This window comes from Pseudaeromonas sp. HNCC25DJ180 (assembly GCF_055413345.1).
The window spans coordinates 1-57671 of the sequence record NZ_JBVAYF010000013.1; the positions used below are offsets into that span (position 1 = coordinate 1).

At 57.8% G+C, this 57671-nt stretch carries 49 protein-coding genes and 5 tRNA genes (1 of these 54 running past the window's edge); 26 read left to right on the forward strand and 28 right to left on the reverse strand.

Annotated elements, in window-relative coordinates; translation table 11 throughout:
• Window positions 1-348: 348 nt before the first annotated feature.
• The 4 genes from rapA to ACZYTD_RS12725 all read left to right on the forward strand — a co-directional run bounded on the left by rapA (window position 349) and on the right by ACZYTD_RS12725 (window position 5781).
• Window positions 349-3225 (forward strand): RNA polymerase-associated protein RapA, encoded by a 2877-nt coding sequence (rapA, locus tag ACZYTD_RS12710; protein WP_463892529.1) that lies wholly within the window; start codon window positions 349-351, stop codon window positions 3223-3225.
• A gap of 52 nt (window positions 3226-3277) precedes the next feature.
• The gene (locus ACZYTD_RS12715; RefSeq protein WP_463892531.1) at window positions 3278-3940 is read left to right on the forward strand and encodes an RluA family pseudouridine synthase; all 663 of its coding nucleotides are present in this window, start codon (window positions 3278-3280) and stop codon (window positions 3938-3940) included.
• Between the two features lie 75 nt (window positions 3941-4015).
• Window positions 4016-4768: a DUF3530 family protein gene (locus ACZYTD_RS12720; protein ID WP_463892532.1), complete on the forward strand. Its 753-nt coding sequence runs from the start codon at window positions 4016-4018 to the stop codon at window positions 4766-4768.
• Between the two features lie 35 nt (window positions 4769-4803).
• Window positions 4804-5781: a D-2-hydroxyacid dehydrogenase gene (locus tag ACZYTD_RS12725; RefSeq protein WP_463892533.1), complete on the forward strand. Its 978-nt coding sequence runs from the start codon at window positions 4804-4806 to the stop codon at window positions 5779-5781.
• 78 nt (window positions 5782-5859) lie between these two features.
• Here the strand turns inward: ACZYTD_RS12725 and djlA are convergent, their stop codons facing one another.
• The 3 genes from djlA to ACZYTD_RS12740 are packed head-to-tail and all read right to left on the reverse strand — an operon-like array spanning window position 5860 to window position 8356.
• Window positions 5860-6687 carry a co-chaperone DjlA gene (gene djlA, locus ACZYTD_RS12730; RefSeq protein WP_463892535.1) on the reverse strand — a complete coding sequence of 276 codons (828 nt, stop codon included), beginning with the start codon at window positions 6685-6687 and terminating at the stop codon, window positions 5860-5862.
• Window positions 6684-7370, reverse strand: a complete 687-nt coding sequence (gene murU / locus ACZYTD_RS12735) for an N-acetylmuramate alpha-1-phosphate uridylyltransferase MurU (protein WP_463892537.1) — start codon at window positions 7368-7370, stop codon at window positions 6684-6686. The genes djlA and murU overlap by 4 nt, the downstream gene beginning before the upstream one ends.
• On the reverse strand, window positions 7358-8356 hold the full coding sequence (locus tag ACZYTD_RS12740) for an aminoglycoside phosphotransferase family protein (protein WP_463892538.1): 999 nt from the start codon (window positions 8354-8356) through the stop codon (window positions 7358-7360). Before ACZYTD_RS12740 ends, murU begins: the two co-directional genes overlap by 13 nt.
• Window positions 8357-8507: 151 nt before the next feature.
• On the opposite strand from ACZYTD_RS12740, the gene lptD reads away from it, so the two are divergent.
• Genes lptD through ACZYTD_RS12770 form a run of 6 tightly spaced genes read left to right on the forward strand, consistent with a single transcriptional unit; the run spans window position 8508 to window position 15179 of the window.
• Window positions 8508-10847, forward strand: coding sequence for an LPS assembly protein LptD (gene lptD / locus ACZYTD_RS12745; RefSeq protein ID WP_463892539.1), 2340 nt, complete (start codon window positions 8508-8510; stop codon window positions 10845-10847).
• A 29-nt stretch (window positions 10848-10876) separates the two neighbouring features.
• Complete coding sequence (gene surA, locus ACZYTD_RS12750) at window positions 10877-12178, forward strand: peptidylprolyl isomerase SurA (protein ID WP_463892541.1); 1302 nt, start codon at window positions 10877-10879, stop codon at window positions 12176-12178.
• Complete coding sequence (gene pdxA, locus ACZYTD_RS12755; protein WP_463892543.1) at window positions 12175-13161, forward strand: 4-hydroxythreonine-4-phosphate dehydrogenase PdxA; 987 nt, start codon at window positions 12175-12177, stop codon at window positions 13159-13161. The genes surA and pdxA overlap by 4 nt, the downstream gene beginning before the upstream one ends.
• Window positions 13161-13973 (forward strand): 16S rRNA (adenine(1518)-N(6)/adenine(1519)-N(6))-dimethyltransferase RsmA, encoded by an 813-nt coding sequence (rsmA, locus tag ACZYTD_RS12760; RefSeq protein ID WP_463892545.1) that lies wholly within the window; start codon window positions 13161-13163, stop codon window positions 13971-13973. The genes pdxA and rsmA overlap by 1 nt, the downstream gene beginning before the upstream one ends.
• A 2-nt stretch (window positions 13974-13975) precedes the next feature.
• The gene (apaG, locus tag ACZYTD_RS12765; protein WP_463892549.1) at window positions 13976-14347 is read left to right on the forward strand and encodes a Co2+/Mg2+ efflux protein ApaG; all 372 of its coding nucleotides are present in this window, start codon (window positions 13976-13978) and stop codon (window positions 14345-14347) included.
• Between the two features lie 4 nt (window positions 14348-14351).
• The gene (locus ACZYTD_RS12770; protein ID WP_463892550.1) at window positions 14352-15179 is read left to right on the forward strand and encodes a symmetrical bis(5'-nucleosyl)-tetraphosphatase; all 828 of its coding nucleotides are present in this window, start codon (window positions 14352-14354) and stop codon (window positions 15177-15179) included.
• Between the two features lie 73 nt (window positions 15180-15252).
• Here ACZYTD_RS12770 and folA read toward each other — a convergent pair whose 3' ends face one another.
• From folA to rplU, 7 genes are all read right to left on the reverse strand, one after another.
• The gene (gene folA / locus ACZYTD_RS12775; RefSeq protein ID WP_463892551.1) at window positions 15253-15738 is read right to left on the reverse strand and encodes a type 3 dihydrofolate reductase; all 486 of its coding nucleotides are present in this window, start codon (window positions 15736-15738) and stop codon (window positions 15253-15255) included.
• Between the two features lie 19 nt (window positions 15739-15757).
• Window positions 15758-16213 (reverse strand): threonine/serine exporter family protein, encoded by a 456-nt coding sequence (locus ACZYTD_RS12780; protein WP_463892552.1) that lies wholly within the window; start codon window positions 16211-16213, stop codon window positions 15758-15760.
• An 8-nt stretch (window positions 16214-16221) separates the two neighbouring features.
• Entirely contained in the window at window positions 16222-17013 is a 792-nt protein-coding gene (locus tag ACZYTD_RS12785; RefSeq protein WP_463892554.1) for a threonine/serine exporter family protein, read from the reverse strand.
• Between the two features lie 87 nt (window positions 17014-17100).
• Complete coding sequence (locus ACZYTD_RS12790; RefSeq protein ID WP_463892555.1) at window positions 17101-18180, reverse strand: FUSC family protein; 1080 nt, start codon at window positions 18178-18180, stop codon at window positions 17101-17103.
• A gap of 55 nt (window positions 18181-18235) precedes the next feature.
• Window positions 18236-19411 (reverse strand): Obg family GTPase CgtA, encoded by a 1176-nt coding sequence (cgtA, locus tag ACZYTD_RS12795; RefSeq protein ID WP_463892556.1) that lies wholly within the window; start codon window positions 19409-19411, stop codon window positions 18236-18238.
• A 183-nt stretch (window positions 19412-19594) separates the two neighbouring features.
• On the reverse strand, window positions 19595-19852 hold the full coding sequence (gene rpmA / locus ACZYTD_RS12800) for a 50S ribosomal protein L27 (RefSeq protein ID WP_463892559.1): 258 nt from the start codon (window positions 19850-19852) through the stop codon (window positions 19595-19597).
• Window positions 19853-19870: 18 nt separating this feature from the next.
• Complete coding sequence (gene rplU, locus ACZYTD_RS12805; RefSeq protein WP_463892561.1) at window positions 19871-20182, reverse strand: 50S ribosomal protein L21; 312 nt, start codon at window positions 20180-20182, stop codon at window positions 19871-19873.
• A gap of 242 nt (window positions 20183-20424) precedes the next feature.
• Here rplU and ispB point away from each other — a divergent pair, with 242 nt between their 5' ends.
• Window positions 20425-21396 carry an octaprenyl diphosphate synthase gene (gene ispB / locus ACZYTD_RS12810; protein WP_463892563.1) on the forward strand — a complete coding sequence of 324 codons (972 nt, stop codon included), beginning with the start codon at window positions 20425-20427 and terminating at the stop codon, window positions 21394-21396.
• 98 nt (window positions 21397-21494) lie between these two features.
• Here ispB and ACZYTD_RS12815 read toward each other — a convergent pair whose 3' ends face one another.
• From ACZYTD_RS12815 to ACZYTD_RS12860, 10 genes are all read right to left on the reverse strand, one after another.
• Window positions 21495-22793, reverse strand: coding sequence for an adenylosuccinate synthase (locus ACZYTD_RS12815; RefSeq protein ID WP_463892565.1), 1299 nt, complete (start codon window positions 22791-22793; stop codon window positions 21495-21497).
• Between the two features lie 369 nt (window positions 22794-23162).
• A complete protein-coding gene (gene hflC, locus ACZYTD_RS12820) occupies window positions 23163-24053 on the reverse strand; it encodes a protease modulator HflC (protein ID WP_463892566.1) in 891 nt (296 codons plus the stop codon).
• Window positions 24054-24056: 3 nt separating this feature from the next.
• The gene (hflK, locus tag ACZYTD_RS12825; RefSeq protein WP_463892568.1) at window positions 24057-25220 is read right to left on the reverse strand and encodes an FtsH protease activity modulator HflK; all 1164 of its coding nucleotides are present in this window, start codon (window positions 25218-25220) and stop codon (window positions 24057-24059) included.
• Between the two features lie 44 nt (window positions 25221-25264).
• Window positions 25265-26551, reverse strand: coding sequence for a ribosome rescue GTPase HflX (hflX, locus tag ACZYTD_RS12830; protein ID WP_463892570.1), 1287 nt, complete (start codon window positions 26549-26551; stop codon window positions 25265-25267).
• Between the two features lie 85 nt (window positions 26552-26636).
• Window positions 26637-26897: an RNA chaperone Hfq gene (gene hfq, locus ACZYTD_RS12835; protein ID WP_463892571.1), complete on the reverse strand. Its 261-nt coding sequence runs from the start codon at window positions 26895-26897 to the stop codon at window positions 26637-26639.
• A gap of 42 nt (window positions 26898-26939) precedes the next feature.
• On the reverse strand, window positions 26940-27872 hold the full coding sequence (gene miaA / locus ACZYTD_RS12840) for a tRNA (adenosine(37)-N6)-dimethylallyltransferase MiaA (protein WP_463892662.1): 933 nt from the start codon (window positions 27870-27872) through the stop codon (window positions 26940-26942).
• 19 nt (window positions 27873-27891) lie between these two features.
• Window positions 27892-29751 (reverse strand): DNA mismatch repair endonuclease MutL, encoded by a 1860-nt coding sequence (mutL, locus tag ACZYTD_RS12845; RefSeq protein ID WP_463892573.1) that lies wholly within the window; start codon window positions 29749-29751, stop codon window positions 27892-27894.
• Between the two features lie 2 nt (window positions 29752-29753).
• A complete protein-coding gene (locus tag ACZYTD_RS12850; RefSeq protein WP_463892575.1) occupies window positions 29754-31397 on the reverse strand; it encodes an N-acetylmuramoyl-L-alanine amidase in 1644 nt (547 codons plus the stop codon).
• A 74-nt stretch (window positions 31398-31471) separates the two neighbouring features.
• Complete coding sequence (tsaE, locus tag ACZYTD_RS12855) at window positions 31472-31939, reverse strand: tRNA (adenosine(37)-N6)-threonylcarbamoyltransferase complex ATPase subunit type 1 TsaE (protein WP_463892576.1); 468 nt, start codon at window positions 31937-31939, stop codon at window positions 31472-31474.
• Window positions 31940-31943: 4 nt separating this feature from the next.
• Window positions 31944-33470 carry an NAD(P)H-hydrate dehydratase gene (locus ACZYTD_RS12860; RefSeq protein ID WP_463892577.1) on the reverse strand — a complete coding sequence of 509 codons (1527 nt, stop codon included), beginning with the start codon at window positions 33468-33470 and terminating at the stop codon, window positions 31944-31946.
• Between ACZYTD_RS12860 and queG the strand changes: the two genes are divergently transcribed.
• Window positions 33469-34599 (forward strand): tRNA epoxyqueuosine(34) reductase QueG, encoded by a 1131-nt coding sequence (queG, locus tag ACZYTD_RS12865; protein ID WP_463892579.1) that lies wholly within the window; start codon window positions 33469-33471, stop codon window positions 34597-34599. The genes ACZYTD_RS12860 and queG overlap by 2 nt on opposite strands.
• A 16-nt stretch (window positions 34600-34615) precedes the next feature.
• Complete coding sequence (gene ppgK, locus ACZYTD_RS12870) at window positions 34616-35374, forward strand: polyphosphate--glucose phosphotransferase (RefSeq protein ID WP_463892581.1); 759 nt, start codon at window positions 34616-34618, stop codon at window positions 35372-35374.
• A gap of 148 nt (window positions 35375-35522) precedes the next feature.
• Here the strand turns inward: ppgK and ACZYTD_RS12875 are convergent.
• From ACZYTD_RS12875 to orn, 6 genes are all read right to left on the reverse strand, one after another.
• A tRNA-Gly gene (locus ACZYTD_RS12875) sits at window positions 35523-35598 on the reverse strand.
• Between the two features lie 40 nt (window positions 35599-35638).
• Window positions 35639-35714, reverse strand: a tRNA-Gly gene (locus ACZYTD_RS12880).
• 36 nt (window positions 35715-35750) lie between these two features.
• Window positions 35751-35826 (reverse strand) — tRNA-Gly (locus tag ACZYTD_RS12885).
• Between the two features lie 17 nt (window positions 35827-35843).
• A tRNA-Gly gene (locus ACZYTD_RS12890) sits at window positions 35844-35919 on the reverse strand.
• 27 nt (window positions 35920-35946) lie between these two features.
• Window positions 35947-36022: transfer RNA gene (locus ACZYTD_RS12895), tRNA-Gly, on the reverse strand.
• Window positions 36023-36143: 121 nt separating this feature from the next.
• Complete coding sequence (orn, locus tag ACZYTD_RS12900) at window positions 36144-36689, reverse strand: oligoribonuclease (RefSeq protein ID WP_463892582.1); 546 nt, start codon at window positions 36687-36689, stop codon at window positions 36144-36146.
• Window positions 36690-36770: 81 nt separating this feature from the next.
• Between orn and rsgA the strand changes: the two genes are divergently transcribed.
• The 13 genes from rsgA (at window position 36771) to ACZYTD_RS12965 (ending at window position 56050) form a co-directional block, all read left to right on the forward strand.
• Entirely contained in the window at window positions 36771-37805 is a 1035-nt protein-coding gene (gene rsgA, locus ACZYTD_RS12905) for a small ribosomal subunit biogenesis GTPase RsgA (RefSeq protein ID WP_463892583.1), read from the forward strand.
• A gap of 34 nt (window positions 37806-37839) precedes the next feature.
• Complete coding sequence (gene asd / locus ACZYTD_RS12910; RefSeq protein WP_463892584.1) at window positions 37840-38700, forward strand: archaetidylserine decarboxylase; 861 nt, start codon at window positions 37840-37842, stop codon at window positions 38698-38700.
• 334 nt (window positions 38701-39034) lie between these two features.
• Window positions 39035-40936, forward strand: a complete 1902-nt coding sequence (locus ACZYTD_RS12915; protein ID WP_463892585.1) for a methyl-accepting chemotaxis protein — start codon at window positions 39035-39037, stop codon at window positions 40934-40936.
• A 465-nt stretch (window positions 40937-41401) separates the two neighbouring features.
• Window positions 41402-43177, forward strand: a complete 1776-nt coding sequence (gene frdA, locus ACZYTD_RS12920) for a fumarate reductase (quinol) flavoprotein subunit (protein ID WP_463892586.1) — start codon at window positions 41402-41404, stop codon at window positions 43175-43177.
• A complete protein-coding gene (locus ACZYTD_RS12925) occupies window positions 43170-43904 on the forward strand; it encodes a succinate dehydrogenase/fumarate reductase iron-sulfur subunit (RefSeq protein ID WP_463892587.1) in 735 nt (244 codons plus the stop codon). Before frdA ends, ACZYTD_RS12925 begins: the two co-directional genes overlap by 8 nt.
• A gap of 4 nt (window positions 43905-43908) precedes the next feature.
• Window positions 43909-44310, forward strand: coding sequence for a fumarate reductase subunit C (locus ACZYTD_RS12930; protein WP_463892588.1), 402 nt, complete (start codon window positions 43909-43911; stop codon window positions 44308-44310).
• 10 nt (window positions 44311-44320) lie between these two features.
• Window positions 44321-44674, forward strand: coding sequence for a fumarate reductase subunit FrdD (gene frdD / locus ACZYTD_RS12935; RefSeq protein WP_463892589.1), 354 nt, complete (start codon window positions 44321-44323; stop codon window positions 44672-44674).
• A 384-nt stretch (window positions 44675-45058) separates the two neighbouring features.
• A complete protein-coding gene (locus ACZYTD_RS12940) occupies window positions 45059-46870 on the forward strand; it encodes a DUF2138 family protein (RefSeq protein ID WP_463892590.1) in 1812 nt (603 codons plus the stop codon).
• The gene (locus ACZYTD_RS12945) at window positions 46867-47535 is read left to right on the forward strand and encodes a DUF1175 domain-containing protein (RefSeq protein ID WP_463892592.1); all 669 of its coding nucleotides are present in this window, start codon (window positions 46867-46869) and stop codon (window positions 47533-47535) included. Before ACZYTD_RS12940 ends, ACZYTD_RS12945 begins: the two co-directional genes overlap by 4 nt.
• Complete coding sequence (locus ACZYTD_RS12950; RefSeq protein WP_463892594.1) at window positions 47469-52247, forward strand: alpha-2-macroglobulin family protein; 4779 nt, start codon at window positions 47469-47471, stop codon at window positions 52245-52247. Before ACZYTD_RS12945 ends, ACZYTD_RS12950 begins: the two co-directional genes overlap by 67 nt.
• Before the next feature lies 1 nt (window position 52248).
• Entirely contained in the window at window positions 52249-53985 is a 1737-nt protein-coding gene (locus ACZYTD_RS12955) for a DUF2300 domain-containing protein (protein ID WP_463892595.1), read from the forward strand.
• Window positions 53986-53998: 13 nt separating this feature from the next.
• Window positions 53999-54844: a YfaP family protein gene (locus ACZYTD_RS12960; protein WP_463892596.1), complete on the forward strand. Its 846-nt coding sequence runs from the start codon at window positions 53999-54001 to the stop codon at window positions 54842-54844.
• Window positions 54845-55006: 162 nt separating this feature from the next.
• Complete coding sequence (locus ACZYTD_RS12965) at window positions 55007-56050, forward strand: GMP reductase (RefSeq protein WP_463892597.1); 1044 nt, start codon at window positions 55007-55009, stop codon at window positions 56048-56050.
• A 96-nt stretch (window positions 56051-56146) separates the two neighbouring features.
• Here the strand turns inward: ACZYTD_RS12965 and ACZYTD_RS12970 are convergent, their stop codons facing one another.
• A complete protein-coding gene (locus ACZYTD_RS12970; protein ID WP_463892598.1) occupies window positions 56147-56338 on the reverse strand; it encodes a hypothetical protein in 192 nt (63 codons plus the stop codon).
• Between the two features lie 100 nt (window positions 56339-56438).
• A protein-coding gene (gene yjeH / locus ACZYTD_RS12975) for an L-methionine/branched-chain amino acid transporter (RefSeq protein WP_463892599.1) crosses the window boundary here: on the reverse strand, window positions 56439-57671 show its 3' portion. Its footprint extends 39 nt past the window's final position; only the last 1233 of its 1272 coding nucleotides appear in the window; its start codon lies beyond the right edge, outside the window — the gene reads right to left on this strand; the stop codon is at window positions 56439-56441.

The window sequence follows — 57671 nt, forward strand, 5'->3', positions numbered from 1 at the left end:
AAAAATAGCTAAAAAACTGAAACTCACTACCGTTCGCTCAAATAGCCACCAAATCCATGACTAGGAGCCGAAAAAATCGGCACTACCGGTCCATCAAGCGTTTGTGCTGTGTTCCTCACGCAATGAAATAGGCCCTCTGTGATGGTTTTAGGCTCGCATCGGCGGTTCCATAATGCGACTTACTCTATCCTTAATAAGACGCTCACATGCTCTCGTCGGCTAAGCCCGAGGAATCACCATATTCCTAACCGGGCGAAAAGCAGCAAGCGCCAGATGATCGCACCAGACACTTCGGGTAACATGGCGCGCCTTTTTTCTCTTAGTAATTTTGTGGTTTTGGAGTTGTTGATGCCTTTTGCACTTGGCCAGCGTTGGATTAGTGATACCGAGACAGATCTGGGTCTTGGTACTGTGGTTGCTATCGAGGGACGCATGGTCACCCTGCTGTTTCCCGCCAGCGGCGAGAATCGAATTTATGCCAAGGATGATGCCCCTGTAACCCGTGTGCAATATCACCCGGGAGATCTCATTACCAGCCACGAAGAGTGGCAACTGACTGTCTCCGCAGTGGATGAAGTCGGAGGCCTGCTTATATATAGTGGCATACGGCAGGATACCCAGGAGGCAACCAGCCTCAAGGAGGTGTTCTTAAGTAACTTCCTTAAATTCAATAAACCGCAAGATCGGCTCTTTGCTGGTCAGATCGACCGCCTCTCTCGCTTCTCTTTGCGCTATCAGGCTCTCAATCATCAGCATGCACGCCGCCGCAGCGAGACCCGCGGCCTGGCCGGAGGGCGAGTCAGCCTCATCCCCCATCAACTGCACATAGCCCGCGAAGTCGGTCATCGTCATGCCCCTCGGGTGCTGCTGGCCGATGAGGTCGGGCTCGGCAAGACCATAGAAGCAGGCATGATCATCTATCAGCAGCTGTTATCTGGTCGCGCCCAGCGGGTGCTGATCCTGGTGCCAGAGTCACTGCAGCATCAGTGGTTGGTGGAGATGTTGCGGCGCTTTAATCTGGCTTTTTCCCTGTTTGATGAAGAGCGCTGTGTGGAATCAGCACACGATGCGGAAAATCCCTTCGAAACCGAACAACTGGTGATCTGCAGCCTGGAGTGGTTGCGCAAGAAGCGTGCTCGCTTTGATGAATTGCATGCCGCCGAATGGGATCTGCTGGTAGTAGATGAAGCCCATCATCTGGAGTGGAATGATGAGACTCCCAGCCGAGCCTACCAGATCGTTGAAGCCCTGGCTGAAGATACCCCAGGGGTGCTGCTGCTGACCGCGACACCGGATCAACTGGGCCATCAGAGTCATTTCGCGCGTCTACGCCTCCTGGATCCTGAGCGTTTCTATGACTACGCCAGCTTCCAGGCGGAAGAGCAAGCCTACGGCCAAATCGCCGAAGTCGCACAAAAGCTGTTAGATGGCACACAGCTTCAGGCGGAAGATCAGCTGTTGTTGAGTGATTGTTTGGGTGACACCCAGTTGAGTGAACTAGCAGAGCCTAGTCAGCGTGAACGCGTTTTGCACCAACTATTGGACCGCCACGGCACGGGACGCATACTGTTTCGCAACACCCGCGCCGCCATTCAAGGCTTTCCCGAACGCCATCTCAACCTCTATGCCATGCCCCTGCCTGAGCAGTACAAGACGGCCATCAAGGTGATGGGCATGATGGGTGGCAATACCGGCGATGCCGATACCCGGGCTCGCCGCTATCTCTATCCGGAAAAGATCTATCAGCAATTTGAGGGGGAAGCTGCCACCTGGACCCAGTTTGATCCTCGTGTCGATTGGCTGCTCTCCCTGCTCAAAAGCGCCCGCAATGACAAGGTGCTGGTGATCTGCTCCGAAGCCAACACGGCTCTGACTCTGGAAAATGCCCTCCGCACCCGCGAGGGGATCCGCGGCTCAGTCTTCCACGAAGAGATGTCCCTGCTGGATCGTGACAAGGCCGCCGCCTACTTTGCTCAGGAAGAGGCTGGCGCCCAGGTCATGCTCTGCTCCGAGATCGGCTCGGAAGGGCGTAACTTCCAATTTGCCCGCCATCTGGTGCTCTTTGATCTTCCCCTCAACCCCGATCTGCTGGAGCAGCGGATTGGACGGCTGGATCGCATCGGCCAGCGCAACGTGGTGGAGATCCATGTTCCTTATCTGCAAGGCACGGCTCAAGAGACACTGCAGAACTGGTATCACCTGGGGCTCAACGCCTTCGAAGAGACCTGTCCCACCGGTCGCGTGGTCTTTGAAGCAGTGCGGGAGGATCTCTTCACGCTGTTGGCCGACAACGTCACCGATGAAGCCCTGCTCGAGCCGCTATTTAGCCAAACCCGCTCCCAGCATGAAGCCCTCAAGGCCAAACTGGAGCAGGGGCGCGATCGTCTGCTAGAGATCCACTCCGGCGGAGGGCAAGCCGCCCAGGAACTGGTACTGCAATTGGCCGAAGAGGACGACGACACCAGCCTCATCAGCTTTGCCCTGCAACTATTTGATGACATAGGCATCCAGCAGGATGACAGAGGGGAAGATGCCATAGTGCTGACGCCGGGCGATCATATGCTAGTGCCCAGTTTTCCGGGCTTGCCGGACGATGGCATGACCATCACCTTCGAGCGGGAAACCGCGCTCAGCCGGGACGATCTCACCTTCGTGACCTGGGATCACCCGCTGATCCGGGGTGGCATAGATCTGATCCTGGGTTCCGAGATCGGCTCCAGCTCGGTAGCGCTGTTGAAAAACAAGACGCTGCCCGCTGGCGCCATACTGCTTGAGCTGATCTTCGTGGCCGAATCGGCCAGTCACTCACAGCTCTATCGCTTCCTGCCCCCCACCCCCATCCGCGTGCTACTGGATAAGAACGGCAACAACCTGGCAGAGAAGGTAAACTTCGAGGCCTTCGATCGGCAGTTGAGCCCGGTCAATCGCCATCTGGGCAGCAAGTTGGTCGGAGCGTCTCAAGCCATCATCCACGGCCTGATCGCTCAGGCCGAGACAGTGGCAGCTCCCCGACTGACCACCATAGTCGCCGAAGCGCGCGAGCGCATGACGCAGACCCTGGGTGCCGACTTGACTCGGCTCACGGCGCTAAAAGCGGTGAATCCATCGGTACGGGAGAGTGAGGTGCTTCATCTGCAGGAGTTGCAGGCGGAGCTGAATCATCTGCTAGATCAGACCCAGCTCAAGCTGGATGCGGTACGTTTTGTGGTCGTGACCCATAACTAGGATAATGACTACGTCAGGGGCAGCCTGCTGCCCCGCTAACTGTGAGAAGAGCATGAGTACTTTCCATTACGACCCGCCCCAAGAGCCCTTCCTCGACATCTTGTTCGAGGATGAGCAGATCATGGTCGTCAACAAGCCCAGTGGCATTCTGAGTGTGCCGGGCAAGGCGGTAGAGCACTTCGACAGCATAGCCTCCCGAGTCAAGAGTCTCTATCCCAGTGGCGGTGCCGTGCATCGGCTGGATATGGGCACCTCAGGGATCATGGTGGTCGCCAAGACACCGGAGGCCACCAGCGCCCTGGGCCGCCAGTTTCAGGATCGCGTCACGGAAAAGTACTATTACGCCTGGGTATGGGGCCAAGTGGAAAAACTCGAAGGCACCATAGATTTGCCTCTGTGTGTAGATTGGGAGAATCGCCCACGTCAGCAGGTCAACTATGAACATGGCCGCCGAGCCATCACCCACTACATCTGCCAGCGGGTGGAAGCGGATCGCAGCTTGATGAAGCTCAAACCCATCACGGGTCGCTCGCATCAACTTCGAGTCCACATGATGGAGATAGGTCACCCCATACTGGGCGATCATCTCTATGCTCCGGCAGACGCCCAAGCGGCCGCCCCCCACCTCTATCTGCATGCCGCCATGCTGCGCTTCAATCATCCGATGACGGGACAGCGTCTGACCTTCGAGGCGCCCGCCCCCTTTCCCCTTTAGTCAGCCAGATGTACGGGCTCTTCCTCCCAAACGAGGATGGGCCTATTATCTCCCCGGATCCCCAAGGAGTTTGGCATGCGTATTCTTTTGTTGCTCTGCTGTTGCTTCTGCTCTCAGCTCTGGGCCGCCCCGTCAGCCGCCGTGGCCACAGCACCCGATCCCGAACTCTATTGGCAAGCCAAAGATTGGCAGGAGGCGGGAGAAGCCAAGCAGATCGGCAACCAACTGACACTGCTGCATAAGAGCGATCAAGGGTATCGACTCGGCCTAGCCCTGCTACTCCCCGACTGGCAGCAGGTAGCCGATATGCTGCCCTTCTCCCGCCACCTGAATGAACTGGGCTTTGACACCCTGATCCTGCTGCCCAACCCCAAGCAGCAGGATCTGGATCCCAATGCCGAGCAGGATAAAGCCGCCATCAAACAATTTCGCCAGCAGTGGCAGCAACAGCTCTCGGACTTGCAGAGCAACAGTGGTGACCCAAGCGGCTATCAGTTGATGGTCGCCGCCGGCAGCAGTGCAGTCTGGCTGAGTGGCCTGCTCGCCACCGAAGCGATTACCCCACCCGATGCCCTGATCCTGGTCGATGCCTTTTATCCCGCCCAGGATGCCAATGAGATCTTGGCCAGTGAGCTCGCCATGACCAGCATGCCGGTGTTGGATCTCTATCAACCTGGACGGGTCAATTGGCTGGATCAAGCCGCCAGAGAACGACAACAGGCCTGCAAACAGAATAACAAACTCAATTGGCGTCAAACACCACTACTGAACCGCGAGGAGCGTCTGACTCAGGTCGCTGGTTGGCTCAATGCCCTCGGGTGGAAATAGCGATACCAGCCGCCGTCGCCCATTACAGGATCACCATGTCACAGCATATTGTCTTTCTCGACCGTGCCACCCTGCCAGAGCGCATCCAGCTACCAGCGCTGCCCTTTGCCCACACTTGGCAGGAGTATGAGTGCACCCTCCCGGATGAGGTGGTACCCCGCCTGCAACAGGCCAGCATAGCCATAGTCAACAAGGTGCGGTTGGGGGATAAGGAACTGGCGGCGCTGCCTGAGCTCAGGCTGATAGTGGTGGCCGCCACCGGCACAGATAATGTGGATCTGGCTGCCTGTCGCGCTCGAGGCATCACGCTGTGTAACGTGCAGGGCTATGCGGTTCACGCCGTGGTCGAGCATACTTTGGCCCTGATGCTGGCTCTGACGCGCAATCTGTTGCCCTATCAGCAGGCCCTCAAGGCGGGAGCCTGGCAACAGAGCCCCCACTTCTGCTATTTCGGCCCCAGCCTCCATGACTTGGCAGGCAAAAGATTGGGGCTTATCGGCAGAGGTTCACTGGGTCAAGCCATGGCTAGATTGGGTACGGCTCTGGGCATGGAGGTCTACTTTGCCGAGCGTCGTCATGGATCTCAGCGTCCACTGGATAACGGTGAGCCACTGGCCTACCTACCCTTTGCTGAACTACTCACCACGGCGGATGTACTCTCGCTCCATTGCCCACTGAACGAGGAGACCCGCGGTATGATAGGTGCCCAGGAACTAGCGCTGATGAAACCCACCGCCCTGCTGATCAACACGGCTCGAGGCGGTTTGGTGGATGAGTTGGCGCTGTTGCAAGCATTGGAGTCCGGCAAGCTGGCAGGAGCCGCCAGTGATGTGGCGGGCAGAGAGCCGCCGCAAGCCGGAGACCCCCTGTTGCGCGCCCTACTCCTGCCCAATTTTATTTTGACGCCCCATGTGGCCTGGGCCAGCGATGAAGCCATGCAGAGCCTGGCCAATCAGGTCATGGAGAATGTGGCTCGCTTTGTGGCGGGTAACCCGGTGCGGCGAATCGTCTAGCTCATGACTCTGGCCAGGATAAACAGCCACTGAGCTCAGGGTTAACGAATGCCGCGAGCCTGCTTGATGAGCTCAGGGTTAACGAATGCCGCGAGCCTGCTTGATGAGCTCCCAGGCCTGCTGTATCTCCTGAGTCTTCTCCTTGGCCATGTTCATCATCTCCGGCGGCAGACCTTGGGAAGCCAGCTTATCCGGGTGATGCTTACTCATCTGTTTGCGATAGGCCTTCTTCAACTCGCCATCGCTGACCTCTGAATTCACCCCCAGCAAAACATAGGCATCTTTTAAGCGATCCCGAGTCGGTGGGGGCGAGCCGTTGCGTCGCTCGCTACCCTGAGATTGCTGATGGTAACGACCAAAGCTGACCTCGGCCTCGGCCATGGCCAGAAACTGCTCCAATTCCCAGCGGGAAAAACCCAGCAGCTCGGCGATCTCCAGCAATTTGACCCGCTGTTCGCCCTGCAGCGCCCCATCGGCGAACGCCGCCTGCAACTGGATCTCCATAAACACCCGCAGCAAATCCATCTGCCCACGACAGGCCTGACGAAAGGTGCGCAAGGTCGGCTCCAGGGGAAACTCAGCTGACTTGCCCTGACGAAACGACTCCTGGGCCTCGCGCTTCAACTCCCCCTGTAACTGCATCCGATCCATAAATTGGCTGGCCATAAGGATCTGTTGCTCACTGACCCGCCCCGCCGCCTTGGCGATATGTCCCATCACGGCAAACGTGGCGTGAAAAAATAGAGCCTGCTCCTGCCGGGAGGGGGCTCGACTAAAACCAAAGCCCCGTCGCCGCTGCAGCCCTTGATCGTAGAGATGCCCCAGCCAGAGTCCAAGCAAGGCACCGACCAGGTGCCCAATCCAGAACCCCAGCAGAAAACCAACCAACTTGCCCTTGTAATTCATCGGCTACCCACTGGCTGCTCAGCCGCTTGTAGATAGTCATCCAATTCAGCCAAGCGCGCGGGAGTGCCAATGTCGCGCCATTCGGCCGGCAGATACGTGCCCGTCACCTCACCGGCCGCAATCCAACGTCGAAACCAGGGCAGTAGCGGCACCTTGCCTGGCGGCACCAAAGCAAAGGCGCGCGGATGGTACTGGGCCACCCCACTGAAGGTCAGCCCCTTCTCATCAATCACGCGCCCAGCCTGCAGGGCAAAATCCCCGTCTGGATGCTGGGGCGGGTTATCCACCAGCCATAGATGAGCCAACTGACTGGTCAATTGTGGCTGCGCAAAGGGCGCATAATCACAATCGAGCCAGATATCACCATTCACCACCAAAAAAGGCGCCTCCCCGAGCAGAGGCAGGGCTTGGCGTATGCCTCCTGCCGTTTCCAATCCTCCTGCGGGCTCTGGCGACCACTGGATATTCACGCCGAAGGCATGACCATCACCCAACGCCGCCTCCAGCTTGTCACCCTGCCAGGCATGGTTGATGACCAATTCACAGATCCCGGCGCGAGCCAGTTTCTCGATATGGTGGACAATCAGCGGCTTGCCGCCGACACAGAGCAACGGTTTGGGTAACGCATCAGTCAAGGGACGCATCCGTTCACCGCGCCCCGCAGCCAGGATCATAGCCCGCATGATGCCTCCTCTGGCTGATAGGCAAAATGGGGTAACACTCGGCTGGCCAACCACTGGGCAAAGTCAGCCAAGGCGGGATCCGCCTCAGCTACCTGCTGGACATAGCTCAAGGTGCGTGGAATATCCTTGAGGTAGCCTGACTTGCCATCTCGGTGGTGTAACCGGGTGAAAATACCCGCCGCCTTCAAATGGCGCTGCATGCCAGTCAGGGCCGCCATCTGAGCAAACTCCGCGTGGCTCAAGCCAGCCAACAACCCCGCCTCGGCGTAACCCTGATACCCCAGGGACAATCCCTCCGCCAATACGGCGTCAGGCCAACGGACATAACAATCCTTGAGCAAGGAGAGCAGGTCATAGGTCAAAGGCCCGCGAACCATGTCCTGAAAATCAATCACAGCTAATCCATCGTCGGGCAACACCATCAAGTTGCGACTGTGAAAATCCCGATGCATGGTCACCTGAGGCTGGGCCAGGTTATTGGCCGTGAGCTGGGCAAAGGTCCGCTCAAGCAGTTGCCGCTCACCTGGGGTCAGCGTCAGCTGCAGATGGGTGGCCAGTAACCACTCAGGGAAGATGCTGTTTTCCCGCGCCATAAAGGCCGCATCAAAGGGCTCCAGCTCCAGACTGACCCGGGCGATACTTGGCAACAGCGCAATAGCCTTGGCATACCAGGCCGTGACCGAGTGGCTATTCAGCCGACTCAATAAGGAGCAATCGCCTAAGTCACTCACGCAAAGAAAGCCCTGCTCATAATCCACCGCCTTGACCTCGGGGGCGACTATGCCCGCCAGGTGCAATGCGGCGGCATTGCGCACAAATTCCCGATTTTTCTCCGTTTGCGGCGGTGCATCGACCCAAATCAGGCCGTGACCTCGGTAATAACGACGAAAACTGGCATCGCCAGAGATCAATAATAATTGCGCACTTGAGTCTGCAAGGCAGGTTTGTGCCCACAGAGTAAGCTGGTGGTAACGGTCTGGATTCATAGGGTAGGAAAACAGGGGCGTTAGCCCTGATTGAAATAATGCTTTATGATTGTTGGCTAACATAAAATAATGGCCCGCAAAGCACAACCCGCGGTCACCGCCAATGGGCGGAACGCTTGTTTTCCGACCGCCAGGAATCATAGAGCTGATCATGACTCATCGCATCCTAGGATTGACCTGCACCCTGATAGCCTCTGGCATCCTGGCATCTGCCAGTGCAGAAGCGGCTGTGGGGGCGGGAGCATTCGATCAACGCTGTTACAGCGATGTGCCAGCTGCACGACCGACCCCTGCCGATATCAATCAACAACCGGTCGAGGTCAACGCCGACAGCGCCGAAGCCAATAAAGAGGGTAAAGCCATCTACCGGGGCGATGTGCAGGTATTCCAGGGATTGCGCACCCTGAACTCCAACTACACCGAACTGGATCAGGCCAGCCGCGATCTCACCGCCAAGGGCAATATTTTTTACCAGGATGGCCAACTAACCCTGCGCAGCGATGACGTTTTGCACTCCAACCTCACCAGCCGCCAGTCGAGCCTGGATAAAGCCGAATATCAACTACACAGCTCTCCTGCTCGAGGCAAGGCCAAGCGCATCAATCTAAACGACAAGAAAAAAGAGCTGGAGATGGAGGGCGCCCAGTTTACCACCTGTCCACCTGGCCAGGAGATGTGGTGGCTGAAAGCCAGCTCGGTCAAAATTAATCAGGATGAGGTGTTTGGTGAAGCCTGGAATGCCAGCATCTGGCTGCATGGCATACCCATCTTCTACGCCCCCTACATGACCTTCCCGGTCAAGGATGAACGCAAATCCGGCCTCCTCTACCCCACTTTCAGCTTTGGTGGCGAAGAGGGGTTTGAGATCCGCACCCCCTATTACTGGAATATCGCCCCTAACTACGATCTCACCTTCACCCCCCGGGTGATGGAGACTCGGGGCACCATGTTGCAAAACGAGTTTCGCTACATGCCGACTCCCGAGCACAACGGCATCTTCTATGGCGAATTCTTGGGAGAAGATCGCAAGGCGCAGCAAAGTAATCCCGAGCAAGGCCATCGCTGGTTGGCCAACTTACGCCATAACTCCACCATGGAAGAAGGTAGCGTACGGATTGGCACCGATTTTACCCGGGTTGCCAATGAAGATTACAACTACTTCAACGACTTCTCCCCGCCTGTGGGTAGCGTAGTCGATAACCAGCTGATGCAATCCCTGACCGCAGGTTATTATCAGCGTGACTGGAATTTGACCAGCGAGGTGCGTGATTACCAGATACTGTTGCCCGATGCCCTCGCCCCTCATCAGATGCTGCCGCGCCTGAATTACAACCACTACTGGCAGGGTCAGAGGTATGACTTGGGCTTTAACAGCGAGGCCGTCAACTTCGCCCATAATTCTGATCTGCATAAGGCCTATACCGGGCAACGATTGCACCTGGAGCCCATTCTAACCATTCCCCTGGCTCGCGCTCCCGGCTACAAGCTCGACAGTCAGTTCAAACTGATGTACACCCACTACCAACAGGATGTGCCTGAGGATCTGGACCCCATCTATCGTAGCTATGGTCTGGATGATCTGGATAGTTCAACGACGCGCATTCTACCCTCGGCGCGTATCAATGGCGGACTAGTCTTTGATCGGATTGGCAGTTGGAACAGCCGTCTCTACACCCAGACCCTAGAGCCAGAATTCCAGTATCTCTATGTTCCCTATCAGAATCAGGATCACATAGGGCTGTTCGACACCACCACCATGCGCCAGGACTACTATAGTTTGTTCAGCGATCGCCGCTTCGCCGGCCTGGATCGGATCAGTGATGCCAACCGGATCAGCGTCGGCGCCACCAGCCGCATCTTTGACAACCAAAGTGTAGAACGTTTGCGAGTCACACTGGGGCAGGCCTACAACCTGGTCAATCCCAAGGTGACCCTGATGCCTATTGATGCCCAGAGCACCAACTCCCGTTCCCTGCTCACCCTGGATGCCGATACTCACCCAAGCGATTTCTGGTTCCTGCGCGGTGGCGTACAGTACGATACCGAGCAGAGCATGATCTCGGCCGGCAACTCGGCGGTGGAATATCGCAAGAACGACTACATGGGGCAGCTCAACTATCGCTTTGTTCGCGAAGGGAATGTCATCTACGATGCGCCCTATAAACAGACTGACATCAGCCAGTTGGGCGCACTCATGACCCTACCTCTGGAGCAGGGGTGGAAAGCGATCGGCGCCTATTACCGCGACATCAAACAGGACACCAACATAGATCGACTGTTCGGCGTACAATACGACTCCTGCTGCTGGAGCATCAATGTAGTAATGGAGTGGGAAAATAAACCCGACAACACCACATTGACCACAACGCAGGATAAACGTATCGGCCTGCAGTTCCAGATGAAGGGGCTCGGCAGCGTGGGGTCAGGCACAACATACAGCCTGAACACCAAGCTGTTGCCATACACCCGCCCTTTTAACCTAAATGACTAACTTTCGGTCTTAGACCGGGAACGAGATTGATGAAGAAATCATTTTTGCACACTTTGACCACCTGCCTGTTGGTAGGTTCCAGCCTGTTCACTCACGCCTTCGCTCAGCCGTTGGACCGTGTCGTCGCCGTGGTCAACAAGGATGTTGTGCTGCAAAGTCAGCTCGACGCTCTGGTCCTAAAAGTCGAGAACGATGCCAAGAGCCAAGGGCAGTCGTTGCCCAATCCAACCCAGCTGCGCAAGCAGGCACTGGATCGACTGATCGGCGAAAGCCTGGTGCTACAGCTGGCCGATCGGCAAGGGCTCCGCGTCAGCGACAACCAGCTGGATCAGTCCATCGCCTCCATCGCCGCAGAACGCAATACCTCAGTTGAGGCGCTGAAACAGGATGCGGCTAAAAGCGGCTTGAGTGAGCTACAATTTCGCGATGAAGTGCGCAAAGAGATGATCATGAGCGAGGTGCGTCGCAGCCAGATGCGCCAGCGCATCAACATCTCCGAGCAGGAGGTGCAGCAGGTGGTCAAGCTGCTGCAGACCCAGGGGAACAAAGAACAGCAATATCACCTCGGCCACATCATGCTGGCCCTTTCCGCCAACGCTGATGCCGATGAGCAGGCTCGGGTGGCACAAAAAGCCGAAGAGTTGTTAAAACAACTCAGAGCCGGGGCCGACTTCAAGAAGATCGCCATGGCCGAGAGCGCCGGACCCAAGGCTCTGGAGGGGGGAGACTGGGGCTGGATGACCCTGGAAGAGATGCCGACCCTGCTGGCCGATGCTGCACGAGGAGCCAAAGAGGGCGATATAGTCGGGCCACTACGCTCCGGCGCGGGTCTGCACCTAGTCAAGATCTTCGCCAGTAAGGGCGCCGAGCAAGGTGAACAAACCGAAGTGCGGGCTCGTCACATCCTGATCAAACCCTCCATTATCTTGAGCGATGACAAGGCGCAGCAGATGCTCGAAAGCTTCTTGCGCGACATCAAGGCCGGTCGTGCCGACTTCGCCAAACTGGCGGAAAAATACTCCGAAGATCCGGGCTCTGCGGTACAGGGGGGCGATCTGGGCTGGGCTAGTGCCGACATCTACGATCCGGCATTCCGCGACCAGGTCAACCACCTGCAACGGGGTGAGCTGAGCCAACCGTTCCGCTCCAGCCACGGCTGGCATATAGTCCAACTCACGGATCGACGTAAACAAGATGCCACCGATGAGTCGATGAAGAATCGTGCCTATCAGATCATCTATAACCGTCGTTTCACCGAAGAGGCACAGACTTGGCTGGATGAGCTGCGCGACGAGGCCTATATCAACATTGTCGATGAGCAAGCCAAATGAGCCTGACCCAACGCATCGCCCTTACCCCGGGGGAACCGGCCGGCATAGGCCCAGACCTCATACTGGGGTTGGCCAGCCAGAGCTGGCCGGTACAACTGGTGGTCATTGCCGATCCTGAGCTGCTACGCCAACGTGCGGCGGAGTTAGGTCTTAGGGTTGAGTTGCAATCCTATGATGCTGCCGCGCCGGCCACCCCGCAAGCGGCGGGCAGCCTGACCGTGGCTTCGATTCCCTTGCAAGGTGCAGTGCAGGCGGGCAAGCTCAATGTGGCCAATGGCCCCTATGTGTTAGCCACCTTGGCTCGTGCCGCCCAGGGCGCCTTGGACGGCGAGTTTGCCGCCCTGGTGACGGGTCCGGTCCACAAGGGCATCATCAATGAAGCGGGCGTCCCCTTCAGTGGCCACACCGAGTTTTTTGCCGAGCAAGCAGGCCGTGAACAGGTGGTCATGATGCTGGCCACCGAAGGACTGCGTGTGGCCTTGGCAACCACGCATCTCGCCTTGAGTGCCGTAGCCAACGCCATTACCCCGGCAAGCCTGACCAAGACCCTGGAAATTCTGCAGCAGGATCTGATCCAGCAATTTGGTATTCCACACCCGCGCATCTATGTCTGCGGCCTGAACCCTCATGCCGGTGAAGGTGGCCACATGGGACGCGAAGAGATAGAGGTGATCGAGCCCGTGCTGGCGCGACTGCGCAACCAAGGCATGGATCTCATCGGCCCGCTACCGGCAGATACCCTGTTCCAGGACAAATATCTGCGCCAAGCGGATGCCGTGCTGGCCATGTACCACGATCAAGGGCTGCCCGTCTTGAAGTACAAAGGCTTCGGGCGCGCCGTCAACATCACTCTTGGCCTCCCCTTTATTCGCACCTCAGTCGACCACGGCACCGCCCTGGATCTGGCAGGGAGCGGCAAGGCGGAGATGGGCAGTCTACTGACTGCACTCAATCAAGCCATCCACATGGTAAGCAAGCAATAATGAGCAATGATAAGGTACACCTGGGTCATACGGCCCGTAAGCGCTTTGGTCAGAACTTCCTTCATGATCACTACGTCATCGACTCGATTGTCGCCGCCATCCATCCCCAGGAAGGAGAAGTGTTGGTGGAAATCGGTCCAGGCTTAGGTGCCCTCACCGAACCCGTCGCCTCCCAAATCTCTGCCATGCATGTGGTGGAGCTGGACCGGGATCTGGCCGAGCGGCTGCGCCATCATCCGGTGCTCAAGGAAAAGCTCACCATCCATGAGGCCGATGCCATGAAGTTTGACTTCAGCAGCCTCAAGCAGGAGGGAAAACCCCTGCGGGTGTTCGGTAACCTGCCCTATAACATCTCCACCCCCTTGATGTTTCATCTGTTTGAGCAAGCTGGGCTCATCCAGGATATGCATTTCATGCTGCAAAAAGAGGTGGTTGATCGCTTAGCCGCAGGCCCGGGTAGCAAAACCTACGGCCGCCTGAGCGTCATGGCACAATATTATTGCGACATCATACCTGTGCTGCATGTGGGGCCAGGCTCATTCAAGCCAGCTCCCAAGGTTGATTCGGCTGTGGTGCGCCTGGTTCCCCATACCCAACCTAGCCTGGTGGCTAAACGGGTAAGTGACCTGCATCGAGTCTGTATGGAAGCGTTCAACCAACGCCGCAAAACCATCCGCAATAGCATGCGCAACTTCATCACCCCAGAGCAGTTGACGGAACTGGGGATAGATCCTAATCTGCGGCCAGAGAGCCTGACACTGGCACAGTTTGTCACCGTAGCCAATTGGCTCAGTGACCAGAGAGAGGGATAAGTATGGCGGCGAAGATCCTGATCACCCCCCACCCGCGCTACATGAGCGAGGAATCCCGGCCTGATCAGGCTCACTACAGCTTTGCCTATACCATTGAGATAGAAAACCAGAGTCCACAGCGGGTACAACTACTGGAGCGTCATTGGATCATCACTGACGCCAATGGCCAGCGTACCGAAGTGCAGGGTCCGGGCGTGGTGGGCGAACAGCCCTTCATCGCGCCCGGTGAATGCTACGCCTACCAGAGTGGCGTAGTCATCAAGACTCCGCTGGGCTTCATGGAGGGAAATTACACCTTCCAGAGTGAGGATGGCGAACTATTTGATGTCGACATCCCCGTCTTCACCCTAGCTATACCTCACCTCATCCACTAGTTATATGGCCATTTATTGTGTTGGCGACGTACAGGGTTGCTATGACGAACTCCGCCGTTTGCTTGATCTTGCCCGTTTCGATCCTGCCGACGATGAACTCTGGCTGACCGGTGATCTGGTCGCCCGCGGCCCCAAGTCGCTGGAGGTGTTGCGCTTTGTGCATAACCTGGGCTTTCAAGCCACAACAGTGCTGGGCAACCATGACCTGCACCTGCTGGCAACCGCCGCCGGCTATGTCAAACCGAAGAAGAAGGATAAGCTGGAAGCCCTGTTCAATGCCCATGATGCCGACAAGCTGCTACGCTGGTTACGCCTGCAGCCTCTGCTGGCCGAACACCCCAGCGCCCCCTTGATCATGTGCCATGCCGGTCTGTCACCAGGCTGGGATCTGGCCACGGCCCGCAGTTGCGCCCGCGAAGTGGAAGAGCTGCTGCGCAGCGATCAGGGCGACTGGTTGCTCTGCCACATGTATGGCAACGACCCCGCCCGCTGGGATCCGCGCTTGAGCGGCCTGCCCCGCTGGCGCTATATCATCAACGCCTATACCCGCATGCGTTTTTGCGCCTTGGATGGCAGCCTCGATTTTCACAGCAAGGTGTCACCCAAGCAGCAGAGCCCGGAGTTGAAGCCCTGGTTTGAGGTGCGGGTACGCGACAGCAACGAGCCAGAGCTGGTCTTTGGTCATTGGGCCGCCCTGATGGGGCAATGCCCCACCCCAAAAACCCATGCTCTGGATACCGGGTGTGTCTGGGGCAACCAGTTAACCCTGTGGCGCTGGGATGATGGCGCCGTCTTCTCTCTGCCCTGCCCACTCTATGCCAAAGGCGACTGAAACCCGCGTAGGCAGCATAAATGACAAAACCGCCTCAAAGGCGGTTTTGTCATTTATGCGCACACTCAACGGCCTAGCATCTGGCTAGCGTCACAAAGGTATAGCCATAGGGATTCTTCTCATCCGGTTGATGGCTGGTTTTTTCCAACTCGCGCCAGCTATAGAGGGAGTAGTCAGGGAAATAGGTATCCCCTGCTACCACCAGCTCGATATGAGTCAAATAGAGGCGATCCGCCCGGGGCAAAGCTTCGGCATAGAGCTGCCCGCCACCAATGATCATCACTTCATCACTGCCACTCAGCAAGCTGAGCGCCTCATCCAGCGACGCAGCCACTTCCACCCCATCGGCCTGCCACTGGGGGTTACGACTGATCACCAGATTACGGCGCCCGGGCAAGGGGCGCCCAATCGATTCGAAAGTACGGCGCCCCATCACCACCGGCTTACCCAAGGTAACACTTTTAAAATGGCGCAGGTCGGCGGGCAGATGCCAGGGCATGGCATTGCCTTTACCAATCACCCGCTCGTGGGCCATGGCCGCAATTAACGAAATCAACATTCAATTACCCTGAATATCATCAAACTATGGGTCGGTTGCGATAAATAATAAGCGGCGGTATAGCCAAGCCGAAGCTGAGTGCCATCAGGATAAACAGCGTCTTCAAGCCATTCTCCAGCGCCGCCGAGATGAGGTGCTGACTGGCCCCCTGGCTGTTCATGCTCAACACGGCGATGATGGTATTGAAGGCATACTTACCCGGTATCATGGGAATAATACAGGCCACAGTAAAAACCGGGCGCGGCGCTATCAGTCGGCGGGATAAATAAACAAACATCAGACTCACCAGACTGCTGGCCGCCAGCGTGGCCCACTCAATGGGCAAACCATAGTGGATCAGTACCACGCGCAGGCTGTGGGCCATGGCGCCCCCCAGAGCACAATACTTGAGGAAACGGGGCGGAACCGAAAAGAGCATGGCAAAGCCTACCGCCGGAATGGCCGCCCAGAAGGCATCCCAGAGAGCCAGCATCATGATCTCTCTCATGGCTGCCACCCCCAAACTCCCGTCAACATCATGGCCAGCACTATGCCGGTCGTGGCGCTCAGGGTAAGCATGGTAGCCGTGAGCCAGCGCGCCAATCCCATGTTGTAATAACCTTTGACCACATCCAGCATGGCATTGATGAGCGGAAACCCGGGCACCAGCAAGAGCACACACGCCGCCATCGCCAGTTGGGGTTGAGCCCCCCAACCATATCGGGTCGCGGTACTGGCAATCAGGGTGGCAACGAAGGCGGTTGCCGCAAAGTTCAGCAGGGGGCTGAAGTGACGGTGAGCAATCTCCTGGCGCACGAACATGCCCACAGAAGAGGCCAAACAGGTGATGAGATAAACCTGCCAGTCACCCCCGAAGAAGAGGCTGAAACTGCCACAGGAGAGACCGATCATCAGCACGACTAGCCAGCGGTTGTAACGAAAGGGCTTGATGGCCTCCAGCTTGGTCCGCACCTCGGCGGTATTTTCCAGCAACTTTTTCTCCGCCAGAATGCAGATGCGCTGAATTTCGCACAACACCTGCATGTTGATGCCGAACTCATGAATGCGACGAGTCGTCGTGATGCAGGAACCATGATTCAGCGTGGTCAGAATGATGGCGCTGGGCGTGATCGCCATCTCGACACTTTCGATGCCCAGTGAATACCCCAGACGGCAGGTGGTCTGCTCTATGATGCGACTCTCTGCGCCACAGGAGGCCAGCATCTGGGCGGTTTTAACGAGCACCCGGGTCACATCGGTCTGCTCTTCTTTCGTCAGAACTTTATGCTGTTGCATCGCTTTCTTCCTTGAAGGTGTGCTAGCGCTACCCCATGCGGGGGCCATCATTATACTCTCATCCTAGGCGACGAGTCTTAACCCATATCAAGATTCACGGGGCGTTGCACCCGAGTTTATCCGAATCAAATTGCGGATCAGCTTATCCAGCAAGGCTAACTGTAAGCCACACTGATAAATCAACCAACTATAGCCGTAGGCGTTCAGGGCGGGATCTTGCTGTGCCATCAACTGCGTCGTCAGCTCCTGTTTCAGCTCAGCGATCGACTCCAAGGCGGGCAGCACGCCTTGTTGCCCGGCACAGAAGTCTCCAGCCTCATCCAGCCACAAAGCCAAAGAGCGCGCTCGCAAGCTGATGGGGTAATGGTGCTCAATCGCCAGGGCACTGGCATGGCTTTCCCAGCGACTCTGGGCCAACAGCTCGATCAACAGCAAACAGCGACCCTGGGCCTCAACCAATAGATCCAACTCTCGCTGAGAATGGCGTAGGCTGCGGCTCTCCAGGGTTACCGAACGCAAGAGTCCTCGCTGGCGCTGAATATTACGCTCCAGCTCCTTGAGTCGCCCCTTGGTACGCACAGGCTGGTAGACATTGGGTGAAAGATGGCTCAGCCACACCTGAGCCATGCCGTTAAGCGCGCTTGCCAACAGCCAGCGCCACTCATTGCGCGCCCGCAGCGGTAACACCAGTTGGGAGACAGCAATGGCGATGAAACACCCCAGCAGTATGGTAGCCGTGCGCCAGATGGCCTCACTCATCCCCTGCTCGCCCCCATCCAGCACTATCATCAGAGTAAAGCCCGCCACCAGATAGGCATAGCTCATCTTGCCGCTAGCGCGCCAGGTGACAAAGGCAATGGCTAGCAGCGCCAGTAGCGCCGTCAACCAAGGATCCTGGGTCACATAGAGGATGGCGATGCCATACGCAGCACCACATAGAGTACCAATGACGCGTTGGATGGATTTCTCCAGCGCACCACCCACCTGAGGCAGGGTAAGCATGATGATGACGATAGTCACCGAGGTCCAGGCCAGATAGGGCATGGGATAACAGAAGTTGATGAGGTGGGCGATGAACAGGGCTAGCGAAATTTTGAGCACATGAATGATGCGGATGTGACGGTAGATTAGCCGCTCCAACCGTGAAGCAGGCGAAAAAACTGACATGCAGACTCCCTAAAGAGAAGCCCCTTCGACACGAGGTGGCGAAGGGGCCAAGGATTTAACGGGTGTAGATGACCTCTACATCGTAGTCATCTTCGTCCCAATCATCATCGTCATCGTCATCGGCCAGCTCATCGTCGGCCACCTGGGCCAACTGCTCCTTGTGGTAATCATCCCACTTGAACTCGACGCGCTCAGGCTTCTGGGCCTCCAGCTCGCTGGGCTTGGGCATGCTATCCAATAGAGTCTGAATATCATAGCAGATGGGGCCAGTGCCCTGTTTATCAAAGGCCGAGATGCGGTAGACCGGGCCTTCCCAAGCCATCTCCCTCACCACGCGCTCTATGATGGCATCGGCCTCTTCTTCCAGCACCAGATCCAGTTTGTTGAACACCAACCAGCGCGGCTTGGCGGCCAGCTCAGGATTGTATTTTTCCAACTCATGAATGATGGTCGTGGCATTGACGGCTGGATCCGACTCATCGACTGGCAGTATGTCCACCAGATGCAGCAAGACACGGCAACGCTCCAGATGCTTGAGGAAGCGGATCCCCAGGCCAGCGCCATCGGCCGCCCCTTCGATAAGACCAGGAATATCGGCCACCACAAAGGACTTACCCGTAGACATCCGCACCACGCCCAGGTTTGGAACCAGAGTGGTGAAAGGATAATCGGCAACCTTGGGACGGGCCGCAGAAACCGCGCGGATGAAGGTAGACTTGCCCGCATTGGGCAACCCCAGCAGACCCACGTCAGCCAGCAGCAGCAGCTCCATGCGCAGATTGCGCTGCTCACCCGGTGTACCCATGGTCTTTTGACGAGGGGCGCGATTCACCGAGCTCTTGAAGCGGGTATTACCCAGGCCATGAAACCCGCCCTTGGCCACCATCAGCTTCTGACCATGCTTGGTCAGATCGCCCAAGACTTCGCCAGTATCTTCATCGGTAGAGCGGGTTCCCACTGGTACCTTGAGTACCAGATCTTTGCCGCGTGCACCGGTACAGTTGGCGCCCCGACCATTCTCTCCCCGCTCCGCAGCATGGAAACGCTCAAAGCGGAAGTCGATCAGGGTGTTGAGGTTTTCATCCGCCAACAGATAGACATCGCCACCGTCGCCACCATCACCACCGTCCGGGCCACCATTAGGAATGTACTTTTCACGGCGAAAGCTGACACAGCCATTCCCGCCATCACCCGCCTCGATACGGACCTGAACTTCATCAACAAATTTCATAGTGTTACAACTCCAGTCACCCTGATCGAACATCATGGTGCAATTATAGAGATCAGGAACGGTTTCAGCGATGAGCTGGGATTGCTCGGCTGGCAGACACCACTCGGCATCCTACCTGTCATTAACCGCATAAAAACAAAAGGCCCTGCCATAGGGCAGGGCCTTTCGAGCCGTCAGCGTAAATTATTCAGCAACTATGCTGACAAACTTACGATTATTCGGACCTTTAACTTCGAATTTGACCTTGCCTTCCGCCTTTGCAAACAAGGTGTGGTCTTTGCCACAACCTACGTTTTCACCAGCGTGGAACTTGGTGCCACGTTGACGGATGATGATGCTACCCGCCAGAACGTTTTCACCACCGAAGCGCTTCACGCCCAGGCGTTTGGCTTGGGAATCGCGACCGTTGCGGGAAGAACCGCCAGCCTTTTTATGTGCCATTTGATGGACTCCTCAGAATTAAGCGGTGATGCCAGTGATTTTAACTTCAGTGAACCACTGACGGTGGCCCATCTCTTTACGATGATGCTTACGACGGCGGAACTTGACGATTTTGACCTTATCGCCGCGGCCGTGAGCCACAACTTCAGCCAGAACTTTACCGCCGGCAACATAAGGTGCGCCAACTTTCACTTCTTCGCCTTGGGCAACCATCAGAACCTTATCGAATTCTACGGTAACACCGGTTTCGGCTTCCAGCTTCTCCAGGCGAATCACCTGACCTTCAGCTACACGGTGTTGCTTGCCGCCACTTAGGATAACAGCGTACATGTTTAAACTCCGAATTGGCACCCGTTCTGCCGCGCAGACGGTGCACAAAAAACTAGATGACAATGGGCGCGCATTCTACGCAACTTCACCCGAGCAGGCAAGGGTCATTTCAGTAAAAGATCATTTTGTGATCACCACTGACTCCTGGCAGCAAGCACTGCAAAGGTTTAACAATTAATGTAGAATTCTATCTACGACTTCCGGCTGGCCCGAGCCCCCTTCAGGACGCAGTATCGATAGCTATGGATCAACACGCAATTCGCGCCCTCTCCGCCGATGATATGCAGGCGGTGAATTCGCTCATCCTACAGCGCCTTCAATCTGATGTAGCCCTCATCAACCAAATTGGCGTCTATATAGTCAATGGTGGCGGCAAGCGTATGCGTCCCCTGCTGGCCATACTAGCGGCTCGCGCTCTGGGCTATCAAGGTGACCAGCATATCAAGCTGGCGGCCATCATAGAGTTCATCCATACCGCCACTCTGCTGCATGACGACGTAGTCGATGAATCCGAGCTGCGCCGTGGCCGGGATACCGCTAACTCCCTGTTCGGTAATGCGGCCAGCGTTCTGGTTGGTGATTTCCTGCATACTCGCTCGTTTCAGATGATGGCCGAATTGGGCAACCTGCGCATCCTGGAGATCCTGGCCGAAACCACCAATGTCATCGCCGAAGGGGAAGTCATGCAGTTGATGAACTGCAATGACCCCGAGACGACAGAAGAGAGCTATTTTCAGGTCATCTACTGTAAAACCGCCAAGCTATTCGAAGCCGCCACACGCTTAAGCGCCGTGTTGTGTGCCGCTACACCGCAGATGGAACAAGCGCTGCAAGAATATGGTCGTTATCTTGGAACCGCCTTCCAGATTATTGATGACGTGATGGATTACACCTCAGCCAGCGCTGAGATGGGTAAAAACGTCGGTGATGACCTTGCCGAGGGTAAACCCACCCTCCCCCTCATCTATGCCATGCGGCAAGCCAGCACAGCCCAACGCGCACTGCTTACCGACGCCATAGTAGAGCGTAATGGGCTAGCGCATTTGGATGCCATTCTCACCATTCTGCGTGAGACTGGGGCCATAGAGTACAGCCAGATGCGAGCCCAGGAAGAGGCCGCTAAGGCCAAGAGCGCCCTCGCCTGCCTGCCGGATAACCCTTATCGCCGCGCGCTATGCGAACTTGCGGATAGTGCGGTATCGCGCTCAAACTAGGAGTGCGCACTGCGTTGTCATCAGCGGCCCAGCATTTGCCTCTCTCAATAAAAAAAGCCGGTTTTTAAACCGGCTTTTTTTGTTCCACTGCCCACACCTTAGTCGGCGAAGGGATGACGCAATATCATGGTTTCGTCACGATCAGGCCCGGTGGAGATGATATCAACCGGAATACCCGTGATCGCCTCGATACGCTTGATATAGTCACGAGCGGCTTGTGGCAATGCCTCGACACTGGTAGCGCCAAAGGTATTTTCACTCCAGCCAGGCATGCTTTCGTATACCGGCTCAACCAGCTCATAATCATCCGCCGCCATCGGTGGCACGTCACGGATGGAACCATCCGGGAACTTGTAACCGGTGCAGATCTTGACGGTTTCCAGGCCATCCAATACATCCAACTTGGTCAGGCAGAAGCCGGAAACCGAGTTGACCTGAATCGCGCGCTTCATGGCAACGGCATCAAACCAGCCACAACGACGCTTACGACCCGTGGTAGCACCAAATTCATGCCCCTTGATCCCCAGACGTTCACCAATCTCATCGTGTAACTCGGTGGGGAACGGACCCGCGCCGACACGCGTGGTATACGCCTTGGCGATGCCCAACACGTAGTCAACAAACCGGGGGCCGAAACCTGAACCCGTTGCCACACCACCCGCGGTAGTGTTGGAGGAGGTCACATAGGGATAGGTACCATGGTCTATGTCCAGCAGAGTGCCTTGGGCCCCTTCAAACATCAGACGGTCACCACGTAGGCGAGCCTTATCCAGCAGGTCAGTCACATCCACTACCATGGAGGTGAGCAACTCGGCATAGCCTTGGGCCTCAGCCAGTACCGCCTCGTAAGAGACAGCCTCGACACCATAATACTTAGTCAGCTGGAAGTTGTGGAACTCCATCACTTCCTTAAGCTTGTCGGCGAAGGTGGCCATATTGAACAGATCACCCACACGCAGACCGCGACGAGCCACCTTGTCTTCATAAGCCGGGCCAATGCCACGTCCTGTAGTGCCAATCGCCTTGGCGCCACGCGCCTTTTCCCGCGCCTGATCGAGGGCAACATGGTAAGGCAAAATGAGAGGGCAGGCTTCACTCAGCAGCAAGCGCTCACGCACCGGCACACCACGAGCTTCCAGCTCTTTCATCTCTTTGATCAACGCATCCGGTGCCAAAACGACACCATTAGCAATGATACACTTACAGTTGTCACGCAGGATCCCGGAGGGGATAAGGTGGAGAACGGTCTTATCACCGTCGATGACCAGGGTATGACCCGCATTGTGGCCGCCCTGATAGCGAATTACATACTGTGCTTTGTCGGTCAACAGATCGACAATTTTGCCTTTACCTTCGTCACCCCATTGGGTGCCCAAGATTACGACGCTCTGTCCCATCTTCATTGTCTACAGTGTGGTTAAAAAAGGATTCTATCAAAGTTTGAGCTGCGTCGGAATCGTCTTATGGTCGTTTCCTGCCCACTCAAACCGAGGAAGATGCGTGGCCATCCATGCCGGCAGATCGTATACAGCAATACGAGCGCAGACACAACCGGATGACCTGCAATTCGGCCGCTGCAGACTTGGGAACCAGGCGCCAAGGCAGCATAAATAGTTACTCAGGCGGGATAAGATAGGGATATCTCACAGCCTAAACGCTAGCTGCACAGAGAAAAACCACAATTTCAAGCCATGGCATGGTTAATCGCTCGAAATAGCAAGGGCCTGCATGGCAGGCCCTTGGTCAGCTGGGTGCATAGTGTTGGGTCATTTAACCCGATCACGCCCACCTTGTTTAAAGTAACGGAAAAACTCATCGTCCGGATTGAGAACCATGATGTCGCCACCACTGCTGAAGCTGTTCCGGTAAGCATCCATACTGCGCAAGAAGGCAAAGAACTCGGGATCCTTCTTGTAGGTCTCAGCATAGATGTGGCTCGCTTCGGCGTCGCCCTCCCCGCGCAGTTGACGGGACTTACGCTCGGCATCAGCCAGCATGACGGTCACCCGACGATCGATATCGGCTCGGATAAACTCGGCCTTCTCCCGCCCCTGTGAGCGGTGCTCACGCGCCACGGCATCACGCTGAGCACGCATACGACGGTAGATGGAGTTGGAGACTTCCAGTGGCAGGTTGATCTGCTTGATGCGCACATCCACCACCTTGATCCCCAGCTCTGAGGAGCTAGCCATCTTCTTCAAGGCATCTTCCATCACCTCGGTGCGTTCACCAGAGACAATATCCTTGATGGTACGGCCACCAATTTCCGAACGCAGACCGTTATTGATCTTACGTTTGAGCAACGACTCGGCTTGTGCGCGATTGCCACCACCAGTCGCCAGGAAGAACTTGGCAAAGTCCTCGATGCGCCACTTCACATAGGAGTCGATGATGAGATCTTTTTTCTCGGCCGTGACAAAGCGATCGGCCTGACCATCCATGGTCTGGATGCGAGCATCCAGTTTGCGGACTTCATCGATGAGTGGCCACTTCAGATGCAAGCCGGGTTGATAGACGATAGGCAGCGTCGAATCTGACTGCCGTTTCACCTTACCAAACTGCACCACTATACCCACCAGACCCTCATCAATGACGAAGACAGAGGAGGAGCCCAACAGCAGCAATAATGCCATGATACCCAATACAATCTTTTTCATCGCTTAGTATCTCCCCCCGCTGCGATCACTGTTCCGTAGTGGAGTACTGGCCTGTCCCATGGTTTCAGGAGAGAGGTCTCCGACATTGTGCGGCATAGGGCTCTGTGGCTGAGCCACAGGCGCAACAGCCTGGGACTTCTGGTTACCCTCAGTCGGCGTCAATTTGTCCAACGGCAGATAGATCATGCTATTGGCCCCCTGAGGTAGATCGACCAGCACCTTGTTATTCTTGCTGTAGACCTCTTCCATGGTTTCCAAATAGATACGCTGACGCGTCAAATCCGGTGCCGAGTGATATTGCGGCAACAGCTCATTGAAGCGCGCCACCTCACCCGTTGCCTTGAGCACCACCTGCTCCTTATAGCCTTGCGCCTCTTCGGTCAGACGCTGCACCTGGCCGCGCGCCTTAGGCTCCACTTCCCGAGCATAGGCTTCCGCCTCGCTGATGAAGCGCTGTTCATCTTCCTGGGCCGAGATAGCGTCATCAAACGCATCCTTCACCTCTTCTGGCGGACGAGCCGGCAGGAAGTTCACATCCACCACCACTATGCCCATGTCATAGGGGTCGATAACCTGCTCCAGCACCTGCCAGGTATCTTGGCGCACCTTCTCGCGACCACGGGTCAACACCTCATCCATAGTGGTATGGCCCACTACGTAACGCAGGGCACTGTCGGTCGCCTGGCTCAGACTGTCGTCGGCGTTGGTGACGCTAAACAGATACTTGCGTGGATCAGCCACCCGGTACTGCACGTCCATCTCGACCTTCACCACATTCTCATCTTCGGTCAGCATGAAACCAGCCGCAGGTAAGGAGCGCACTGACTCTACATCGACCGGGATAACCTGATCGATAAAGGTCGCCTTCCAGCGTAAACCAGGCTCCACACTTTGGTAGAATTTACCAAAGCGCAACACCACGCCACGTTCGGCTTCTTTGATGGTATAAAAGCCGCTGATCACCCAGGCGACGAGCGCCACCATGACAACAAGGGTGATCCCCAATCCGCTGACATCGCCACCTGGACGACGACCGCCTGTCAAACCCGAGAGTTTTTGCAGCAGATTTCGCAACACCTTATCCAGATCGGGAGGAGTTTGCTTCTTGCCACTATTCCCCCATGGATCTCGGTCTTTCCCACTATTTCCGGGCTCGTTCCAAGCCATTGGCGTCTCCACTCTTTTGTTGTTTCACAAACTGTATCAAGCTATTAAGCCACAATAAAGGCTACCAGCGCCTCACCTTCCTGCTTCAACAGACGATTCCAGTCGCTCTGTGGCAGTCGAACTTCGAGCATCAACTCCCCATCCTCAGAGAAACTCTCTGACCTGATGGCCTTCATTTGATAAAACAGACTGCGCAGTCGACCCGAGTCAACCGGCAAGCGTAATGTGTGCTGAGCTATGCCCGGTAACAGCAACTCAGTGATTGCATCCAGCAACAACTGACAACCATCGCCGCTCAAGGCTGACAACCAGACAGCCTTGGGCTTGCCCTCATCATCCCGTTCGATACGGGGTTGAGCATCAGGCACGGCATCCAGTTTATTGAATACCTGCAGTTGGGGCAGATCATCGGCTTCAATCTCTGCCAGTACCGATTGAACTTGGGCCATGTTGTCTTCCATGCGCTCATCGGCACAGTCGATCACATGCAATTGCAGATCGGCTTCTCGCGTCTCTTGGAGTGTCGCCTTGAAGGCTGCCACCAGATCGTGGGGCAGGTGACGAATAAAACCCACTGTATCGGCCATAATCACTGAACCTACATCCGGCAACGTAATTCGGCGCAGGGTAGGATCGAGTGTGGCAAAGAGTTGATCGGCCGCATAGACGGTAGAGTTGGTCAGTCGATTGAACAGGGTTGACTTGCCGGCATTGGTATAGCCGACCAGCGAGACTACCGGGATTTCATTGCGCATCCGGGCTCGGCGCCCCTGCTCCCGCTGCTTAGCCACCTTATCCAGGCGCCGCAGGATATTGGTGATGCGTTCGCGGATCAGACGACGATCGGTCTCCAGCTGAGTTTCACCCGGACCACGTAGACCTATCCCCCCCTTCTGCCGCTCAAGGTGAGTCCAGCCACGAACCAGACGTGAAGACATATGGCGCAACTGGGCAAGCTCAACCTGCAATTTGCCTTCATGAGTGCGCGCCCGCTGAGCAAAGATATCCAGGATTAGGGTGGTGCGATCCAGCACTCGGCACTCGAACAGAAGCTCCAGATTACGCTCCTGAGCCGGGGTCAAGGCGTGGTTGAAAATCACCAGATCGGCGCCCAGCCGCTTGACCTCACAGGCTATCTCATCAGCTTTACCTGTTCCGACAAAAAATTTGGGTTGCGGCGTTGCGCGGCGGCAAGTGATAACAGACAGGGCATTCGCACCGGCAGAACTTGCTAACATCTGCAATTCTGCCAGGTCTTCGCGTGCGCCTTCATCCGTGAAATCGACGTGAACCAGAATGGCCTGTTCGCCAGCTTCATAACGGTCAAACAAGCAAAAACTCCTTATGCAGAGGCAGGAGGCGCCTCAGCCGAGAGAAAACAGCAATCAGGGCGAACGTGTACCGGCCAAGCAGCCATCACTCTTCAGCTTGCTCTTCCACAGCAGAACCACCCGCAGTGTGCTGATGATGGGGAACGGCGCGGGCAGGGACGACGGTGGAGATCGCATGTTTATACACCATCTGGCTAACCGTGTTTTTCAACAGGATAACAAACTGGTCAAAAGACTCGATCTGCCCCTGTAATTTGATGCCATTCACCAGATAGATAGAAACCGGGATCCTCTCGCGACGCAAAGCGTTCAAAAACGGATCCTGAAGTGATTGCCCCTTAGCCATGGTTCTAATCCTTATATTTTGTTGTACTTAATTATTGCCTTCTTATAAAGAGGCGTCCCGATTATAGCCTGCTCCCCCACAGGAACCAACGTCACGCAAGACGATATGGATATTATCCCGCCCGGCACTCTGTAGCCAAGTCACAGGGTAAGACCAGCTACGTAACCAGGTCATCTGTCGTTTAGCCAGTTGGCATGTGGCAACAATTCCACGATAGCGCATCTGTGCATAGTCGAGCGAGCCAGTCAGATAATCCCACATCTGACGATAACCTACACACCGGATCGAAGGCAAAGAGGGATTCAGATCACCTCTTGCTAGCAATGAATGCACTTCATCTGCCAACCCTTGCGCCAACATAGCATCAAAACGCAGGGCAATCCGCTCCCGCAACTGCTCTCGGTCACTGGGCGCGATGGCATACTGCAGGGTACGATAGGGCAATGGCTCACCCTGTTGTTGGGTTAACTCGGTTAAAGTTTTACCTGAAATCCGGAAAACTTCCAACGCACGCGACAGCCGCTGAGGATCGTTGGGGTGGATCCTGGCTCCGGCCACAGGATCAAGCTGGCACAGCTCCTGGTGCAGACTCAACCAACCACGACTCGCCGCCTCCTGCTCTATCTCAGCCCGGATCGCAGGATCCGCTTCAGGTAGGGGTGATAACCCCTCCAGCAACGCCTTGAAATAGAGCATGGTGCCGCCCACCAGCAAGGGAATACGCCCTTGGGCCGAGATCGCCGCCATCTCGGCCAGGGCATCCCGGCGGAAATCGGCGGCCGAGTAGGCTTCGGCAGGATCGAGAATGTCGATCAGACGATGAGGGGCCTGCGCCAGCTCGGCGGGCGAAGGCTTAGCCGTACCGATATCCATGCCCCGATAGATCAGGGCCGAGTCCACACTGATGATGTCGCAAGGCAGATGACGCACCAACTCCAGGGCTAGAGCCGTCTTGCCCGATGCCGTTGGTCCCATCAGAAAAATAGCCAGAGGCTCAGGCTTCACGTAACAACTCCTCAATCGCGGAAGAAAACCCCACCGCCCGGCTAATACCTGCGTCAAGCAGCTGTTCCGGTTGCTCAAGCAGCAAATTGGCCAGCAGTGCCCCCGCCGTCACCAATGAGTACTCCCCACTGCCAACGGCCAGATGTGCCAACCAGGCACACACAACCCGCCCCGTCAGATCCGTATCGGTCTGCGACCCGAGTTCCAGTAATTCAACAAAGGTGTTCACCAGATTGGTGTTGCGCATGGCGACAGGAACCCGGTAAAGCATGATGTTATCACCACTGGCCGCTTTCCATTCCACGCCCAGATGGGCCAACCATTCACTGGCGGCGGTTAATTGCACTCGTAAGGCGGATGGCAGGGAAATTAGAATAGGCATCAGCAGCGGCTGGGATGTCAGCACCCCCTGCTGCCACTGCCGCATCAGACGATGGCTCTGCAACCCGATTTCGGCCACCCTAAGATGCAACAATCGATATTCCACAGCGCGCTGGATCAAGGCCACGGCAGGATGCGGCAAACTCAGCAATCGCCAGCTCTGCTCTGACTCGGCCGGACTCGCCACCGCTAAGTTGTTATTACCACTTACCGGCTGCGGTGTGGCGGCAGGCAGAGTGGTCAGCAGGCTCTGCATCCCCTGCCAGGCGGCAGCAGATATCTCGCGGCTGGCCAGATGGGACGGCGTCGTTGCGCCACGCTGGTAGCCATGCTCCCGAGGTGCCATGCCATGACCAGAATAGGCACCTGGGTGTTCATGAATCTGGCGAGGGGCGGGGGCAGGATCCTGACACTGTACCGCCACCCCATCGCTCATAGGCACATGGCTCTCAGCCAACGAGGCGCAGAGCCCAGCACTCAAGGCCTCACGCACTACCCGGACGATGAAATCATGGACAAGACGTGACTCGTGAAATCGCACCTCATGCTTGGCCGGATGCACATTCACATCCACCTGTCGCGGATCCAGGGTGAGGTAGAGCACATAGGAGGGAGAACACTCCACGCCCAACGCTTCCAAATAGCCCTGCCGGATAGCATGGTTGATGAGCTTGTCGCGCATCATGCGGCCATTAACGTAACAGTATTGGATCTCGGGCGTGGTGTCGGTCTGCTCACTAGGGGGTAATAACCAGCCCGACAGCGCCAGCCCCAGATGCTCACTGGCCAAGCTCATGGCCCGAGACAAGAAAGGCGAGCCGCAGGCTGCCGCGACTCGACGCTGACGCTCTTCTACCGAATGGGCGGCGCGATATTGTCGTACCAGCTTGCCATTATGCTTGAGGGTAAAATTGACATCAAAACGGCTCAGCGCCAGACGCCGCAGCAACTCATCTATGTGGCTGAATTCGGTCTTTTCGCTACGCAGAAATTTACGCCTGGCTGGCATATTGAAGAAGAGATCGATGACATCAAGCGTAGTGCCAACGGGGTGCGCAGCAGGCCGTAACGCTACCGCCATGTCTCGCCCTTCGGCGCTGGCCTGCCAGGCTTCGCCTTGGGCAGCTGGGCGTGAAGTCAGCATCAAACGCGAAACCGAGCTGATGGACGCAAGCGCCTCACCGCGAAAGCCCAGGCTGGCAATGGACTCCAGGTCCTCTATGGTGCTGACTTTGGAGGTGGCATGGCGGGAGAGCGCCAATGCCAGTTCATCCTTGGGAATACCCGAGCCATTGTCGCGGATACGAATGAGCTTACTGCCCCCCTTCTCCAACTCGATCTCTATCCGGTCAGCACCGGCATCTAGGCTGTTTTCCACCAGCTCCTTCACCACAGAGGCCGGACGCTCCACCACCTCTCCGGCGGCGATCTGATTCGCCAAGATTGGCGGTAAGATACGAATAGGCATGGCTAGCTGGTCGGGATGTAGAGGACCTGACCGATCCGCAATACATCGCTGTTCAAGCTATTGTGACTCTTGAGCTTCTGCTTGCTCACGCCATAACGCTGGGCCAATACAGAGAGACTCTCGCCTGTCTTGACCACATGGCGCCGCGATCCCACCCCTGTAGCGGCCGTCTGTTGGCTGCTGGCGCTGGCCGGCTGGCTAGCCAACCGTGAGCCGGCTGGTGGATTATCGGCATAGTAACCCTTCATGCCAGTAAATATCGCCTTGGCAAGTTGGCTCTGGTAGCTGCGGGAGGCCAGCAACTTCTCCTCTTGGGCATTGGAGATGAAGCCGGTTTCGATCAGCAGGGAGGGAATATCCGGAGCCTTGAGTACCGCCAAACTGGCGTGTACTGGCTTGTTCTTGTGCAGACGCGCCACGCGCCCAATCTGCCCCAGCACATTCTCCCCTATGCTGTAGCCCTCACTACGGGAATTATCCCACGAGAGATCCAATATAGTCTGCGCCAGATAGGGATTGGGTTCAGCCTCGGCAATCACCTTGCCCGCACCGCCCAACAGCTGGGTATGTTTGTCCTGCTGCCCCAATAACTTGTTCATCTCACGATCGACACGCTTGTTGGAGAGGATCCAGACCGAGGCGCCACGCGCCGAACCGTTGTCCACGCTGTCGGCATGAATCGAGACCAGAAGCTGGGCCTGGTGTCGACGCGCAATCTCCGAGCGCGCATCCAGATCAACAAAATGGTCGCCGGTACGGGTCATCACGGCACGCATCCCCGGCTGACGATTGATCATGGCACTAAGCTCCCGCGCCACAGCCAAGGTAACGTTTTTTTCATAGGTACCATTCTGACCTATGGCCCCAGGATCCTTACCACCGTGCCCGGCATCAATGGCTATCACCACGGTTCCACTCCCCCCTTGAGCAACAGGAGCCAGCGATGCCGGAGCCCTCATGGGTGCCGATGAGGATTGAGAATCCGCACTTTCCGATTGATAGGGCTTGATGCGGCTATCACTCCCGGACTTTGTGCCTGATGTCTTGGTCGAAGAGGTTGAGATACTATTCTGGACTTGTCCGCCTGAAGTCACCGCAGCAGGACGCACTTGAGTCGATAACGTCTCCTCCTTGATCTGCACATCGCCCGAGTTACGGATAGCCGGTTCATCACTGATGGCCATGATGCGTCCGGATACCGGCTTAGCCGAGCGTGATGAAGTAGAGAGCGGCTTGCCAACCGAACTCACCACAGGAGCCACCGATGTCATGCTCGCCACGGCAACGTTCTGACGCCCCGTCGAGCTGGAACCCGTCGACGCTCTGACAGGCGCCCCATAGTGACTAAGATCGATGACCAGACGGTGACCATACTGTTGTTGCGGGCGCAGGGTGAATACGGTTGGCTTGGTGCTCTGCGCGAGGTCAAAAACCAAACGCAACCCACCCGGTACGGGAGGGGCGGCTCGGCGCACCGACTTGATCACTGGCCCCAGATTACGCTGCAACTCAGGGTTACTCATGACTGCGGTGATCGACTTGAGATCAACCACCAGCTGTGCAGAGCCCTCTGCCAACGTATAGCTGAACTCTGGCTTCTCCGTCATATCGAAGACGATACGGGTCTTTTCAGCATTCGGAGCCACACGTAGCCCTTTGAGCTGATTTGCCCAAAGTGATTGCGCCATCAAACAGAGGCAGATAGAAATAAGGATACGTTTCACGACGACGACAACACGCTCAAAATAGCTTCACCCTTGGGAGTGCAGCCACGAATAGAAACCTCGCGCCGCTCCCCCACATAATTTAGTCTGATATCCAGATCAGGTTGAGGTAACCAGCCCTCTCCCTTCTCCGGCCATTCTACCAAGCACAGACAATCGGCACCAAAATAGTCACGAATGCCCATAAACTCCAGCTCTTCCGGATCGGCCAGGCGATAAAGATCAAAATGGTATACCTGCCATTTAGCTAGTTCGTAAGCTTCAACTAGCGTATAGGTCGGACTTTTCACCCGACCTGGATGACCCAAGGCTTGTACAAAGCCGCGCGTCAGCGTGGTCTTGCCCGCGCCCAGCTCGCCATGTAAGAAGAAAGTCACCGCACATTGGCAAGCGTGGGCCAGACGTTTTCCCAAGGCCAAGGTCGCCGACTCATCGACTAAAATTTCTGTAAACTCGTTTGTCATTTCATTATCCCACCGGATTTACCAGCCGACGAATAAAGGGCAGCAGATCTGCCGCTAACATACCACGCTCCCCCTCAACCGCCGCACAGTCCCCTGCCTCGCCATGTATACAGACACCCAGCTGCGCCGCGGTAATAGGAGCATAGCCCTGAGCCCAAAGTGCGGCAATGATACCAGATAACAGATCCCCCATGCCGCCACTGGCCATGCCTGGATTACCCTCTTGGGCTAACCAGCATCCCGACTCATCGGCAATCAGGGTGCCAGCCCCCTTGAGCACCACCACGCCCCCATACTGCTGCTGCAAACGACGCACTGCGGCGAAACGGTCAGACTCGATCCTGGCCGTGGAGCACGCCAACAAGCGAGCGGCCTCGCCCGGGTGGGGGGTCAGAATCCAATTATCCCGCTTGGCGGGCATTTCAGCCAGCAGGTTCAAACCATCGGCATCCAGCAACAGCGGGCCTGGCAAGGCCAGTTGTTGTTGCCAGAGCAGACGAGCCCAGGGCGATTGGCCCAAGCCGGGCCCCAAAACCCGCACCGAGGCCCATTGCGCCTGGGCACGGGCCGCGGCTGGCTCAGACTCCGGCGCCGTTAACATAAGTTCGGCTCGTCCTACCCCCACGGCCAGATGATGGCTCGCATGAGTCAACACCTTGACCAACCCGGCACCGCTACGCAACGCCGCCTCGGCAGCAAGACGGATGGCTCCTGGCATGCCTTCTCCCCCGCCTATCAATAATACCCGGCCGGCCATGCCCTTGTGAGCCGAGCGCGGCCTGGGGTGCAACTGGTTTTGCAGTTGGGGGTAATCGATGCGCCAGGCGGCGGGCTGTTCGGTAGCCCAGATGGCGGCGCCATTCAACTCGGATGCAGCGGTGAGCGGGGCTAATTGCAGTAACCCCACATGATCCGGTGCCGCCCCCGTCAGTAGACCCGTTTTCAGACCCATGAAGGTCAACGTCACCTGGGCATTGACCACAGGCCCAAGCCTACGCCCGCTATCGGCATGCAGACCACTGGGCAGATCGGCGCTGAGCACGGGCACCCCTAGTCGATTGATGGCCTCAATCCACTCTACAACGTCACCTTGCAACTCACGATCCGGACCTATGCCAAGCAGCGCATCGACCACGACCTGAGGTCGACTCTCGGCATCGGGAGCCAGAGGCCACGCGCCCTCGACCGCCCCAAGCATCAACCACTGACGACGAGCCTCTGCCGCCTCGGTTCCCGGATTGGGCTCACCCAAGGCGAGCACTCTCACCTGCAGACCAGCCGCCACAGCTAGGCGGGCCAAGACATAACCATCGCCCCCATTATTGCCCCGACCACAGACGATCCAGAGGCGTTGGGCCTGGGGCCAATGCTGTTGCAGACTCGCCAGCAGAGCAGCGCCGGCTCGCTCCATCAGACAATAGAGGTCACACTCCAGATGGTTAGCCAGTAGCGACTCGGCCCGCCGTATCTGCTCTGTGCGCCAGAGAGCTTGTGGTAAAATGGATTGCGGTTCATCGGCAAGGGTAATCATGACATCCCAACAACTTGAGAAATTGGCCCACGATATCAAGCAATGGGGCCGGGAGCTAGGTTTTGACCAGGTTGGTATCACAGGGATTGATCTGGCCGAAGAAGAGCCTCGTCTGCAAGCCTGGCTGGCCGCTGGCTACCACGGCGAGATGGAGTACATGGCGCGACATGGGCTACTGCGCGCCCGTCCGGCCGAGCTACAACCGGGCACTCAGGCCGTCATCTCGGTACGCATGAATTATCTTCCCCCTGCCGCCGGTATCGCCCATACCCTGCAAGCGAGCAAGCTGGGCTATATCAGCCGCTATGCCTTGGGCCGTGATTACCACAAGGTATTGCGTCAACGGCTGAAACAGTTGGCAGAGAAGGTCCAGGCAGCGGTCGGCCACTATGGTTTCCGCCCTTTTGTGGACTCAGCCCCGCTGCTGGAGCGTCCCCTGGCGGCCAAAGCCGGGCTCGGCTGGATTGGCAAGCATTCTCTGCTGCTCAACCAGCAGGCGGGTTCATTCTTCTTCCTCGGTGAACTCCTGGTCGACCTGCCACTGCCCGCCGATGAGGCCATAGCGGGCGACTGTGGCCACTGTGTGGCCTGTATGACTATCTGCCCAACCGGCGCCATAGTTGCCCCCTACACGGTCGATGCCCGGCGCTGTATCTCCTATCTCACCATCGAATATGGTGGGGCAATTCCACTCGAACTCCGCCCGCTACTGGGTAACCGCATCTATGGCTGTGATGATTGCCAGCTCATCTGCCCCTGGAACCGCTACGCCGCCAGTAGCCAGGAGCGAGACTTTCACTCCAGGTCTAGCCTGCAAGCCCCAGAACTCTTGGCACTCTGGTGCTGGGATGAGGTGCAATTTCTCAAGGAGACCGAAGGTAGCGCCATTCGCCGCATTGGTTTTGAAAAATGGCAACGCAATCTTGCGGTAGCCTTGGGCAACGCGCCATACTGCAGCACCATTGTCGATAGCCTCCGACAGAGTTCTGGCAATGTATCCCTGCTGGTACAGGAGCACCTGGAATGGGCCATCACGCAACAGGAAGCGAAGCGGGCGAGCACTCCCCGCAATAACAAAACGGAACGCTTGATCCGCTGCATCAACAAAGGCATGCCCGATCACGCTTGAAGGAGAAGACCCGTCTATGATGATTCTTGGTGTAGATATTGGTGGTTCCGGTATCAAGGGGGCCGTGGTCGATACCGAGAGCGGTCTGCTCATCGGTGAACGCCATCGCATCGCCACACCCCAACCCGCCACCCCGGAAGCCATGGCCCAGACGCTGAAGCAGCTGGTAGCCTACTTCGACTGGAAAGGCCCCATAGGCTGTGGCTTTCCAGCGACCATCCACCATGGCGTTGCCTTCAGTGCGGCCAATATCGATGCCAGCTGGATCAACACCAATGTGCAGGAGCTATTTTCGCATGTTACCGGGCGCCCCTGTTTCATCCTCAACGATGCCGATGCGGCGGGTATGGCCGAGATGCGCTTCGGTCAGGGACAGAATCGTGATGGCGTGGTGATGCTGATCACCATAGGCACAGGTCTGGGCAGCGCCATCTTCGTCAACGGTCAACTGCACCCCAATACCGAACTGGGCCATTTGAAGATGAAGGGGCGTATCGCCGAGCACTACTGCTCCGATGCAGTACGGCAGCGGGAAGATCTAAGCTGGGGCAAGTGGGGACGCCGCTTCAACCGCTATCTGCAACGTCTGGAATTTCTCTTCAACCCGGATCTCTTCATCTTAGGCGGTGGCAGTGCTCAACGCTTCGACCGCTTTATCGAGGAGTTACATCTGCGCACCCCTGTGGTACCGGCCCAGAGTCTGAACCAGGCAGGGATCATAGGGGCCGCCCTCTATGCCGAAGAGCAACTTGATAAGCAGCAAGCGGCTCAGTAACCGCCAGAGCCAATAGCAGAACCGGGCCCGGAGCCCGGTTTTTTTATATGGCTCAGCCCAAGGGAAAACCGCAGATAGCACAAAGGCCGGCCAGGGCCAGCTTGAAAATAATTAACAGATAGTGATGAAGCTGATGAGAGATGAAGATTGGAGCGGGAAACGAGACTCGAACTCGCGACCCCGACCTTGGCAAGGTCGTGCTCTACCAACTGAGCTATTCCCGCTTTAATGAGGTAATTGATTTACGCAGATCCTGTGAAGGATTGGAGCGGGAAACGAGACTCGAACTCGCGACCCCGACCTTGGCAAGGTCGTGCTCTACCAACTGAGCTATTCCCGCAACGTAAATCTCTTGTGATACCAACAAGTCCGGCGTTGGAGCGGGAAACGAGACTCGAACTCGCGACCCCGACCTTGGCAAGGTCGTGCTCTACCAACTGAGCTATTCCCGCAAACCGGAACTTGTGATTGGAGCGGGAAACGAGACTCGAACTCGCGACCCCGACCTTGGCAAGGTCGTGCTCTACCAACTGAGCTATTCCCGCATCACAAGGGTGTGTTAGAGAGAGTTTTGGAGCGGGAAACGAGACTCGAACTCGCGACCCCGACCTTGGCAAGGTCGTGCTCTACCAACTGAGCTATTCCCGCAATATGCTCTCTAGCACGGGAGCCGAATTATAAGGGCAGCTTGAGTGATTGCAAGGGCTTTTTATTCGTTCGCTCAAGAAGAGAGCAATCCACGAAGCGATTGCTCTTTTTTCCCGCAATATCAGATCTTGAAGACAGTTTCTCGATAGTATTTCAACTCGGCGATGGATTCGCGAATGTCATCCAGAGCCAGGTGGACGCCCTGCTTGTTAAAACCCTCCAGTAACTGGGGTTGCCAACGGCGCACCAGTTCCTTGATGGTGCTGACATCCACGTTGCGATAGTGGAAGAACTGCTCCAGCTCAGGCATATGCCGAACCATGAAGCGACGATCCTGCCCTATGCTGTTACCGCACAATGGGCTGCTCCGCTCCGGGACCCATTGCCGCAAGAAGGCCAGGCACTCAGCTGCGGCAGAGGCCTCATCGTATTGGCTGGCCTTAACACGAGCCACCAGCCCGGATTGGGTGTGAGTCCGGGTACACCAGTCGTCCATGGCCGCCAGCACGGCATCACTCTGATGCACGGCAATCACGGGCCCCTCGGCCAGCACAGTTAACTCCTTGTCGGTGACGATCACGGCGATCTCCAGCACCTTGTCGCTGTCGGGATCCAGCCCCGTCATCTCCATGTCAATCCAGACTAAATTTTGCGCATCTTGTGTCATCTTCACACCTTTGTGGGACAAGTCATCTCGCTCCCATGTATCATAAACGCTTAGCAGTCAAATTACGAAAGTGACGCACGCGTGACAAAAAAGAGCAAACTGAGTCATGGCCAGCAACGCCGGGTCAACGCCAACCAGACTCGACGCCTGAAAAAAGAGGCCCCCGAGGTGGATGAAAGCCTGCTGGGCGCCCCCCAGGAAGGGTTAGTCATCAGCCGTTTTGGCCAGCATGCCGACGTCGAAGCCGCCGATGGTACCGTTCATCGCTGCAATCTACGCCGCACGGTTGGCAGCCTGGTCACGGGTGACCGCGTAGTTTGGCGCCAAGGAGATCTCTCCTTGCATGGCATCTGCAGTGTGGTCGAGGCCGTGCATCCACGCCAAACCGTCTTTTCCCGCCCGGATTATTACGATGGCATCAAACCCGTCGCGGCCAACATAGATCAGATCGTCATCGTCTCCTCCGTGATGCCAGAGTTTTCCACCAACATAGTGGATCGCTATCTGGTGGCGACAGAGACCATGGAGATCCCGCCCCTGCTGGTGCTCAACAAGACAGATATGCTGACACCAGAGGCTCGCGCCGAACTGGAGCCTCATCTGCAACGCTATCGCCAGATTGGCTATGAAATCTTGCTGGTCAGCTGCGAAGATGAGAGTGGGCTCGATGAGCTCAAGGCGCACCTCAAAGACAAGATCAATGTCTTCGTCGGCCAATCCGGCGTAGGCAAGTCCACCCTGGTTAATGCCCTGATGCCCGAAGCCGCGGCCGTTACCGGCGATATTTCCGATGTTTCCGGGCTGGGGCAACACACCACCACGACGGCGCGTCTCTATCACTTCCCCAGTGGCGGTATCCTCATCGACTCCCCCGGCATCCGCGAGTTTGCCCTCTGGCATCTGGAGCCCGACCGCATCACCTGGTGTTTTGTGGAGTTCCGCCGCTATCTGGGCGGCTGCAAGTTCCGCGACTGCACCCATGGTGAGGATCCCGGTTGCCTCATCCGCGAGGCGGTAGAGAAGGGAGAGGTCAGCCTGGAACGCTATCAGAGTTATCATCGCATCCTCGACTCCATGGACGAGGCTCGCCCCGCCCGCGCCACCAAACGCGGATAACCCCTCTCATCAATCACTAGCAAGAGACCATCCCATGACCCTGATTGATATGCTGAAAATTGCTGGCCAATACTGCCTACCCAAACATGCCATTTCGCGCCTGGTGGGCAAGCTGGCCGCCGCCGAAGCAGGCACGCTGACCACCAAACTCATCCGTCTCTTCATCAACCGCTTTGGCATCGACATGAGTGAGGCCGAATTTGAAGACCCCGCCCACTACCCCAGCTTCAACGCCTTCTTCACCCGTAAGCTCAAACCCGGCTTACGCCCCGTGGTCAGCGACCCGAAGATCGCCGCCCTACCGGTCGATGGCTGCATCAGCCAGTTGGGGGACATCCAGCTTGGTCGCCTCATCCAGGCCAAGGGACACGATTTCAGTGCGCGGGAACTGCTGGGTGGCGATGCCGAGCTTGCCGCCCCCTTCCAGGGCGGCAAGTTTGCCACCATCTACCTCTCCCCCAAGGATTATCATCGTATCCACATGCCGCTCGATGGTGTATTGGAGAGCATGGTCTACATCCCCGGTGACCTCTTCTCGGTCAACCCATTGACCGCCAGCCATGTCCCCAACCTGTTTGCCCGCAATGAACGGGTAGCCTGTATTTTCCGCACCGAGATTGGCCCCATGGCCCTGGTGCTGGTCGGTGCCACTATAGTGGCCAGCATTGAAACCATCTGGGCGGGCACGGTTACTCCTCCCACAGGCCAGCAGGTGACGCGCTGGAATTATCAGGGCGAGCAGGCCATCACACTGCAAAAAGGGGAAGAGATGGGGCTGTTCAAGCTGGGCAGCACTGTCGTCTGTCTATTCGCTCCGGATGTGTTGGCATTCCATGAAGGGCTACAGCCGGGTAGTGAAACCCGGATGGGAGCCCCCTTCGCCAACCTGCTTTAAGTGAGAGAATGACCATCAAGGGTGCCGAAAGGCGCCCTTTTTTTTCATTACCACCACCCCATGCCTCATGCAGAAAACGGCGCTACTCTCATTTGGCCCGTAACACCTGGATCCCCCTACCTCTTGGCCGTTCTGCACTATAGTTTTGTTATGGGAATCCCCCTCATGTTCGCCCACAACGCATCACCTCGAACCATTAAAAATAGTGAGCTGCAGGCAATCAAAATCGCGCCACAGACTCAAGCCGAGAGAGCTAAAGAGCAGGGATAATCATTGAGACGCATTAGGAGCTGCACCGCAGCTCGAGGACAGCTGAATAACCAAGGATCGATCTATGAACCTGAATATTCGTCAAAAGCTGTTGCTGGCTCTGACCGTGCTCTTGCTGGTCACGGCAGGCCTACAGCAACTCTATACCCGCCACGCCCTCTCTGCCGCCGCTAACGAAGATGTCGCCCGTTTTGAAACCAGTGTCGCAGAGGTACAGATCAATGGCTTGAAGAACTGGTTGGATACCAGTGCCACCATAGTCAGCAGCACTAAGGTAGGGTTTGTCAGTACGGTCGAAGAGGAATTTGCAAAATCCAATAATGCCAAACACGCACTGCTCCAGGCCGCCAACTCGGGAAAGTTCGACATGATTTACGTCGGCACCAACAAGGGCGAGATGATAGTGTCGAATGATTGGAACGCGCCGGCGGGCTATGATCCTCGCCAAAGACCCTGGTATCAGGGCGCCATCGCCGCCAACCGCATGATGATCACCGCCCCCTATACCGATGCCGGCACAGGGCAATTGATCATCAGCATGGCCGAACCCTTTAAGCTCGACTCTGTTGAGGGGGTCATAGCTGGAGATATCAGCCTGCAGAGCCTGATCCAGAACGTCAACAGCATAGCCCAAGAGGGGGTCTATGGCCTGCTCACCGATGGCGATGGCAACCTGATCGCCCATAAGAATCCCGCCATGGCTCTCAAATCCGCCACGCAACTGGCCCCAGAGCTGACGAAGGATGAAATTCGCAACTTGGCCAACAGTGGTAAGCCCCGCACCATGCTGATCGATGGCAAGAACAGTATCGTCTACTTTGCCCCCATTCCCGGGTACGAGTGGTATTTTGGCCTGATCTATGACGAAGAAACTGCCTTCGCCGCCAATAACAGCCTGCTGAAACAATCTTTGTTGGCCACCATACTGCAGTTGCTGATTGTGGCCGGTGGTGCCGCCTATATCATCACCCTCTCCCTCAAGCCATTGAGTGCCATGGGTGATGCCGTGGCCGAGTTGGCCCAGGGCAATGGCGATCTGACCCGCCGTATCAAAATCCGTCGGGACGATGAGGTGGGGGCCGTGGCGCGTCAGATCAACCTCTTCATCGACATGCTGCATGGCATGATGAGTGCGCTAGCCGCCTCGGCCCGCGAGCTGGATGGTCAGGCCAAACAGTCCCACACCATGGCCAGTCATAACGATGAGAGCCTGGCCCGCCAGCAATCGGAGATCTCCCAGATCGCCACCGCAGTCCATGAGATGTCTGCCACCGCCACCGAGGTGGCCAGCAACGCCGAGCAAACCGCAGCGGCCGCCCACGCCTCGGCAGCCAGTTGTGATCATGGCAAACAGGTGATCATCAACAATCAAAGCTCCATCACCAATCTGGCAGGACAGGTCGAACAAGCCTCCAACATCATTCAAGAGCTGGAGAAAAATGCCCAGGAGATCAACACCATACTCTCCACCATTCAGGGCATAGCCGAGCAGACCAATCTGCTGGCGCTTAACGCCGCCATCGAAGCCGCCCGAGCCGGTGAACAGGGTCGCGGTTTTGCCGTGGTAGCCGACGAAGTGCGAGTGCTCTCCAAGCGCACTCACAGCTCCACCGTCGAGATCAGAGCCATGATCGAAACCCTGCAACGCAATACCCAGCAAGCGGTTCACACCATGCATCAGAGCCAGCAGCTGGCGCAAAATAGTGTGGCGGATGCTGGCAACGCCACCCTGGCGCTGGAGCAGATCACCCACTCCATCAGCGAAATTTCGGATATGGCCACGCAAATATCCAGTGCCGCCGAGGAGCAACGCGCCGTCACCGATGAGGTAGGACGCAACATCCAGGCCACCAAGGACGTCTCCGATGAACTGAGCCATGCGGCCAACAATGCCAACCAACTGGCCGAGCGATTAAAGATGATAGCTCTGCGGATCAACGAACAGGTCAACAACTTCCACGTCTAACCCCCGCCCCCAGCGTCGGCTATGCTGACGCTGGGTCTTTTTTTGGTGAGAAGATCGATGTCAGCTTTAAATTTGATGTAAAACAATGCGTTATGCTTGTTTATCCCGCAAAATCATACGGTTTACCCTAAGGTTCCCTTGCATCAGACAAAAAGAGAGTTGTTTCTCATTTTTGCAGCTCATAATTGCCTACAATTTTGCAACAATTCCGGCCTAGAGTTTGGAATCCAGAAGCAAGACCGATTCTGGCATGCTGGTAGCCGCTTCAGGGTGGGCAAAATAGGCAAGATGCGTCCCAAGACATTCCGTCATTAGATGCAGATAACTTAGCCTTCCACCCGAAGTGACAACACTAGTTCGGTGACTCACATTGGCTAGTCAGAGCCAGTCAACTGACGACTGCATGTGGGCATGTAGGCTCCTCAATATGGGGTACCTATCTATATTTTCCTCAAGGAGGCAGAAGTGGACATAATTAAGACCGATGTCGCGATTGTCGGCGCCGGTGGGGGTGGTTTGCGTGCGGCAATCGCCATCGCAGAGATGAACCCCTCACTCGATATCGCACTCATCTCCAAGGTCTATCCCATGCGCAGCCATACCGTGGCTGCCGAAGGGGGGGCTGCCGGAGTCGTTCGTGAAGACGACAGCCTAGAAAACCACTTCAACGACACCGTCTCCGGCGGTGATTGGCTGTGTGAACAGGACGTGGTGGACTATTTCGTCGAGAATTGCACCAAGGAGTTGGTGCAGCTAGAGCACTGGGGTTGCCCCTGGAGCCGTAAGCCCGATGGCAAGGTCAACGTGCGCCCCTTTGGCGGCATGAAGGTTCCTCGCACCTGGTTTGCCGCCGACAAGTCCGGCTTCCACATGCTGCACACCCTGTTCCAGACCTCCATCAAATACCCCTCCATCAAACGCTTCGATGAGCACTTCTGTCTGGATCTGCTGGTGGAAGAGGGGCGTGTTCAGGGCGTGGTCTGCTTTGACATCCAAAACGGCGTCACCCGCATGATCCAGGCCAAGTCGGTGATCATAGCCACAGGGGGGGGGAGCCGCGCCTATCGCTTCAATACCAACGGCGGCATTGTCACCGGAGACGGTATGGCCCTGGCCTACCGCCACGGTGTGCCACTCCGCGACATGGAGTTCGTCCAGTATCACCCGACCGGCCTGCCGGGTTGTGGCATCCTGATGACTGAAGGGTGTCGCGGTGAGGGCGGCATCATGGTCAACAAGGATGGTTACCGCTACTTGCAAGACTACGGCCTGGGCCCGGAAACCCCTATCGGCCAGACCAAAAACAAATACATGGAGCTGGGCCCCCGCGATCGCCTCTCCCAAGCCTTCTGGGGCGAGCAGCAAAAGGGACGTACCGTACCGACCCACCTGGGGGATGTGGTCTACCTGGATCTGCGTCATCTGGGTGCCAAGTATCTGGAAGAGCGCCTGCCCTTCATCTGTGAGCTGGCCAAAGCCTATGTGGGCGTAGACCCGGCCAAGGAACCCATCCCTGTGCGCCCAACCGCGCACTACACCATGGGCGGTATCGAAACCGATGGTAAGTGTGCCACTCGGATGCCAGGCCTCTATGCGGTCGGCGAGTGCGCCTCAGTAGGGATCCACGGCGCCAACCGCTTGGGCTCCAACTCCCTGGTGGAAACCGTGGTGTTTGGCAAGGTGGCCGGTGAAGAAGCCGCCAAGTTCGCCAGCAGTCACCCCCATGGCAATAGCGATGCCCTCTACAAGCAAGCTATGGCCTCCGTCGCCAAGGCCATGTCGTTGATGGAGGGCGATGGTACCGAGAGTGCTGCTGCCATCCGTAACGAGATGGGTGATGCTATGGAGAAAGGGGTTGGTATCTACCGTACCGAAGCCCTGATGCAAGAGACCATAGATAAGCTGGCCGAACTCAAACAGCGCTTCAAGAACGTGCGCATCAAGGACAAATCTTCGGTATTCAATACCGATTGGCTCTATGCCATCGAGTTGGGCTTCCTGCTGGATGTGGCCGAGTCTATGGCTCACTCCGCCATCGCCCGTAAAGAGTCGCGCGGCTCGCACCAGCGCCTCGATGGTTATGAGGAGCGGGATGACGTGAACTTCCTCAAGCACACGCTAGCCTTTCAGGGCAGCGAAGGGAGTCCGGTCATCGACTTTAGTCCGGTGAAGATCACCAAGTCACAACCAGCCAAGCGAGTCTATGGCGCCGCAGCAGATAAGGAGCCCAAACATGGCTGAGATGGTTATTGAAGTCCTGCGCTACCGCCCGGAAGAGGATGCCGAACCTTGGTGGCAAAGCTTTAAGGTGCCCTTCAGCCATGAGATGTCGCTGCTGGAAGCCCTCAACTACATCAAGGATGAACTGGATCAGACCCTGAGCTTTCGCTGGTCCTGCCGCATGGCCATCTGCGGCTCCTGCGGCATGATGGTCAATGGCGTGCCCAAGCTCGGCTGCAAAACCTTCCTGCGCGACTATCCGGCAGGCAAGATGAAGATTGAGCCCCTGGCCAACTTCCCTATCGAGCGGGATCTGGTGGTCGACATGAGCGACTTCATTGAGAAGCTGGAGAGCATCAAGCCCTACCTAATTCCGAAACAGAGTCGGGATCTGTGTGAAGGCGAATACCTCCAGACGCCAGCCGAACTGGAGAAGTATCGCCAGTTCTCCATGTGCATCAACTGTGGTCTCTGCTACGCCGCTTGCCCTCAGTACAAGCTGAACCCCTCCTTCACCGGACCAGCCGCCCTGGCCCTGTTGCATCGCTACAACAGCGACAACCGGGACGGCGGCAAGGCAGAGCGGATGAAGATCCTCAACCAGGAATCCGGGGTCTGGGGCTGTACCTTCGTCGGTGCCTGTTCAGATGTCTGCCCCAAAGGGGTCGATCCCGCTGCCGCTATCCAGTTAGGCAAGGTCGAAAGCAGCAAAGACTACGTGATTGCCATGTTCAAGCCGGGAGAATAAGGCCATGGATACCCAAAGCAAACGTAAACCCTATGTGCGCCCCGTCGAGAAGGGATGGTGGCTGAAGAGCCGTAGCCTCACCCTCTACATGGTGCGGGAAGGTACCAGTCTGTTTGTCTCCGCCTATGCGGTGATCCTGCTGGTAGGACTGCTGCGCTTAAGCCAAGGGCCCGTGCCCTTCGCTGGCTGGCTGGCCGCCCTCACCCACCCGCTAGCCATTATGTTCCACCTGGCTGTGCTGGCTGCTTGTCTGTTCCATGCCAAGACCTGGTTCGAGCTGGCCCCCAAGGCCATGCGGATCATGCGCGGTGAGGAGCTGTTCCCTGCCAAGCCCATCATCATGGCCCAGTACATCGCCCTCGGTGGGGTGTCACTGGTGGTACTTATCGTAGCGCTGGTCGCCTAAGGAGAAACTCATGCGACGTTCTGATGAACCCATCTACTGGGGTCTGTTTGGTGCTGGCGGCGTGGTCAGCGCCCTGCTGCTCCCGATTGTGGTGCTGATCACCGGCATTCTGGTGCCGATTGGCCTGCTGCCTGCCGATACCCTGAGCTACGACAAGATCCATGCCCTGGCCACCTCCTGGTGGGGCGCCCCGATCCTGCTGGCCCTGATCGCCCTGCCCATCTGCCATGGTATGCACCGCATCTATCATGGTCTGCATGATATCGGCATCCGCACCACCCGCTTGCATCACTACCTCTGCTACGGCTTTGCCTTCCTGGTCTCGGCCGCCGCCATGACCCTGCTGGTACAGATGGCCGGTTAACCCCAGGGGAACCGTAACTCCCTAAACTGACTTAGAGCCACTCCCAAACGAGTGGCTTTTTTTCGCCCCCGTTCTGGCTAATGCCAGTCAGTTAGCGAAGACGAGATAGCCTTTTGAGCCAACCGTTGGCGGTAGGAAAGCCGCCATCGAGCCCCCACGGAAGGGCGGCGAGTTGGCGAGAAATACTCTCTCGCCCGAATCTCTTCTATGACAAGCATTACCCCGCTCTGGCCCCTTTCTTACCAGCCATTTTCGCCACCTGACGCACATCTTCAGACGACTCCATTTGACCAATTGGCCTCTATCGACTACCTTGCAGGCCATTTGCTGCCAGGGGCGGTATTGCGGCTTACCTAGCAAGCCCATCTTCTCGGGGATACGTCATTGACCAGAACTCAAAAGTGGCTGCTTGTCGGCCTATTGCTGCTTACCACCCTCTCGGCTGCCACAGTACTGGGTGTTCGTTACTGGTTCAGTAGTCATCAAGGACCCAAGGCTGCCCTGGCTAATACCCTGATCCCCATCGATTTTTCCGAGCCGGATGCCCTGATCCAGAGCCAGAGCCTGGCACAACTGCCCCGGGATCTGCTCAAAGTCCCGCTACTGAAGGCCACGCTCACCGAAGAGTTTGCCTTCTACTACGAAGAGCAGGAGGCGCGCCTCTCCCTGGCTGGCACCCTGCGCCGCCTGGCCTATGAGCACGACCTGAATATTGGCGATCAGTTGATCCAGCAACTGCTGGCTAGCCCGGCTGAGCTGGCCCTCTGGCGCGGCCCCAACGGCAAGCTGGAATACTGGATGCTGACCCTAAAGCAGAACCTGGCCACACGTCTGCTGCAAAATCTGGCCACCCTGGCCCTGGACGATAGCCAGTTGAGCAAGCTAGGTGAGCTCAAGGTGGCAGGCCAAAGCGTCCCCCTCTATCTGCTGCACTATGGCTATCAGCATCAGCTGATCTTCGCCGCCCAAGGCGAACGCCTGGTGCTGCTCTCCGATCCCGGCATGTTGCTGGGCTTTGACCACCCCAAGGCGCCTCCTCAACCGGAGCCAGCACAAGCAGATGCAGTGGATCAGAGCACTGGCAACGAGGGCGCCAATGAGGAAATCCAAGAGTCACAAACGACGGCGCAATCCGAGCAGGAACCGCATCTGCTCACCGCACAACTGCACTGGCTAGAGCAAGCCCTGCAAGCGGAAGGCGAGCGCGTGGGTTATCAAGGGCTGCAACTGCAACCCCTGAAGCAGGGCCACAGCCTGGTGCTGGGAGCCAACTACCTCTCCTTTGGCTACCAACGCTTCTTCCCTGCCCTCCATGCCCTGCGTTTTGATTTCGATGGCAAGCAGTGGGCGAGCCAGGCCCTGCTCAATGACGCAGCCCTCAAGCAGCCTTGGAACAGTAGCCAATTGTGGCAGGCCATTCCCACATCGCCAGCCGCCTGCGCCAGCCTGCCTCTGGACTGGAGTGCCACCCAGACTCTGGCCAGCAAGTTGGCCCCCAAGCTGCAGGGACTCCCCCAGGCATTACAGAACCTGAAGGGGCCCATCGCCACCTGCTGGTATGAAAAATCACGCCTCGCCTCACCGCTGTTTGTCGCCCGGTTTGCAGATGAGCAACAGGCCGAGGCCGCAAGCCCAATTCTGGGCAAACTCTTCACACAGATCATTGGCGCCAGCGAGTTTGTGCGGGGCGATCGCTTCCCCGTGCAAGAGCAAGCACTGACCGCTGGCCACTACTGGAAGCGCGTGGTCAGCGCCCGCTATGGCAGCCAACTGGCCGGCGACGAAGCCTTCAAGCCACAGCTCAGCTCAGCCCGTTACTTCCCCGTTACCCTGGCGGTCAGCGGCCCCTACCTCTTCTTCTCCCCCGATGGCAATCTGGTGGAGCAAGCGGTGGCGGTGCAAGAGAAGCGCTATCCCGCCCTGGCCGATGATCTGAGCGCCCCCGAGCTACTGGTGGCCACGCTCACTCCAGCCAACCTGGCCTCCCTCATGGAGCGGGAGATGTACGCCTCCCTGCCCGGCCAGGAGGAGCCACTGTTTCGTGCCGCCGCCAAGAATTATCTGGCCCCGCGCCTGAAAACCCTGGCCAGCTATCCGCCCCTGCGGCTGAGTCTGCGTCAGGTGCCGGGGGGTGGCGTCCTGCCTTTGGGCAGCGGCCGTCACTGGGAACCTCTTGATATCCAGTTTGCAAAATGAGTTACACGCCAAGTCGCTGGGTGTTGGCTGGGTGCCTGCTGCTCGGCTCCCTGCTCACGCCAACGGCCAGGGCTCTGGAGGGACTGGAGCCCGCCACCCAACTCCAGTTGGACGCCGAGCAGTCCCGGCTGTTTCGCGCCTGGATGGTACGCATAGTCGATGAGCAGGTGCGTCGCCCTTCGCCGCGCTGGCAACACAGGGATTGCGCCGGCCTGGTGCGGTTTGCGGTAGATGAAAGCCTGCGTGAACATGATGCCCGCTGGCAACGCGCCAGCGGGCTGGATCCGCAGACACTACCGCCGCCCCTCACACTCAGCGTTGAGCAACAGCAACTACGCCAGAATTGGCGGGATATAGATGGCCAGAGCAAGGCATTTGTTACCGCCCAGGCCCTGGTGCAGGAAAATAGCCAGTTTATTGGCAAGGATCTGAACCAGGCCGAACCTGGCGATCTGCTCTTTTTTGATCAGGGCGACGAACAACATCTCATGGTCTGGATGGGCAGCTATATCGCCTATCACACAGGCCGGGTTACGCCGCAAGACCCAGGTCTGCGTGCGGTTACGGTTCAACAACTCATTCAATGGAAGGATTCCCGGTGGCAACCCATTGGCAACAACCCCAATTTTATCGGACTCTTTCGGCTGGGCTTCTTGTCACGTTAAGTGGCCTGGCCTGCCTCTCCTCAGCCTGGGCTGAGGAGAGTGCCACCCCGGATGAGCAGCGCGAACAGTTGGCTCAGAGCCAGCCCAGCCTGCAACCTGTACCCGGCAGTAACTACTCGCCGCTGACCGGCTCCACCTTCTATCTGCTCAGCAACAGCAGCTATGGCAGCCAGGAGGAGGCCAAGGTGCGCCTGGAGGCCAATGCCCGTGAGCAATATTATCTGGAGCAGTATGGCGGTGCCGATGTGCGCCTCTACCGCATCAATGATCCCCTCGCCTTCCTCAAGGGGCAGAAAAACCTGCACCGTATCAGTGTGGCAGGAGCATACCGGGGTGACGGGGTGGCCAATACCCTGAGTTATCTTTGGGACTCTTGGTACAAGGGCTCCCGCCGCTCCTGGCAGCGCCTGCTCAATAGCGACAGTCGCGCCCTGGCCACCCAGCAGGCCCCGGAACTCAGCACCAGTGGCAACATAGATCTGCCCACCCGCTATGAGGCGCCCACTCCCTACGCCCCCCTCAAGAGCCTGCCGCTCATCAGCCAATTCCGCTACCCCATCTGGCAAGCCAAGGGCATAGAGCCGCCCAAAGGAGTCAAACTCGAAGGCAGCAGCAGCGAGTTCACGGCCCCCCGTCCGGGCAACGTCCTCATTCCCCTGGGCAAGCAGGCCCCGGGCCTCTATCTGGTGGAGGCCATCATAGGCGACCACAGAGCCACCACCCTGCTCTTCGTCTCCGACAGTGTGGTCATCAGCAAGATAGCGGGCCACCAGCTACTGGCCTGGAGCGTGGATCGCCAAACCGGCAAGCCACTGGCTAACACCCAGCTTCTCTGGAGCGATGGCACCGGCACCCTGCAAAGCCGCCAGAGCGACGCGCAAGGGATCGCCCTGTTTGAGCACCAAAGCCCGGAACATAGCTACCTGCTGGCCCGGGATGCGCAAGGCGGCCTCACCATCTCCGAGAACTTCTATTACGATAGTGAGATCTACAACACCAAGATCTACGCCTTCACCGACCGCCCCATGTATCGCCCTGGCGATAGGGTGAATATGAAGTTCTATGGCCGTAACTTCACCAGCGCCCGGGACTCCCAGGCCGTGGCCGACAGCGAGCTGGAGCTGGAGATCATAGACCCGGCCGGCATACCGCTACTCAAGCAAAAGAGTCCCTGGCGCGCCACGCAGGGTGCCGACTTGAGCTTCACCCTGCCCGCAGATGCTCAAGCCGGAGGCTACGAAGCCCACTTCAGCCACGGCGAAGATCACTACAGTGCCGCCTTCCGGGTGGCCGAATATGTGAAGCCCCATTTCGACATTCAACTGGTGCTGGATAAGCCCAGTCACAAGACGGGGGAAGCCATCAAGGGGCAGTTACAACTGCGCTATCCCAATGGTGATCCGGTCAAACAGGCCGCCGTCACCTTGAGCCTGCGCGCCCAGAAACTGAGCATGGTTGAGGGTGATCTGAGCTACAGCGCCCTATTCCCGGTCAAGCTGCAGCAGCAGGAGCTCAAGAGCGATGAGGCTGGCAACCTGGCCTTCGAACTGCCCGCCGCCAAAGAGCCCAGCCGCTATGTGCTGACCCTGCTGGCCAACGACAGCGCCGCCTGGCGCGTCAAGAGCAGCCGCGAGATCCTGATCGAGCGGGGCATGACCCCCTATCAACTCACCTCAGCTCGCCAATTTAGCTCACCCGGCGAGAGCATCACCTTCGACTGGCAAGCTCAAGCCAATAACAGCAGCAGCGCCGCCATCGACTCAGTGCCGAGCCAGTATCAGCTGCTGCGCCTGGAGGATCGCACCCGCGAAAGTGGCACCCTGGCCGCCGGGGCAAACTCGCTGGATCTGTCCCCGAGCCGCTCCGGCTCCTATACCCTGTCGCTACTGGATGCCGAGGGTAACCTGTTGGCCGCCACCAACCACTGGGTCTCAGGTGAGGGGATGAAGGCCGCGCCCGGCGCCATTGAGGTGCGCTTTGACAGACGTAGCTACCAGGCCGGTGATGAGGCCCAGGCACTCATCACCTTCCCCAGCCCGGTCAGCGAAGCCCTGCTCACCCTGGAGCGGGACAAGGTAGAGCAGCAGGGGCTGCTAAGCCAGACCGGCAGTTGGTACAAGGCCAAGCAACTCTCGCCGACCCAATGGCAGGTGGCGATCCCGGTGAGTGAAGCCTATGCCCCCAACATGACCTTCTCTGTGCTCAATGCCCAACAGGGAGAGTACCTGTTCCGCAATGCCGGCCTGAAAGTGGCGCAACCCCAGGTGGCGCTCACCCTCCAGAGCGACAAGCCCAGCTACCAGCCGGGTGACAGAGTAGAGATCAGCATCAAGAGTCAGGTAGGAGAGAGCCCGGTGGCGGCCGCCCTCAGCGTCAGCGTGGTGGATGAGATGGTCTACCTGCTGCAACCCGAGTTGGCACCTAACATCCACGACTTTTTCTACCACCCACGCCGCAATAACGTGCGCACCAGCTCCAGCATCAACTTCATCGCCTATGACATGTCCCTGCCCTATCAGGCTCAGGGAGGTAACGGGCGCCGCTTCAACGAGCGAGGGGTCAAGATGCTCGAACGTCCTCGCCGCGATGAGAAAGATACGGCCGCCTGGTTCCCGAACCTGCAGAGTGACGCCCAAGGCAATGCCAAACTGAGCTTCATCATGCCCGACTCCCTGACGCGCTGGCGCATCACGGTACGCGCCATGACAGCCGATGGCGTCGTCGGCCAGGCCCAGAGCCATCTGCTCTCGGATAAACCCTTCTATGTGAAGTGGACCGGACCAACACGCTTCCGCCATGGGGATAAGCCCCAAGTCGAGTTGGTGGCTTTCAACCACCAAGCGGCAGCGAAGGCGGAGGAGGCCAAGGTGACACTGGAGGGCGCGGTCGCCCCCCAGGAGCAGAGCCTGACGCTAAAACCGGGCGCCAACTACCTGAGCCTGCCCTTGAATGAGCTGCAAGGGGGGGAAGTCACTACCCGCTTACAATCCAATCAGGGTGTACTGGATAGCCAAGTCAGCCAGTTAGATCTGCTGCCCCTGGCCTGGCCCGGCCTGCGTCAACAGAGCCTGAGCGTCAGCGGCGGCAGCGCCACCCTGACACTGCCCCCCGATGCCAGCCAGCTCACCCTGACCCTGCAACCGGAAGGGCGCAGCGCCTTCCTGCGGATCATGGATGAGCTCATCGCCTACCCCTATGGTTGTCTGGAGCAGACGGCCAGCCACCTCATCCCCTTGAGCCTGGCCTATGGCCTGCTGAGCGAGCCCGAGATCAAGGAGCAGGTGCGAGGCGAGCTGCTCAATCACAGGCTGCGCCTGGTGCAGATGGCCGGCATAGATGGCAGCTTCGGCTGGTGGGGCAACCAGAGCCAGGGCTCCCTGCTGCTGAGCAGCTACGCCTACTATGCCGACTGGCGCACCAGCCGCGCCCTGGGGCTCAACCTGCCCGAAGGGCAAGGCGATGCACTGCTCGGCCTCTACCAACAATATGCCACCGAGGCACCCGTGCTGCACCGCATGCTGGCCCTCTGGTGGATGGACAAGATGGGACTTCCCATTGAGACCCTGTTGCAAGGTGCCGATAGCGAGTTGGGTAAAGCGCTGGAAGCAGCCCAGAGCGACTCGACTTCGGCCGACACCGCTGTGGTCACCACGGCCGAGGTCGAACAACCGGTCGCCGAGGAGGCAGCCACAGCACAGGAAGCCGCACCGGCAACCAAGGCTGTGTTTTCGCCGGAGGCTAATCCGCAGACAGCAAGTGACAGTCTGGTGATGAGCGCCCCCAATAGCCCCCAAGGCTTGAGTGCGGCACTACTGCTTAGCAGCAGCCTGCATCTGGGCCACAAGAGCCCGCAGCCTGAGCCCCTGCGCAGCTTGCTCATTAGCCAACTGCCCAGCCTGCAACAGAGCCAGGATCCGCTGCTGCAGAGCCTGCTGCGTCAGCAGGGGATGGGCAATCCGGCTCTGAGTCTGGAGCAACTGCTGGCTCAGATCACCCCCCAGAGCCCCACCCTGGAGCGAGCCATCATCCTCACCCTGCTCGAGGCAGAAGCCAAGCCCAGCATGAGCTCAGTCAGCACCTTGCGTCCCAGCGGCGCCTGGAAGGCCAAGACGCTGGCCAGCGGCCAGCAGATCTGGCGCTGGCGCGGCAAGGGGCTACCGACCCAGCTGACGATTCCGGGAGCCGAAGCACAGAGCCTCAATGCCGAGCTGAGTTACCAAAGCGGCCAGGATGAACAACCGACGCTCCCTGTGACGCTAGAGCGCAAACTCTATCGCCTGGAGCCCCTGGACGATGGCAAGGGCTTCGATGCCAAACCGGTGGCCCATGATGAGACGATCCTGAGCAATGGGCTCTATGTGGATGAGATCACCCTCACCCCAAGCGAGTCACAACCGCTGCGTTTTGGTTTGCTGGAGGTGCCGCTTCCCCCTGGCGCCAGTGTTGAGCCCTCCACCTGGGGAGTCAACATCAGCAATCTGGGCGGTAATGCCGAGCCTCTGAGCTTTGCCCACGATGAGTACAACGAAGGCGATCTCTCCTATCAAGTGCCCATCCCTGAGCTGAAGGAGCCCAAGGTGGTGCGCCAACTGCTGCGCTTTGCCGAGCGCGGCGAGTTCAACCTCCCCGCCAGCCGTTACTTCCGCATGTATCAGCCCGGAGCCAAGGCGATGACGGATCAGGGCCAGCCCAGCCATTGGCGCGTGGAATAAGATGCATACCGGCGCTCACCTTGCCCGGCGGTTACTGCTGCTCCTGCCCCTATGGGGCGGGAGCGTGCTGGCTGCCGAGTCAGGAGAGCGGGGGGCAGCCATCACAGATCAGTTGGTACTGGGAACAGCAGAGCGCGTCACCAATGTATCGAGCCATGAAAGTCAGCCCAGGTATTGGCAAGGCAGCCAGTGGTCCAGCAGCCAGCCGCTCCCCGAGCAGTTGCAGACACCGCTGGGCAGCCTATGGAAGCTCTTCGTCTACAGCTACCTGACGGCCACCCAAGCCAAGGAGCCCCCCCTGCGCTGTGAAGGCAAGGAGCGCGAGGAGGTCTACTGCTGCGATCCCGGCGAGAGCATTGACAGAGAGCAGGCCCTCATCCGCTCCTGTGGCCTCTACTTTGCCCCTAAGCGGCTGGGGATCCCCCCAGGAGCGTGGCAGAACTACTGGCAAGGAGTGCAGGCACCAGGCTGGCTCTATCCCCTGGCACAGCTGAACGAAGCTCGCACAGTGCGAGTTGCCGAGCTGCTACAGGCGCTAGCCGCCATACCCCCAAAGATCCGCCAGATAGCGGGCAACACCTTGAGTGAAGTGCTGCTGCAGGGGCGCGGCAAGGGCGGAGTCGGTGAGCTCGGCACCCTGCTGCGCATCAAGAGCTTTACCATGCCGCTCCCGACCCGTGCCACTATGGGCGGCGGAGCCGGGTGGAGCGATAATGGCACCCCGCTCTGGTTTGCCGGTCAAGGCAGCAGTAGTCAGGTCATCACCCGCTTGGCACCCCGTCTGGCCGCACGGCTGCAGCAAGAGCCCGCCCCTAACAACCAAGAGTGCGTACAAGTGCACTTCTTTGCCCGCTATCCCCTGCAACGCATAGAGCAGTGGGAAGGGGGTCAGATGGAGAGTAGCCAGGCAGTCAAGCCCGGGCCATTGCAGGGGCACTATCGCCTCACCTTCGCCAAGGGGAACCAGTTGGAGTGGCAGGCCACAGGGGCCACCTTCTGGCTGGAGCAGGCCTCAGGCCAGCCGCCGACGATCTGGGGGCGGCTAAACCAGGATGAGTATGTGGCTCGAGTCGTAGACAGGGAGGGAGAGGCCCAACAGCGCCAAGCGGCGCGCGCCCTGGCCGTGGCGGCCCGAAGCTATCTGCTGCAGGAGGCCAGCCATCAGGGCAGTTGCCTGCAGCTGGCCGACAGCTCTCGCTATCAGCGGGTCTCGCCCCAGCCCCCCTCACGTCTGGCCCAAGAGGCCGCACGCGCCACGGCCGGGCTGGCACTGAGCGATGTGGCGGTGCGCTATCACTCGCAAAAATCGGCGCCCAATCGGCTCAGTTGGCAGCAAGCCGTAGCGTGGCAGCAGGAGGGGCTCGATTTTGTCGCTATCCTGGCCCGGGCCTACCCGCAGAGCCACCTGCAACTGGCTGGCAGCCGTAGTGCCACCGCCTGCCAGCCCCTGACCTCGAGCCAATTCTGGTTGCAGCATAACCAGAGCCTATGGCGTAAACGCCTGCAACAGGAGCCTGGCTTTGAGCCCGTCACGCCAACACTCTGCCTGCTCAAGCAGGGGCGTCCCTATGCCGACAAGCAACAGCAGCGCATCTATGTGCGCCCGAGCCCCAATCAGGAGGGGCGCATCGCCCTGACCCACGAATACCTGCATCTGGCCTTTGCCCACCACCCCAGTGGCGAAGACGAAACCTATATCGAACAGTTGGCGCGTAGCCTGGTTCGCGGCGAAGAATAGTACGAGGTGAAGAATGAAAAGGATGTCACAAGCCACTCCGCTGGCTCTACTGCTGCTCAGCAGCCTCTCCTTCCTGGCTCAAGCCGGCGAGATCGAGCTGGATAACCCTCAGGGGGGCTGGCGCGGTGGCAAGGGGGATGCTGAGCACAACGGTTACCTGCAGCAGGTTCACTACCCGGCCAATTCGGTGAACAGCGCGCCAGAGCAGGGCAAGGAGAGCCTGATCCGCGGCCATATCAAACTGACACCCAAAGCCAGCCGCCAGGCGAAGAACGCCGCTTCAGCGGCGGCAGCCACCACGACGGCCTCGCCCCCCAAGCCCTATACCCTGGTGGTCAACGGCATCGCCATGCCCCAACGCATCGAAGAGGATGGCAGCTTCTCCCGCCCCTACGCCTTTACCGCGGGTAGCAACAGCGTAGAGCTGCGCTCTCCGGATGGCAGTCAACGCAAACGGGTCCAGTTCTACGATGTGCAGAGCGGTCAGCAACGCCCCAAGCTGCGGGTCCTGCTCGCCTGGGACAGTGACAATACGGATCTGGATCTGCATGTAATCACCCCCAAGGGCGAGCACCTCTACTACGGTAACCGGGTGCTGGAGAGTGGCGGCGCCCTGGATGTGGATGTGACCACTGGCTATGGCCCGGAGATCTTCTCCTCGCCCGCCCCGGAACCTGGCCCCTACCTGGTCTACGTCAACTACTTTGGCAGTAGCGAGGAGGAGGCAAGCATCATCACCACAGCCCAGATCACTGTGGTCACCAACGAGGGTGAAGTCGATGAGCAACAGCAGAGCGTTCAGGTTCCGCTGCGCAAAGCGGGGGAACTCACACTGGCCCACAGCTTCATCCTTCCCTGATGAGGACAATGCTCGGGAAATGCCCGCCAAAATAGGGAAAAGATGTGATTTATCCCGCTTGTCCTCAGGGAGGATCGGGCTAGAATGTTGAAAACCGGAGGGCTCCACCCCCTCCGGTTTTTTTGTGCCTGCCATTTTGGTTCAATTGAAAAGGAACACGCCATGCGTATCGAAGAAGACTTGAAACTCGGGTTCAAGGACGTGCTCTTTCGCCCCAAGCGCTCCACGCTGAACAGTCGCTCACAAGTACAATTGGAGCGGGAGTTCAGCTTCCGCCACGCCCAGTGTCGCTGGAGCGGGGTGCCGATCATAGCCGCCAATATGGATACAGTAGGAACCTTTTCCATGGCGCAAGTGCTGGCCGGTTTCGAGATGATGACGGCCATACATAAACACTACACGGTCGAGCAGTGGCAAAACTTCGTCGCCCAACAGGATGAGCGCGTCTTACGCCACGTCATGGTCTCTAGCGGAACCTCATCCACCGACTATGAGAAGGTGAAGGCCATACTGGCTCTCTCCAGCCAGCTGCGTTTCATCTGTGTCGACGTGGCCAATGGCTACGCCGAGCATTTTGTCAGCTTCGTCAAAAAGATGCGGGAAAGCTTTCCTCAGCATGTGATCTGTGCCGGCAACGTGGTCACAGGCGAGATGGTAGAGGAGCTGATCCTCTCGGGAGCTGACATGGTCAAGGTGGGCATAGGCCCAGGCTCGGTCTGCACCACGCGGGTCAAGACAGGGGTTGGCTATCCGCAGCTCTCGGCCATCATAGAGTGTGCCGATGCCGCCCATGGCCTGGGGGGCCAGATCATAGGTGACGGCGGCTGCACCGGCCCAGGGGATGTCGCCAAGGCCTTCGGTGGCGGCGCCGACTTTGTCATGCTCGGCGGCATGCTCGCCGCCCATGATGAGAGTGGTGGCACCCTGATCGAACGCAACGGCAAAACCTTCATGCAGTTCTACGGCATGAGCTCAGCCTCGGCCATGGCCAAACATGCGGGCGGTGTGGCCGAATATCGCGCCTCGGAGGGCAAGACAGTCGAACTCCCCTTCCGCGGTCCAGTCGAACAGACGGTGCGGGACATCTTGGGCGGCGTGCGATCCACCTGCACCTATGTAGGGGCCAGCACCCTCAAGGAGTTGACCAAGCGCACCACCTTCATCCGGGTCCATGAGCAGGAGAATAACGTCTACGGCAAGGAGTAAGTTGCTGCCAGCAACAACGAGATAGGGAAAAGGGAGGCATAATGCCTCCCTTTTAGCGACTCACACGTTCATCAGGAGTAGGCCATCGGGCTTCCGTTAGACGTGGATGTCGATATTACTGCCCAGGCTACCAGAGGCAGAGGACGATGGTGTTGTGCTCTGAACGGATTGCACCGCCCCTTGCAACAACTCCAACGCGGCCTTGCCTTGAGCTTCCTGTTGTTTCTTGCTCAGGGAGGCAATCATCGCCTCCTGACCATAGCTTGCAGTTGAACCGGTCACATTCATATAGACACCCTCCTGTCCACTTACTGTATCGGCCGGGCTTGAGCCTACTTTAGTGATTTATTTTTCAGCAGAACCACTTACCTCTCACACTCCAGCCAATTCAACCCGTTAGCACATCGGCCTGCCGCCGTTGCCGATAGCAGGAGAGCGCAGCCAACAGCAGGTAACCCGTCCCCAGCAGCAGGGCATAGAGGGCTTGCTCAGCCAGGGCGAGGAGTACCACCAGACAGAGCAGGCTGCTCACCCCCGCCAGATAACGGCCAACCCCTGGCAGCAGACGCCAGCCGGCTAGCATGCTCAGCAGATAGACCAGCACGAAGTTACCGTTGGCATAACGGATCAATTGATCCAGAGAGAGCCCGGCCCACAGGCTGAGGCTAGTAGCCAGCAAACTGACGCCGACCACACAGAGTAAAGCGCGCACCGGTGCCCCGCGAGCCGAGCGTTTGGCCAACGGCTTGGGTAGTTTACCCTCCTCCGCCATGCTCCAGATGAGACGGGCAAAGCCCTGAAGATAGATATTGATACTGGCAAAGCAGGAGAGATAACCCAACACGGCGGCGGCTATCTTGGCCGATGGGCCAAACAGCAGAGCCAACAGGCTCGGAATGGCGCTGCCATTCTTGGCCGGGGTGCCATACAGGCCAAACTTTAAGACCGCTACCGAATGAGCCCAGTAGATGCAGCCGGCCAGCAGAAGCCCAAACAGTAGCGCCAAGGGGTAATCCCGCCTGGGGTTCTTGAACTCCTCCCCCATATGGGCGAAGGCTTCCAGCCCGACGAAACACCAGAACATCACAGCCAGAGCACTGGCCAGGGGCGGCAGTTCGGTCACGCTCGGCAGGGGCACCCAACCCTCGTGCCAACTGATATGGCCTTGCCACCAGATGAGCAGGGTTAACCCGACTATGGCCAGGGCAATCAGCAGTTGCAAGTTGCCAGAGGAGCGCGCCCCGCGCATGCCTAGCAACAAGACCCCAAGCAAGGTGCCAGCCTGCACCGCCCACAAGCTCCCCGCCTCCATCACAAACAGGGCATGCCAGAAACCCGCCGCCATATTTAACGCCGCAGGCAAGCCCACAGGCAACACGGCCAAGAACATGAAGGCGGTAAAGCGCTCGGCGCGGGCACCAAAGGCCAGACCGATCAGATGAGGCGCGCCACCGGCGTGAGGATAACGTCGGCCGAGACGTGCGAAGGTAAAGGCGATGGGCAACACCAGCGCCAGCAACAACACCCAAGCCCACAGGGAACTCGCCCCGGCCAGGCTGGCGGCCGAGGCCGGTACCACAAAAATCCCGGTACCCAGCAGGGAGGTAGCCAATAATCCCAT

Excerpts from the sequence above, each read along its gene's own strand:
- hflC (WP_463892566.1), bottom strand. The coding sequence starts at position 24,053 with ATGAAAAAGATTGTATTGGGTATCATGGCATTATTGCTGCTGTTGGGC.
- ACZYTD_RS12740 (WP_463892538.1), bottom strand. The coding sequence starts at position 8,356 with ATGAATCCAGACCGTTACCACCAGCTTACTCTGTGGGCACAAACCTGC.
- ACZYTD_RS12790 (WP_463892555.1), bottom strand. The coding sequence starts at position 18,180 with ATGTCAGTTTTTTCGCCTGCTTCACGGTTGGAGCGGCTAATCTACCGT.
- rapA (WP_463892529.1), top strand. The coding sequence starts at position 349 with ATGCCTTTTGCACTTGGCCAGCGTTGGATTAGTGATACCGAGACAGAT.
- ACZYTD_RS12715 (WP_463892531.1), top strand. The coding sequence starts at position 3,278 with ATGAGTACTTTCCATTACGACCCGCCCCAAGAGCCCTTCCTCGACATC.
- ACZYTD_RS12780 (WP_463892552.1), bottom strand. The coding sequence starts at position 16,213 with ATGATGCTGGCTCTCTGGGATGCCTTCTGGGCGGCCATTCCGGCGGTA.
- ACZYTD_RS12960 (WP_463892596.1), top strand. The coding sequence starts at position 53,999 with ATGAAAAGGATGTCACAAGCCACTCCGCTGGCTCTACTGCTGCTCAGC.
- djlA (WP_463892535.1), bottom strand. The coding sequence starts at position 6,687 with ATGAATTACAAGGGCAAGTTGGTTGGTTTTCTGCTGGGGTTCTGGATT.
- asd (WP_463892584.1), top strand. The coding sequence starts at position 37,840 with ATGACCCTGATTGATATGCTGAAAATTGCTGGCCAATACTGCCTACCC.
- mutL (WP_463892573.1), bottom strand. The coding sequence starts at position 29,751 with ATGCCTATTCGTATCTTACCGCCAATCTTGGCGAATCAGATCGCCGCC.
- pdxA (WP_463892543.1), top strand. The coding sequence starts at position 12,175 with ATGAGCCTGACCCAACGCATCGCCCTTACCCCGGGGGAACCGGCCGGC.
- ispB (WP_463892563.1), top strand. The coding sequence starts at position 20,425 with ATGGATCAACACGCAATTCGCGCCCTCTCCGCCGATGATATGCAGGCG.
- cgtA (WP_463892556.1), bottom strand. The coding sequence starts at position 19,411 with ATGAAATTTGTTGATGAAGTTCAGGTCCGTATCGAGGCGGGTGATGGC.
- ACZYTD_RS12945 (WP_463892592.1), top strand. The coding sequence starts at position 46,867 with ATGAGTTACACGCCAAGTCGCTGGGTGTTGGCTGGGTGCCTGCTGCTC.
- frdD (WP_463892589.1), top strand. The coding sequence starts at position 44,321 with ATGCGACGTTCTGATGAACCCATCTACTGGGGTCTGTTTGGTGCTGGC.
- rpmA (WP_463892559.1), bottom strand. The coding sequence starts at position 19,852 with ATGGCACATAAAAAGGCTGGCGGTTCTTCCCGCAACGGTCGCGATTCC.
- apaG (WP_463892549.1), top strand. The coding sequence starts at position 13,976 with ATGGCGGCGAAGATCCTGATCACCCCCCACCCGCGCTACATGAGCGAG.
- ACZYTD_RS12955 (WP_463892595.1), top strand. The coding sequence starts at position 52,249 with ATGCATACCGGCGCTCACCTTGCCCGGCGGTTACTGCTGCTCCTGCCC.
- lptD (WP_463892539.1), top strand. The coding sequence starts at position 8,508 with ATGACTCATCGCATCCTAGGATTGACCTGCACCCTGATAGCCTCTGGC.
- murU (WP_463892537.1), bottom strand. The coding sequence starts at position 7,370 with ATGCGGGCTATGATCCTGGCTGCGGGGCGCGGTGAACGGATGCGTCCC.
- ACZYTD_RS12860 (WP_463892577.1), bottom strand. The coding sequence starts at position 33,470 with ATGATTACCCTTGCCGATGAACCGCAATCCATTTTACCACAAGCTCTC.
- orn (WP_463892582.1), bottom strand. The coding sequence starts at position 36,689 with ATGACACAAGATGCGCAAAATTTAGTCTGGATTGACATGGAGATGACG.
- tsaE (WP_463892576.1), bottom strand. The coding sequence starts at position 31,939 with ATGACAAACGAGTTTACAGAAATTTTAGTCGATGAGTCGGCGACCTTG.
- ppgK (WP_463892581.1), top strand. The coding sequence starts at position 34,616 with ATGATGATTCTTGGTGTAGATATTGGTGGTTCCGGTATCAAGGGGGCC.
- hflK (WP_463892568.1), bottom strand. The coding sequence starts at position 25,220 with ATGGCTTGGAACGAGCCCGGAAATAGTGGGAAAGACCGAGATCCATGG.
- ACZYTD_RS12965 (WP_463892597.1), top strand. The coding sequence starts at position 55,007 with ATGCGTATCGAAGAAGACTTGAAACTCGGGTTCAAGGACGTGCTCTTT.
- queG (WP_463892579.1), top strand. The coding sequence starts at position 33,469 with ATGACATCCCAACAACTTGAGAAATTGGCCCACGATATCAAGCAATGG.
- ACZYTD_RS12725 (WP_463892533.1), top strand. The coding sequence starts at position 4,804 with ATGTCACAGCATATTGTCTTTCTCGACCGTGCCACCCTGCCAGAGCGC.
- hfq (WP_463892571.1), bottom strand. The coding sequence starts at position 26,897 with ATGGCTAAGGGGCAATCACTTCAGGATCCGTTTTTGAACGCTTTGCGT.
- folA (WP_463892551.1), bottom strand. The coding sequence starts at position 15,738 with ATGTTGATTTCGTTAATTGCGGCCATGGCCCACGAGCGGGTGATTGGT.
- ACZYTD_RS12915 (WP_463892585.1), top strand. The coding sequence starts at position 39,035 with ATGAACCTGAATATTCGTCAAAAGCTGTTGCTGGCTCTGACCGTGCTC.
- rsmA (WP_463892545.1), top strand. The coding sequence starts at position 13,161 with ATGAGCAATGATAAGGTACACCTGGGTCATACGGCCCGTAAGCGCTTT.
- ACZYTD_RS12815 (WP_463892565.1), bottom strand. The coding sequence starts at position 22,793 with ATGGGACAGAGCGTCGTAATCTTGGGCACCCAATGGGGTGACGAAGGT.
- ACZYTD_RS12970 (WP_463892598.1), bottom strand. The coding sequence starts at position 56,338 with ATGAATGTGACCGGTTCAACTGCAAGCTATGGTCAGGAGGCGATGATT.
- ACZYTD_RS12930 (WP_463892588.1), top strand. The coding sequence starts at position 43,909 with ATGGATACCCAAAGCAAACGTAAACCCTATGTGCGCCCCGTCGAGAAG.
- ACZYTD_RS12720 (WP_463892532.1), top strand. The coding sequence starts at position 4,016 with ATGCGTATTCTTTTGTTGCTCTGCTGTTGCTTCTGCTCTCAGCTCTGG.
- miaA (WP_463892662.1), bottom strand. The coding sequence starts at position 27,872 with ATGGGACCAACGGCATCGGGCAAGACGGCTCTAGCCCTGGAGTTGGTG.
- ACZYTD_RS12770 (WP_463892550.1), top strand. The coding sequence starts at position 14,352 with ATGGCCATTTATTGTGTTGGCGACGTACAGGGTTGCTATGACGAACTC.
- ACZYTD_RS12925 (WP_463892587.1), top strand. The coding sequence starts at position 43,170 with ATGGCTGAGATGGTTATTGAAGTCCTGCGCTACCGCCCGGAAGAGGAT.
- surA (WP_463892541.1), top strand. The coding sequence starts at position 10,877 with ATGAAGAAATCATTTTTGCACACTTTGACCACCTGCCTGTTGGTAGGT.
- ACZYTD_RS12785 (WP_463892554.1), bottom strand. The coding sequence starts at position 17,013 with ATGCAACAGCATAAAGTTCTGACGAAAGAAGAGCAGACCGATGTGACC.
- rplU (WP_463892561.1), bottom strand. The coding sequence starts at position 20,182 with ATGTACGCTGTTATCCTAAGTGGCGGCAAGCAACACCGTGTAGCTGAA.